At 72.2% G+C, this 52,471-nt stretch carries 41 protein-coding genes; 26 read left to right on the forward strand and 15 right to left on the reverse strand.

Annotated elements, in window-relative coordinates:
• Positions 1 to 74: 74 nt before the first annotated feature.
• On the reverse strand, positions 75 to 1,094 hold the full coding sequence (locus ACFWEE_RS27870) for an RNA polymerase sigma factor SigF (RefSeq protein ID WP_386893184.1): 1,020 nt from the start codon (positions 1,092 to 1,094) through the stop codon (positions 75 to 77).
• A gap of 301 nt (positions 1,095 to 1,395) precedes the next feature.
• Here ACFWEE_RS27870 and ACFWEE_RS27875 point away from each other — a divergent pair, with 301 nt between their 5' ends.
• Together ACFWEE_RS27875 and ACFWEE_RS27880 are read left to right on the forward strand one after the other, a co-directional pair.
• Positions 1,396 to 1,764: an STAS domain-containing protein gene (locus tag ACFWEE_RS27875; protein ID WP_386893185.1), complete on the forward strand. Its 369-nt coding sequence runs from the start codon at positions 1,396 to 1,398 to the stop codon at positions 1,762 to 1,764.
• Positions 1,765 to 1,954: 190 nt separating this feature from the next.
• Complete coding sequence (locus tag ACFWEE_RS27880) at positions 1,955 to 2,446, forward strand: ATP-binding protein (RefSeq protein ID WP_386893187.1); 492 nt, start codon at positions 1,955 to 1,957, stop codon at positions 2,444 to 2,446.
• A 103-nt stretch (positions 2,447 to 2,549) separates the two neighbouring features.
• On the opposite strand, the gene ACFWEE_RS27885 is transcribed toward ACFWEE_RS27880, so the two are convergent.
• Positions 2,550 to 4,037, reverse strand: a complete 1,488-nt coding sequence (locus ACFWEE_RS27885; protein WP_386893189.1) for an oligopeptide:H+ symporter — start codon at positions 4,035 to 4,037, stop codon at positions 2,550 to 2,552.
• Between the two features lie 486 nt (positions 4,038 to 4,523).
• Here ACFWEE_RS27885 and ACFWEE_RS27890 point away from each other — a divergent pair, with 486 nt between their 5' ends.
• Both ACFWEE_RS27890 and ACFWEE_RS27895 read left to right on the forward strand, forming a co-directional pair.
• Entirely contained in the window at positions 4,524 to 5,201 is a 678-nt protein-coding gene (locus ACFWEE_RS27890) for a response regulator transcription factor (protein ID WP_386893191.1), read from the forward strand.
• Positions 5,202 to 5,304: 103 nt separating this feature from the next.
• Positions 5,305 to 6,570, forward strand: a complete 1,266-nt coding sequence (locus ACFWEE_RS27895; protein WP_386893193.1) for an ATP-binding protein — start codon at positions 5,305 to 5,307, stop codon at positions 6,568 to 6,570.
• Between the two features lie 38 nt (positions 6,571 to 6,608).
• On the opposite strand, the gene ACFWEE_RS27900 is transcribed toward ACFWEE_RS27895, so the two are convergent.
• A complete protein-coding gene (locus ACFWEE_RS27900) occupies positions 6,609 to 7,127 on the reverse strand; it encodes a GtrA family protein (protein WP_386893195.1) in 519 nt (172 codons plus the stop codon).
• Positions 7,128 to 7,298: 171 nt separating this feature from the next.
• Here ACFWEE_RS27900 and ACFWEE_RS27905 point away from each other — a divergent pair, with 171 nt between their 5' ends.
• From ACFWEE_RS27905 to ACFWEE_RS27915, 3 genes are read left to right on the forward strand one after another with little or no spacing between them, the layout of a single operon-like run.
• Entirely contained in the window at positions 7,299 to 8,450 is a 1,152-nt protein-coding gene (locus tag ACFWEE_RS27905; RefSeq protein WP_386893197.1) for a 5-(carboxyamino)imidazole ribonucleotide synthase, read from the forward strand.
• Positions 8,447 to 8,983, forward strand: a complete 537-nt coding sequence (purE, locus tag ACFWEE_RS27910; RefSeq protein WP_327176131.1) for a 5-(carboxyamino)imidazole ribonucleotide mutase — start codon at positions 8,447 to 8,449, stop codon at positions 8,981 to 8,983. The genes ACFWEE_RS27905 and purE overlap by 4 nt, the downstream gene beginning before the upstream one ends.
• A 12-nt stretch (positions 8,984 to 8,995) precedes the next feature.
• Positions 8,996 to 10,219 carry a dipeptidase gene (locus ACFWEE_RS27915; protein ID WP_386893199.1) on the forward strand — a complete coding sequence of 408 codons (1,224 nt, stop codon included), beginning with the start codon at positions 8,996 to 8,998 and terminating at the stop codon, positions 10,217 to 10,219.
• Positions 10,220 to 10,306: 87 nt separating this feature from the next.
• Here ACFWEE_RS27915 and ACFWEE_RS27920 read toward each other — a convergent pair whose 3' ends face one another.
• Positions 10,307 to 11,650 (reverse strand): UDP-glucose dehydrogenase family protein, encoded by a 1,344-nt coding sequence (locus ACFWEE_RS27920; protein WP_386893201.1) that lies wholly within the window; start codon positions 11,648 to 11,650, stop codon positions 10,307 to 10,309.
• A 242-nt stretch (positions 11,651 to 11,892) separates the two neighbouring features.
• On the opposite strand from ACFWEE_RS27920, the gene ACFWEE_RS27925 reads away from it, so the two are divergent.
• Positions 11,893 to 13,050 (forward strand): acyl-CoA dehydrogenase, encoded by a 1,158-nt coding sequence (locus tag ACFWEE_RS27925; protein ID WP_386893249.1) that lies wholly within the window; start codon positions 11,893 to 11,895, stop codon positions 13,048 to 13,050.
• 321 nt (positions 13,051 to 13,371) lie between these two features.
• Positions 13,372 to 14,751, forward strand: coding sequence for an SGNH/GDSL hydrolase family protein (locus tag ACFWEE_RS27930; RefSeq protein ID WP_386893203.1), 1,380 nt, complete (start codon positions 13,372 to 13,374; stop codon positions 14,749 to 14,751).
• A gap of 136 nt (positions 14,752 to 14,887) precedes the next feature.
• Here the strand turns inward: ACFWEE_RS27930 and ACFWEE_RS27935 are convergent, their stop codons facing one another.
• On the reverse strand, positions 14,888 to 16,300 hold the full coding sequence (locus tag ACFWEE_RS27935) for an LCP family protein (RefSeq protein WP_386893205.1): 1,413 nt from the start codon (positions 16,298 to 16,300) through the stop codon (positions 14,888 to 14,890).
• A 117-nt stretch (positions 16,301 to 16,417) separates the two neighbouring features.
• On the opposite strand from ACFWEE_RS27935, the gene ACFWEE_RS27940 reads away from it, so the two are divergent.
• Entirely contained in the window at positions 16,418 to 17,041 is a 624-nt protein-coding gene (locus tag ACFWEE_RS27940) for an acyl-CoA thioesterase (RefSeq protein ID WP_386893207.1), read from the forward strand.
• A 90-nt stretch (positions 17,042 to 17,131) separates the two neighbouring features.
• Here ACFWEE_RS27940 and ACFWEE_RS27945 read toward each other — a convergent pair whose 3' ends face one another.
• Entirely contained in the window at positions 17,132 to 18,508 is a 1,377-nt protein-coding gene (locus ACFWEE_RS27945; RefSeq protein ID WP_386893209.1) for an LCP family protein, read from the reverse strand.
• 322 nt (positions 18,509 to 18,830) lie between these two features.
• Between ACFWEE_RS27945 and ACFWEE_RS27950 the strand changes: the two genes are divergently transcribed.
• On the forward strand, positions 18,831 to 19,853 hold the full coding sequence (locus tag ACFWEE_RS27950; RefSeq protein WP_386893210.1) for a glycosyltransferase family 2 protein: 1,023 nt from the start codon (positions 18,831 to 18,833) through the stop codon (positions 19,851 to 19,853).
• Positions 19,854 to 19,949: 96 nt separating this feature from the next.
• Here ACFWEE_RS27950 and ACFWEE_RS27955 read toward each other — a convergent pair whose 3' ends face one another.
• The 4 genes from ACFWEE_RS27955 to ACFWEE_RS27970 form a co-directional block, all read right to left on the reverse strand.
• Positions 19,950 to 21,656: an LCP family protein gene (locus tag ACFWEE_RS27955; protein ID WP_386893212.1), complete on the reverse strand. Its 1,707-nt coding sequence runs from the start codon at positions 21,654 to 21,656 to the stop codon at positions 19,950 to 19,952.
• Between the two features lie 50 nt (positions 21,657 to 21,706).
• Entirely contained in the window at positions 21,707 to 23,494 is a 1,788-nt protein-coding gene (locus ACFWEE_RS27960; protein ID WP_386893214.1) for an LCP family protein, read from the reverse strand.
• 224 nt (positions 23,495 to 23,718) lie between these two features.
• Entirely contained in the window at positions 23,719 to 25,026 is a 1,308-nt protein-coding gene (locus ACFWEE_RS27965) for an LCP family protein (protein WP_386893216.1), read from the reverse strand.
• Positions 25,027 to 25,247: 221 nt separating this feature from the next.
• The gene (locus ACFWEE_RS27970; protein WP_386893218.1) at positions 25,248 to 26,000 is read right to left on the reverse strand and encodes a TIGR03089 family protein; all 753 of its coding nucleotides are present in this window, start codon (positions 25,998 to 26,000) and stop codon (positions 25,248 to 25,250) included.
• Positions 26,001 to 26,138: 138 nt separating this feature from the next.
• On the opposite strand from ACFWEE_RS27970, the gene ACFWEE_RS27975 reads away from it, so the two are divergent.
• The 3 genes from ACFWEE_RS27975 (at position 26,139) to ACFWEE_RS27985 (ending at position 29,938) form a co-directional block, all read left to right on the forward strand.
• Positions 26,139 to 27,596 (forward strand): peptidoglycan recognition protein, encoded by a 1,458-nt coding sequence (locus tag ACFWEE_RS27975; protein ID WP_386893220.1) that lies wholly within the window; start codon positions 26,139 to 26,141, stop codon positions 27,594 to 27,596.
• Positions 27,597 to 27,677: 81 nt separating this feature from the next.
• The gene (locus ACFWEE_RS27980) at positions 27,678 to 28,769 is read left to right on the forward strand and encodes a sugar phosphate nucleotidyltransferase (protein WP_386893221.1); all 1,092 of its coding nucleotides are present in this window, start codon (positions 27,678 to 27,680) and stop codon (positions 28,767 to 28,769) included.
• 146 nt (positions 28,770 to 28,915) lie between these two features.
• Positions 28,916 to 29,938, forward strand: a complete 1,023-nt coding sequence (locus tag ACFWEE_RS27985; RefSeq protein ID WP_386893222.1) for a DNA-3-methyladenine glycosylase family protein — start codon at positions 28,916 to 28,918, stop codon at positions 29,936 to 29,938.
• 60 nt (positions 29,939 to 29,998) lie between these two features.
• Here ACFWEE_RS27985 and ACFWEE_RS27990 read toward each other — a convergent pair whose 3' ends face one another.
• The 3 genes from ACFWEE_RS27990 to ACFWEE_RS28000 are packed head-to-tail and all read right to left on the reverse strand — an operon-like array spanning position 29,999 to position 32,835.
• Complete coding sequence (locus ACFWEE_RS27990; RefSeq protein ID WP_386893224.1) at positions 29,999 to 31,336, reverse strand: coenzyme F420-0:L-glutamate ligase; 1,338 nt, start codon at positions 31,334 to 31,336, stop codon at positions 29,999 to 30,001.
• Entirely contained in the window at positions 31,333 to 32,289 is a 957-nt protein-coding gene (cofD, locus tag ACFWEE_RS27995; protein ID WP_386893226.1) for a 2-phospho-L-lactate transferase, read from the reverse strand. The genes ACFWEE_RS27990 and cofD overlap by 4 nt, the downstream gene beginning before the upstream one ends.
• A 45-nt stretch (positions 32,290 to 32,334) precedes the next feature.
• Entirely contained in the window at positions 32,335 to 32,835 is a 501-nt protein-coding gene (locus tag ACFWEE_RS28000; protein ID WP_386893227.1) for a cysteine dioxygenase, read from the reverse strand.
• Between the two features lie 789 nt (positions 32,836 to 33,624).
• Here ACFWEE_RS28000 and ACFWEE_RS28005 point away from each other — a divergent pair.
• The 3 genes from ACFWEE_RS28005 (at position 33,625) to ACFWEE_RS28015 (ending at position 39,943) form a co-directional block, all read left to right on the forward strand.
• Positions 33,625 to 33,888 (forward strand): WhiB family transcriptional regulator, encoded by a 264-nt coding sequence (locus ACFWEE_RS28005; RefSeq protein WP_003968728.1) that lies wholly within the window; start codon positions 33,625 to 33,627, stop codon positions 33,886 to 33,888.
• A 590-nt stretch (positions 33,889 to 34,478) separates the two neighbouring features.
• On the forward strand, positions 34,479 to 38,354 hold the full coding sequence (locus ACFWEE_RS28010; RefSeq protein WP_386893229.1) for a glycosyltransferase family 2 protein: 3,876 nt from the start codon (positions 34,479 to 34,481) through the stop codon (positions 38,352 to 38,354).
• The gene (locus ACFWEE_RS28015) at positions 38,351 to 39,943 is read left to right on the forward strand and encodes a DUF5719 family protein (RefSeq protein ID WP_386893230.1); all 1,593 of its coding nucleotides are present in this window, start codon (positions 38,351 to 38,353) and stop codon (positions 39,941 to 39,943) included. The genes ACFWEE_RS28010 and ACFWEE_RS28015 overlap by 4 nt, the downstream gene beginning before the upstream one ends.
• A 102-nt stretch (positions 39,944 to 40,045) precedes the next feature.
• Here ACFWEE_RS28015 and ACFWEE_RS28020 read toward each other — a convergent pair whose 3' ends face one another.
• Complete coding sequence (locus tag ACFWEE_RS28020; protein ID WP_386893231.1) at positions 40,046 to 40,474, reverse strand: metallopeptidase family protein; 429 nt, start codon at positions 40,472 to 40,474, stop codon at positions 40,046 to 40,048.
• Positions 40,475 to 40,829: 355 nt separating this feature from the next.
• Here ACFWEE_RS28020 and ACFWEE_RS28025 point away from each other — a divergent pair, with 355 nt between their 5' ends.
• The 8 genes from ACFWEE_RS28025 to ACFWEE_RS28060 all read left to right on the forward strand — a co-directional run bounded on the left by ACFWEE_RS28025 (position 40,830) and on the right by ACFWEE_RS28060 (position 49,801).
• The gene (locus tag ACFWEE_RS28025) at positions 40,830 to 41,207 is read left to right on the forward strand and encodes a DUF3499 domain-containing protein (RefSeq protein WP_386893233.1); all 378 of its coding nucleotides are present in this window, start codon (positions 40,830 to 40,832) and stop codon (positions 41,205 to 41,207) included.
• Between the two features lie 277 nt (positions 41,208 to 41,484).
• Positions 41,485 to 42,849 carry a phosphomannomutase/phosphoglucomutase gene (locus ACFWEE_RS28030; RefSeq protein WP_386893234.1) on the forward strand — a complete coding sequence of 455 codons (1,365 nt, stop codon included), beginning with the start codon at positions 41,485 to 41,487 and terminating at the stop codon, positions 42,847 to 42,849.
• A 381-nt stretch (positions 42,850 to 43,230) separates the two neighbouring features.
• The gene (locus tag ACFWEE_RS28035) at positions 43,231 to 43,413 is read left to right on the forward strand and encodes a Trm112 family protein (RefSeq protein ID WP_386893250.1); all 183 of its coding nucleotides are present in this window, start codon (positions 43,231 to 43,233) and stop codon (positions 43,411 to 43,413) included.
• Between the two features lie 102 nt (positions 43,414 to 43,515).
• Positions 43,516 to 44,667 (forward strand): SIS domain-containing protein, encoded by a 1,152-nt coding sequence (locus ACFWEE_RS28040; RefSeq protein WP_386893236.1) that lies wholly within the window; start codon positions 43,516 to 43,518, stop codon positions 44,665 to 44,667.
• Positions 44,668 to 44,873: 206 nt separating this feature from the next.
• Positions 44,874 to 46,037, forward strand: a complete 1,164-nt coding sequence (gene manA, locus ACFWEE_RS28045) for a mannose-6-phosphate isomerase, class I (RefSeq protein ID WP_386893238.1) — start codon at positions 44,874 to 44,876, stop codon at positions 46,035 to 46,037.
• Positions 46,038 to 46,164: 127 nt separating this feature from the next.
• Positions 46,165 to 47,307 (forward strand): cation diffusion facilitator family transporter, encoded by a 1,143-nt coding sequence (locus ACFWEE_RS28050; RefSeq protein WP_386893240.1) that lies wholly within the window; start codon positions 46,165 to 46,167, stop codon positions 47,305 to 47,307.
• 248 nt (positions 47,308 to 47,555) lie between these two features.
• Positions 47,556 to 49,013: an adenosylhomocysteinase gene (gene ahcY, locus ACFWEE_RS28055; RefSeq protein WP_386893242.1), complete on the forward strand. Its 1,458-nt coding sequence runs from the start codon at positions 47,556 to 47,558 to the stop codon at positions 49,011 to 49,013.
• 146 nt (positions 49,014 to 49,159) lie between these two features.
• Positions 49,160 to 49,801, forward strand: a complete 642-nt coding sequence (locus ACFWEE_RS28060) for a hypothetical protein (protein ID WP_386893244.1) — start codon at positions 49,160 to 49,162, stop codon at positions 49,799 to 49,801.
• A 61-nt stretch (positions 49,802 to 49,862) separates the two neighbouring features.
• On the opposite strand, the gene ACFWEE_RS28065 is transcribed toward ACFWEE_RS28060, so the two are convergent.
• The gene (locus ACFWEE_RS28065) at positions 49,863 to 50,828 is read right to left on the reverse strand and encodes an RDD family protein (RefSeq protein WP_386893245.1); all 966 of its coding nucleotides are present in this window, start codon (positions 50,826 to 50,828) and stop codon (positions 49,863 to 49,865) included.
• Positions 50,829 to 50,952: 124 nt separating this feature from the next.
• Here ACFWEE_RS28065 and ACFWEE_RS28070 point away from each other — a divergent pair, with 124 nt between their 5' ends.
• Positions 50,953 to 51,960, forward strand: a complete 1,008-nt coding sequence (locus ACFWEE_RS28070) for a stage II sporulation protein M (RefSeq protein WP_386893247.1) — start codon at positions 50,953 to 50,955, stop codon at positions 51,958 to 51,960.
• Positions 51,961 to 52,471 lie beyond the last annotated feature (511 nt).

Below are 52,471 nucleotides of genomic sequence, written 5' to 3' on the forward strand. Positions count from 1 at the left end.
TTTTTTTTATACCAGCCGGGGGGCGGCCGTCCGGAGATCTCCGGACGGCCGCACGCGCGGAAGGAGCGCGTCGCTCACTCCTGGACGGTCAGCCCCGCGCGGAGCCGTCCCAGCGTCCGTGAGAGCAGGCGGGACACGTGCATCTGGGAGATGCCGAGCTCCTCGCCGATCTCCGACTGGGTCAGGTTGGTGACGAAGCGCAGCGACAGGATCAGTCGGTCGCGGTCCGACAGCGAGGCGATGAGCGGCTTGAGGGACTCGATGTACTCGATCCCCTCCAGCCCGTGGTCCTCGTAGCCGATGCGGTCCGCCAGGGAGCCTTCGCTCTCGTGCTCGTCGTGCTGGGCGTCCAGCGAACCGGCGCTGTAGCCGTTGCTCGCGGTCAGCCCCTCGACGACCTCCTCGCGGGTCAGCCCGAGGTGCTCGGCGAGTTCGCCGGTGGTCGGCGCGCGGTCCAGCCGCTGCGACAGCGCGTCGCCCGCCTTGGCCAGGTCGATCCGCAGCTCCTGGAGGCGGCGCGGCACGCGCACGGCCCAGCTGGTGTCGCGGAAGAAACGCTTGATCTCGCCGATGATCGTCGGCATGGCGAAGGTCGGGAACTCGACGCCCCGGCTCAGCTCGAACCGGTCGATCGCCTTGATCAGGCCGATGGTGCCGACCTGGACGATGTCCTCCATCGGCTCGCTGCGGGTACGGAACCGGGCGGCGGCGAACCTCACGAGCGCGAGGTTCAGCTCGACCAGGGTGTTGCGTACGTACGCGTGGGCGTGGGTGCCCTCCTCCAGGGTGCCGAGCCGCTCGAAGAGCGTCTTCGACAGCGCGCGGGCGTCCAGCGCTCCGAGGGTCGCGGGGGAAGGGATCTCGGGAAGTCCTTCGAGACCTTCGAAGCCGTCGCCGATGGGGTCCTCTTCGCCGAGGGTGGCCTCCTCGCCGGTGGGGGCGGCGGGGGAGGTGGTGCCTCCGGCGGCGGTGCCGTCGGAGCTTCTGCGCGGGCCGGGTACGGCGCCGACGGCAGGGGAGTCGGAATTGGTCGGTCCCTGAGGACATGCCGACGCCGCGTCGTGGGTACGCGAACCGTCGAGCCGGGGTGACATGGTTCTCCTCCAGTGTCTCGGCACAGGCTGCCGAAGCCGTTCGTGTCGCTGCGGTGAAGCGGCGCCTCCGTAGCCGGTAAGGGGTGGATGAAGCAGGTGTCCCTCTACCCTTACCTGCTCGACGGCGGGAGTGACAAGCTCCAATTAGCCGTTATGTCCGGTTTGTTGAGATCTCCCGCTACCGCGGGACCGACGGACCGCGTAATGTTTCGCGCAGGTCGCGGCATGCGCGCGGACACTGGAATGCGGGCGGCGGAGACGTCGCACGAGGCCCCACTGACCAACGGTGAAGAGGGACGGCATGGACCGCGGGACGGTCGGCAGTACGAACCGGGGAAGACTTCAGGTCGAGACCCGGACGGAGGGCGGCAGCGAGATCGTGACGCCGGTGGGTGAGCTCGATCACCACACCGCCGATCTGCTGCGCGAACCTCTGGAGAGTGCGGTCGAGCAGGGGCGCACGCGCCTGGTCGTCGACTGCTCCGGACTTGAGTTCTGTGACTCCACGGGGCTGAACGTCCTGCTCGGCGCCCGCCTCCAGGCGGAAGAGGCCGGCGGGGAGGTCCACCTGGCCGGCATGCGGCCCGTCGTCGCCAGGGTCTTCGAGATCACCGGCGCCGAGGCGGTTTTCACCGTCCACGCCACGGTCCAAGACGCCCTGGGCACCTGAGGTGCCCCTCCCGCACCACCCCCGGCCACCCCGCGCGTCCCACGTGTCACGCGATCCACTGGCCGGATCGGGTGTCGTCGGGGCCCCGCCGGGCAGGAGAAGACCCGGCGGAACCACGGGGGCCCGCACCCCGGAATCTGACCTGTATCTGTTCGATGGCGACTCGGTGAATCGGTGAGGTGAAGCGCTGATGAGCACCACCCGGCAGCATCCGCCGGGCGGCCTCGGCCGCGAGCCGGACGGAGCGGACCCGTCCGCAGCCGTCCCGGCCGACCGGCAGTGGCGCACCCTCTCTCTGCGGGAGGCCACCGGTATCGTCCCGCTGGCCCGCGACTTCGCACGCGAGGCCCTGCACGAGTGGGGCTGGCTGCCCGCCGAGGGCGCCGACCGCCGCGCCGCCGCCGAGGACGTCCTGCTGGTCGTCTCCGAGCTGGTCACCAACGCCTGCCTGCACGCGGGCGGCCCCGAGGAGCTCCGGATAGGAGCCACCTCCAAGGTGCTGCGCATCGAGGTCACGGACAACGGCGCGGGGCAGCCCGCTCCGCGCACCCCGCACCGGGCCGGCCGCCCCGGCGGCCACGGCATGTTCATCGTGCAGCGGCTCTGCCTCGACTGGGGCGTCGTACGCGTCCCCGACGCACCCGGCAAGACCGTCTGGGCGGAGCTGGCCGCACCCGCGTAGGGGCGGGGCCTGGACTTCCGCACGACAGGCCAGGACGACGACAGAGGGCCGCCGCACCGAGTGATCGGTGCGGCGGCCCTCCGCCGTCGTTACGGGGTGTGCGTCAGCGCACGTCGCCCATGAGGGCCTTCACCTTGCCGCGGTACATGAAGATCGCGACACCCGCGAGTGCCGCGAGCGCGGCCTGCAGGGTGACGATCCCGGTGCCGTTGAGGTCCACGCCCGCGATGGAGAGCAGGCTGGTGGTGCAGTCGCCCGCGGTGACCGCGAGGAACCAGACACCCATCATCTGGCTGGCGTACTTGGCCGGAGCCATCTTCGTGGTGACCGAGAGGCCGACCGGGGAGAGCGTCAGCTCACCGACGGTCTGCACGAAGTAGATCGCGACCAGCCACATCGCGGCGGCCTGGTGGCCGTCGGAGGCGATGGTCAGCGGCGCCAGGAAGAGGAAGAACGACGCACCGACCAGCACCAGGCCGGAGCTGAACTTCACGATCGTGCTCGGCTCCTTGCCGCGGCGGTTCAGTGCCATCCAGAAGGCGGCGAAGACCGGGGCCAGGGCCATGATCAGGACCGGGTTGACCGACTGGTACCAGGAGACCGGGAACTCCCAGCCGAACACCGAGTTCTTCGCCGAGTCCTCGGCGAAGATGGCCATCGTCGAGCCGCCCTGGTCGTAGATCATCCAGAAGAGCGCGGCGGCGACGAAGAACCAGATGTAGCCGGAGACCTTGCGCTGCTCGGTGCTGTTCAGCTCCTTGTCGCGCTTGATGCGCGCCAGGACCATCACCGGGATGACCAGACCGGCGACGGTGATCGGGACCAGCAGCCAGTTCAGCGTGTAGACGCCGGTGGCGACCGTGATGATGTAGAAGACCGCGGCGATGCCCAGCCAGATCATCGACTTGCGCAGGGTGGTGGCGCGCTCGGCGGCCGAGAGCGGCTTCGGGGTCTCGAAGCTGCGGGCGTCGAGGTGGCGGCTGCCGAGCATGAACTGGAGGACACCCAGACCCATGCCGACCGCGGCCAGGGCGAAGCCCAGGTGCCAGTTGACGTTCTCACCGATGGTGCCGATCACCAGGGGGGCGACGAAGCCACCGAGGTTGATGCCCATGTAGAAGATCGTGAAGCCACCGTCGCGGCGCGGGTCGTCCGGGCCGTCGTAGAGGTGGCCGACCATCGTCGAGATGTTGGACTTCAGCAGGCCCGAACCGATGGCCACGAGACCGAGTCCGGCGAAGAACGTGCCTTCGGAGGGCAGGGCCAGGACGAGGTGACCGACCATGATCACCGCACCGGAGATGGCCACCGTCTTGCGCGGACCCCAGACCCGGTCGCCGAACCAGCCGCCGGGCATGGCGAGCAGGTAGACGAGCGACAGGTAGACCGAGTAGATCGCCGTCGCCGTGGCCGGGTTCATGTGGAGCCCGTTGGGAGCGATCAGGTACAGGGGGAGCAGGGCCCTCATGCCGTAGTAGGAGAAACGCTCCCACATCTCGGTCATGAAGAGCGTGGCCAGGCCGCGGGGGTGGCCGAAGAAGGTCGCCCCGCCGGTCTGGCCGGCGGTTTCCTTCGTCAGGCTGGACGCCATGGTCGATCCTTGCTGCATGGGGACGCACCGCCGTGGAAGCGGGGTACGTCCGGTGGGGGGTGGCCGGCACCGGCGCGCTCAGGGCCCTGCCCCTCGCCTGGAAGGGGATTCGCTCCGCCTTCCGGCCTCTGGGAAGAGGTACGGAGACGGGGGACCGACCGCATCGGGATCCACACCCGGCGCGCTTCTTCGCGCTCCGGGCCCGGCCCACAGGTCATTCACTCGTTACAAGACTGGCGGGTACCAGCCCGCACATGAAAGGGACCTTCGGCGCGAAACGCTGCCCAAAGGTCCCCATTAGTGCAACAGGCGTCGCAACACCATACGACACGACCTTGCACCATATGGAAGAGTATGAGACATCGATCACAGGTGAGAGTGGAACCGTAGTCGATCATTCGAAGGTCTTGAGGGGGATGGGTGTCTGAGTCGAAGGCGTTTTCGCACGCCTCACTCCGGGCCTTCCTTGCGGACTACCATCACCCCATGACCCGTGTACTGCTCGCCGAGGACGACGCGTCCATCTCGGAGCCACTGGCCCGCGCCCTGCGTCGGGAGGGCTACGAGGTCGAGGTCCGCCAGGACGGCCCCACCGCGCTCGACGCCGGACTCCAGGGCGGCGTGGACCTCGTCGTCCTCGACCTGGGACTGCCCGGCATGGACGGCCTCGAAGTGGCCCGGCGGCTGCGCGCCGACGGCCACGCCGTGCCCATCCTGGTGCTGACCGCCCGCGCCGACGAGGTCGACACGGTGGTCGGCCTGGACGCCGGCGCCGACGACTACGTCACCAAGCCCTTCCGGCTCGCGGAACTCCTCGCCCGCGTCCGCGCCCTGCTGCGGCGCGGCGCCGCCGAGCCCGCCTCGCAGCCCGCCACCCACGGCGTACGGATCGACGTCGAGTCGCACCGCGCCTGGATGGGCGACGAGGAGCTCCAGCTCACCGCCAAGGAGTTCGACCTCCTGCGGGTACTGGTCCGGGACGCCGGCCGGGTCGTCACCCGCGACCAGCTGATGCGCGAGGTCTGGGACACCACCTGGTGGTCGTCGACGAAGACCCTCGACATGCACATCTCCTGGCTCCGCAAGAAGCTCGGCGACGACGCGGCGAACCCCCGCTACATCGCGACCGTCCGCGGCGTCGGCTTCCGCTTCGAGAAGAGCTGACGGGCCGAGGGATCCGGGTCGTGGCCGACGGACACGGCCCCGCGGGCACGAGAAGACGGACACGGCCCCACGAGCACAGAAAGCTGACGGGCAGAAGCACCCCATGCGCCGCCGACTGATCAACTCCACGCTCTCCGTGGTGCTCGTGGTGATCGCCGTCTTCGGCATCTCCCTGGTCCTCGTGGAGACCCGCACCATCAGCAACAGCGCCCAGGAGAGCGTGGACTCCGAGGCGCTGCGCCTGATCAGCGTCGTGGAGAGCCGGCTGCTGGGCGAGGAACGGATCACCGCCGCCGTACTCGACGAACAGGTCGTCGGCGACCGGTACGCCCGCGTCGAGCTCCCCGGCCGCGCGCCCATCGAGGTCGGCACGCGCCCCGGCGACAACGCCATCACCTCCGTCGTGGAGGGCGAGGAGGGCGAGCGGGTCACCGTCGAGGAATCCCGCTCCGCCGTCACCCGCGAGGTCGGCCGCACCCTGCTGATCATCGGTGCGGTGGCCCTCCTCGCGATCGTCTCGGCCGTCCTCCTCGCCGTACGCCAGGCCAACCGGCTGACCTCCCCGCTCACCGACCTCGCCGAGACCGCCGAACGCCTCGGCTCGGGCGACCCGCGCCCCCGCCACAAGCGGTACGGGGTGCCCGAACTGGACCGGGTCGCCGACGTCCTCGACGCCTCCGCCGAGCGGATCGCCCGGATGCTGACGGCCGAGCGACGGCTCGCGGCCGACGCCTCCCACCAGCTGCGCACCCCGCTCACCGCGCTCTCCATGCGCATCGAGGAAATCTCCGTCACCGACGACCCGGACACGGTGAAGGAGGAGGCGAACATCGCCCTCACCCAGGTCGAGCGCCTCACCGACGTCGTCCAGCGGCTGCTGACCAACGCCCGGGACCCGCGCACCGGCTCCGCCGTCGTCTTCGACCTGGACGAGGTCATCAAGCAGCAGATCGAGGAGTGGCGCCCCGCCTACCGCGGCGAGGGCCGCGCCGTCGTCCGCTCCGGCCGGCACGGCCTGCGGGCGGTCGGCACCCCCGGAGCCGTCGCCCAGGTGCTCGCCGCCCTGATCGAGAACGCGCTGATGCACGGCGGCGGCACGGTCGCGCTGCGCACCCGCGTCACCGGCAACCAGGTCGTCGTGGAGGTCACCGACGAGGGCGCGGGCGTCCCCGCCGACCTGGGGGCACGGATCTTCGAACGCTCCATCAGCGGGCGCAACTCCACCGGCATCGGTCTCGCCGTCGCCCGCGACCTCGCCGAGGCCGACGGCGGCAGGCTGGAACTCCTCCAGCAGCAGCCGCCCGTCTTCGCCCTCTTCCTCGGCAGCGTCGCCCGCACCCCCGAGGAACAGGTACGCCCGGTCCGCTGAGCGCGGGACCGGGCGGGGCTCTTCGACGACCGGGGGCGTCAGTTCGTCACGGTGTCCGGCGCTACCGGCTCCGAGGGCTTCCGCCGTCCGGGAAACCGCTCCGCGACGACCACGGCCTCCTGCTCGGGGAGCGCCTTGAACACCCAGGTGCGGTACGACCAGAAGCGGAAGAGCGTGGCGATCCCGATGCCCACGACCTTGGCGACGTTGCTCTGCACCGGGCTGTCCCAGCCGAAGCCGTACGTCGCCGCGTACAGCACGCCCGTCTCGATCACCGCGCCCGCGGCGCTGAACAGCAGGAACAGCACCAGCTCACGGGTCCGGCCGCTCTTGTCGCGGTCCCGGTAGGTCCAGTACCGGAACCCCACGTAGTTGAAGAGGATGGCCACACAGGTGGCCATCAGCCCGGCCCGCACCGTCGGGATGTCCGTGGTGCGCCAGATCAGGTTGGAGACCGCGATGTTGACCACCAGCCCGAGCGCGCCGACCACGCCGAACTTGGCGACCTCCCGGGCCAGCCGATCAAGCCGGGTCCGCAGTGCGCCCCGTTCGCCCATGATGATCGTCAGCCCCGTCCGGTCGGTTTCGTCAACGCGTTCATGCTAACCAGCCCGGCCGTGTGATGCCCCGGGCCTCGGGGCACCTGTCCAGCGACGACGGGTCCACGCCACCGGGGGCCCTTTCGGGCCAGAGTCAAGGGGCACCTGGACGGCGGATACCCTGGGGGCGTGACGTTCCCGGTAGTCGGCATGGTCGGCGGCGGTCAGCTCGCCCGCATGACCCACGAGGCGGGCATCCCCCTCGGCCTGACATTCAAGCTGCTCAGTGACACCCCGCAGGACTCGGCCGCCCAGGTGGTGAACGAGGTCGTCGTCGGCGACTATCGCGACCTGGAGACCCTCCGCGCCTTCGCGCGCGGCTGCGACGTGATCACCTTCGACCACGAGCACGTGCCCACCGAGCACCTGCGGGCCCTGGAGGCCGACGGCATCGCCGTGCGCCCCGGCCCCGACGCTCTGCGGCACGCCCAGGACAAGGGGGTGATGCGGGCCCGGCTCACCGAGCTCGGCGTGCCCTGCCCCCGCCACCGCATCGTCACCGACCCCGCCGACGTCACCGCCTTCGCGGGCGAGGGCGACGGCTACCCGGTGATCCTCAAGACGGTCCGCGGCGGCTACGACGGCAAGGGCGTCTGGGTGGTGCGCTCCGAGGCGGACGCCGCCGAGCCCTTCCGCGCCGGAGTCCCGGTCCTCGCCGAGGAGAAGGTCGCCTTCACCCGCGAGCTCGCGGCGAACATCGTCCGCTCCCCGCACGGCCAGGCCGTGGCCTACCCCGTCGTGGAGTCCGTCCAGGTCGACGGCGTCTGCGACACCGTCATCGCCCCGGCCCCCGGCCTCGACGAGAAGTTGGCCGGCGAGGCCCAGCAGCTGGCCCTGCGGATCGCCGCCGAGCTCGGAGTCGTCGGCCACCTCGCCGTCGAACTCTTCGAGACCCGTGCCGCCGACGGGACACCCGGCATCCTCGTCAACGAACTGGCCATGCGCCCGCACAACTCCGGGCACTGGACCATGGACGGCGCGATCACCTCGCAGTTCGCCAACCACGTCCGCGCCGTGCTCGACCTGCCGCTCGGCGACCCGCGCCCGCGCGCCCCCTGGACGGTCATGTGCAACGTCCTGGGCGGCGACTACCCCGACATGTACCAGGGCTACCTGCACTGCATGGCCCGGGACCCGCAGCTCAAGATCCACATGTACGGCAAGGACGTGAAGCCCGGCCGCAAGGTCGGACACGTCAACACCTACGGCGACGATCTGACGGACGTGCGGGAGCGCGCCCGGCACGCGGCCGACTACCTACGAGGGACGATCACCGAATGACAGACCCGCGCACCGCACCCGTGGTCGGCATCGTCATGGGGTCGGACTCCGACTGGCCCGTCATGGAAGCCGCCGCCCAGGCCCTGGACGAGTTCGGCATCGCGTACGAGGTGGACGTCGTCTCCGCCCACCGCATGCCCCGCGAGATGATCGCGTACGGCGAGCAGGCGGCCGGCCGCGGCCTGAAGGCGATCGTCGCGGGCGCGGGCGGCGCCGCCCACCTGCCGGGCATGCTGGCCTCGGTCACCCCGCTGCCCGTCATCGGCGTCCCCGTACCGCTGAAGTACCTGGACGGCATGGACAGCCTGCTCTCCATCGTCCAGATGCCCGCGGGCATCCCGGTCGCGACCGTCTCCGTCGGCGGCGCCCGCAACGCCGGTCTCCTCGCGGCCCGCATCCTCGCCACCGCCGACGAGGAGCTCCGCGAGCGGATGACCACCTTCCTCGGCGAACTGAACGAACAGGCCACCGAGAAGGGCCGGCGGCTGCGGGCCAAGGTCGAGGGCTCCGGATCCTTCGGCTTCGGGAAGTAGGCAGGCAGCCCCATGGACCACGCGAACCACACGAACCACGCGGACCACCTGCGACGGGCCCGGGATCTGCTCGCCGTCCACCCCGTCGTCGACGGCCACAACGACCTCCCGTGGGCCCTGCGCGAACAGGCCGGCTACGACCTGAACGCCCGTGACATCGCCCAGGACCAGACCGGCTTCCTCCACACCGACCTGCCCCGGCTCCGTGCCGGAGGCGTCGGCGCGCAGTTCTGGTCGGTGTACGTGCGCACCGACCTCGCCGGCGACGAGGCCGTCAGCGCCACCCTCGAACAGATCGACATCGTCGGCGAGATGCAGACGCGCTACCCCGCGCACCTGCGCCGGGCGCTGACCGCCGACGACATGGAGGCGGCCCGCACCGAGGGCCGTATCGCCTCCCTGATGGGGGCCGAGGGCGGCCACTCCATCAACAACTCGCTCGCCACCCTGCGTGCCCTGCACACCCTCGGCGTCCGCTACATGACGCTGACGCACAACGACAACCTCGACTGGGCGGACTCCGCGACCGACGTCGCCCGCCTCGGCGGACTCTCCGAGTTCGGCCGCGAGGTCGTACGCGAGATGAACCGCTGCGGCATGCTCGTCGACCTCTCGCACGTGTCACCCGGCACCATGCGCGACGCCATCGCCACCAGTGAGGCGCCCGTCGTCTTCTCGCACTCCTCGGCCCGCGCCGTCTGCGACCACCCGCGCAACGTCCCCGACGACGTGCTGCTCCAGCTGCGCGACAACGGCGGCGTCGCGATGGCCACCTTCGTACCCAAGTTCGTCCTCCCGGCCGCCGTCGAGTGGACGCTCGCGGCCGACCGGAACATGCGCGACCACGGGCTGCACCACCTCGACACGTCCCCGCAGGCCATGCGCATCCACGAGGACTTCGAAGAGGCCAACCCGCGCCCGGTCGCCACCGTCGCCACCATCGCGGACCACCTCGACCACATGCGCGAGGTGGCCGGCGTCGACCACATCGGCATCGGCGGCGACTACGACGGCACCGCGTTCCTCCCCGAGGGCCTGGGCGACGTCTCCGGCTACCCGAACCTCATCGCGGAACTGCTGCGCCGCAACTGGTCCGAGGCCGACCTCGCCAAGCTCACCTGGCGCAACGCGGTCCGCGTGCTGCGCGACGCGGAAGCGGTCGCCCGCGACCTCCAGTTCCGCCGGAGCCCGTCGCACGCCACCATCGAGCAGCTGGACGGCAAGGCCCAGGCCTGACGCCCGTCCGCGACCACGCCGGGAGGCCGCCCCGATCCGTCGGGTGCGGCCTCTCGGCGTACGCGGGGCTCCGGGGGAGGGCGGTGATCAGGCGGTCGGGCGGCCCATCGCCCGGTACGTCCAGCCGGCCGCCCGCCACACCGCGCTGTCCAGGGCGTTGCGGCCGTCCAGCAGTATGCGGTGCGCGGCGACCTCGCCCAGCGCCACCGGGTCCAGCTCCCGGAACTCCCGCCACTCCGTCAGGTGCAGCACCACGTCCGCGCCGCGCACGGCGTCCAGCGCGGACTCCGCGTACCCGAGGGTCGGGAAGAGGCGGCGGGCGTTCTCCATGCCCTTCGGGTCGAACACGGTGACCTGCCCGCCCTGGAGGTGGATCTGCCCGGCCACGTTCAGCGCGGGCGAGTCGCGCACGTCGTCCGAGTCGGGCTTGAAGGTCGCGCCCAGCACGGCCACCCGGGTGCCCAGGAACGAGCTGCCGCCCACCGCTTCCCGGGCCAGCTCCACCATGTGGCCCCGGCGGCGCATGTTGATCGAGTCCACCTCGCGCAGGAAGGTCAGCGCCTGGTCGGCACCGAGCTCACCGGCGCGCGCCATGAACGCCCGGATGTCCTTGGGCAGGCACCCGCCGCCGAAGCCGATGCCGGCCCGCAGGAACTTCGAGCCGATCCGCTCGTCGTACCCGATTGCCTCCGCCAGCTTCACCACGTCGCCGTCGGCCGCCTCGCAGACCTCGGCCATCGCGTTGATGAACGAGATCTTGGTGGCGAGGAAGGAGTTCGCCGAGGTCTTCACCAGCTCGGCGGTGGGGAAGTCGGTGACGACGAAGGGGGAGCCCTCGGCGACCGGAACGGCGTACACCTCGCGGAGCAGCTTCTCGGCCCGCTCGCTCTCCACCCCGACGACGATCCGGTCCGGGTGCAGGGTGTCCTTCACGGCGAAGCCCTCGCGCAGGAACTCCGGGTTCCAGGCCAGCTCCGCGTCCGCGCCCACGGGGGCCAGGCCGGCCAGCAGCTCCGCCAGCCGGACCGCCGAACCGACCGGGACGGTGGACTTGCCGACGACCAGCGCCGGGCGGGTCAGGTGCGGGGCCAGCGAGGCGAAGGCGCTGTCCACGTAGCTCATGTCGCAGGCGTACTCGCCGTGCTTCTGCGGGGTGTTCACACAGACGAAGTGCACGTCGCCGAAGGCGCCCACCTCCTCCCAGGAGGTGGTGAACCGCAGCCGCCCGGTGGAGCCGGGGATCCCCGCCACGTGCTTCTGGAGGATCTCCTCAAGACCGGGCTCGTACATCGGGACCCGGCCCGCCGAGAGCAGCTCGATCTTCTCCGGCACCACGTCGAGGCCGAGCACTTCGAAGCCCAGCTCCGCCATGGCCGCGGCATGGGTGGCGCCGAGGTAGCCGGTGCCGATCACAGTGATCCTGAGGGCCATGGGTGCTCCTGGATGAAACGGACGGACGTGCCTCGCCGAGCATAGTCGGGGCCGTCCGGCCGCCATTTCCGCCCGATGTGCCCCTTATCTGCGACTTCCCCCCGCTGTCCTGGGTGCGGCTGCGACCGCTCTGCCACGCGCTGTCGTCAAGCTCACGCCTCCGCCGCGTAGGCCATCGCGCGGGGCCGGGACTAAAATCTGGGTTACTGAACGGTAGTTAGCGTCTTTGGGGAGTGAGCGTCTTGGCGGGTTCGACCGATTTCGACCTTTACCGTCCGGCCGAGGAGCACGACATGCTCCGCGAGACGATCCGGTCGCTCGCCGAGGCGAAGATCGCCCCGTTCGCGGCGGCGGTGGACGAGGAGGGCCGCTTCCCGCAGGAGGCGCTGGACGCCCTGGTCGCGGCCGACCTGCACGCGGTCCACGTGCCGGAGGAGTACGGCGGCGCCGGAGCCGACGCGCTCGCCACGGTCATCGTGATCGAGGAGGTGGCCCGCGCCTGCGCGTCGTCCTCCCTGATCCCCGCGGTCAACAAGCTCGGCTCGCTGCCGGTGATCCTCTCCGGGTCCGAGGCGCTGAAGAAGAAGTACCTGGGCCCGCTCGCCAAGGGCGACGCGATGTTCTCGTACGCCCTCTCCGAGCCGGACGCGGGCTCGGACGCCGCCGGGATGAAGACGAAGGCCGTGCGCGACGGCGACTTCTGGGTCCTCAACGGTGTGAAGCGCTGGATCACCAACGCGGGCGTCTCCGAGTACTACACGGTGATGGCGGTCACCGACCCGACGAAGCGCTCCAAGGGCATCTCCGCGTTCGTCGTGGAGAAGTCCGACGAGGGCGTCTCCTTCGGCGCCCCGGAGAAGAAGCTCGGCATCAAGGGTTCCCCGACCCGCGAGATCTACTTCGACAACGTCCGCATCCCCGCCGACCGCATGATCGGCGAGGAGGGCACCGGCTTCGCCACCGCGATGAAGACCCTGGACCACACCCGCATCACCATCGCGGCCCAGGCGCTCGGCATCGCCCAGGGCGCCCTGGACTACGCCAAGGGGTACGTCCAGGAGCGCAAGCAGTTCGGCAAGCCGATCGCCGACTTCCAGGGCGTGCAGTTCATGCTCGCCGACATGGCGATGAAGCTGGAGGCCGCCCGCCAGCTGACCTACAGCGCCGCCGCGAAGTCCCAGCGCGTCGACGGCGACCTGACCTTCTTCGGCGCCGCCGCCAAGTGCTTCGCCTCCGACGTCGCGATGGAGGTCACCACCGACGCCGTCCAGCTCCTCGGCGGCTACGGCTACACCCGCGACTACCCGGTCGAGCGCATGATGCGCGACGCCAAGATCACCCAGATCTACGAGGGCACCAACCAGGTCCAGCGCATCGTCATGGCCCGCAACCTGCCGTAACGGCGAAGCGGCAGCAGTCGGAAGGCCCCTGGTGCGGATATTGCGCCGGGGGCCTTCCGCGTGGGATCGGACCGGGCGACCTCGTCGCGCCGGGGGAGGCCCGCGCGGCCTTCGACCGGTGGCTGCTGCGAGAAGGCGAGGGCTTCCGCCCCCCGTCCGCTTCTTCCATGACCTGTCCCCATATGCCCAACTCGTCGAAACTTTCGAGGAGTTCACGCGCTGTATCGGATCGTGCGAGAGTCATTGACACCCAGGAAACGCCCCGTTTACCGTCACCGCCGAAGCGTGCAAGGGATCACTCCGTCCGAGGGGAAGCAGTCCATGGCTCGAAAAGTTTCGAAGACCGGTCTGGCCGTGACGGTGGCGCTCGCGGCCACCCTGGCCACCGGTGTCGCCGTGGGAGCCGCCGGGGCCGCGGACACGGGAGCGCACCCGTCGGGGAACGGCGGGAGCGGGCGGAGCGCCGCCGCGCACGCCCGGCAGGCGGGGACGCACTGGGTGAACACCTGGACGTCCATGCCGCAGCTGACCGAACCGAACAACATGCCGCCCGCCCCGTTCAACCAGGACGGCAAGGTCCTCGACGACGCCACCCTGCGGCAGACCGTCCATGTGTCGGTCGGCGGGAAGCAGGTGCGGCTGCGGTTCTCCAACGCGTTCGGCGGTGCCGCGCTGCCGCTTACCTCGGTGTCGGTGGCGCTGCCCGCCGGGGGCCGGGCCGGAGCCAGCGCGATCCAGCCCGCGACCTCCCGGAAGGTGACGTTCGGCGGCAGCGCCTCGGCGGTCGTCCCGGTGGGCTCGCAGGTCGTCTCGGACCCGCTGGACTTCGACGTGGCGCCCGGGACGAACCTCACCGTGACCGTGTACCTGGCGGACGGGCAGGCGTCGAACAGCATCACCTCGCACCCCGGCTCACGGACCACCTCGTACATGCTCGCCGGCGACCACGTGCGGGACGAGGACCTGGCAGGTGCCGCCTCGGCCGCCCACTGGTACTTCCTCAGCGGCGTCGAGGTCTGGTCCCCGGACACCACCGCCGCCGCCGTCATCGTGGGCGACTCGCTCACCGACGGCCGGGGCTCCACCACCGACGCCAACAACCGCTGGCCGGACCAGCTCCTCGACCGGCTGCGCTCGCGCCCGGACACGGCCGGTACCGCGATCCTCAACCAGGCGGCCGGGGGCAACCGCGTGCTCAACGACGGCCTCGGCCCCAACGCCCTCTCCCGGGTGGACCGCGACGTCCTGGCGCAGAGCGGCGTCGAGTGGGCCCTCGTCTTCGAGGGCGTCAACGACATCGGTACGGCCGAGGCCACCGAGGCCGCCCAGCAGAAGACGGCGGACGACCTCATCGCCGCCTACGACCAGATCATCGTCCGGGCCCACACCCAGGGCATCCGGGTCTACGGGGCGACGCTGACGCCCTTCGGCGGCAACACCGACTACGACGACCCGGACGGGTACCGCGAGCGGGCACGGCAGAAGGTCAACGCCTGGATCCGCACCAGCGGCCGGTTCGACAGCGTGGTCGACTTCGACCGCGCGGTCCGCGACCCGCAAAAACCGCGCCAGATCCTGACCGCGTACAGCGACCCCGACCACCTGCACCTGAACCCGGCGGGATACGGGGCGCTCGCCGCCGCCGTCCCGGTCGGGCTCTTCCACCAGGAGCCGCTGCCCAGGGGCTTCGGCTTCAACTGACGCGCTCCGGCCGCCACGGGCCCGTGAGACGCACGGACCCCTGAGACGCACGCGAGCGCCGTGAGACGCACGGACCCCTGAGACGCACGCGAGCCGGGACCCCGACCGGGGTCCCGGCTCCGTCGCGACCGGAGGTTCAGCTGCCCTGCACCGTGACCTTCTCGTCGTTCTTCAGCTGCTCCACGAGCTGCTTGACCTTCGCCTTGTCCCAGATGAGGTTGCCCCCGCCGGTGCTCTGCCCGGAGAGCGGGATGTTCATCGACGTGCCGTCGCCGCCGGTGACGCCCTTCATCGCGAAGAACATCCGGGCCAGCGACCAGAGCGACATGTCCTTGTCCACGACGAGGGTGTCGAGGCCCGCGCCCAGCACCGGGTACAGCTTGAACGGGTTGATCAGCGTCGACGGGGTCGCCGTCTGGCTCGCGAGGGCCGCGAGGAACTTCTGCTGGTTCTTCGTACGGTCCAGGTCGCTGCCCGCGAAGGCGTAGCGGGTGCGGACGAAGGCGAGGGACTGCTCGCCGTTGAGCGTCTGCTTGCCCGCCTGGAAGTCGGCGCCGGAGTTCTTGTCCTTGAACGCCTTCGGGATGTCGAGCTCGACCCCGCCGATCGCGTCCACGATGTTGGCGAAGCCGCCGAAACCGATCTCGACGTAGTGGTCGATGTGCAGCCCGGTGTTGTACTCGACGGTCCGCACCAGCAGCTCCGGGCCGTCCTCCGCGTAGGCGGCGTTCAGCTTCACGGTCCGGCCGGTGCCCTCGTACCTCTTGCCCGACTCGGAGCCCACGAACGAGGGGATCTCCACGTTCGAGTCGCGGGGCAGCGAGACCAGCGTCGGCCCGTTCGACCCGTTGTGCAGGATCATCATCGAGTCGGTGCGCTTGCCCTCGGCGGAGCCGGTGTGCAGCTTCTTCTTGTCCTCGGCCGTCATGCCCTCGCGGCTGTCGGAACCGACGATCAGGTAGTTGGTGCCGTCGCCCGCGTCCGGGCGGTCGATGACCTTGGAGAGGTCGACCTCGCGCTTGAGCTTGGAGTCCGCCCAGAAGTACGTCGAGACGGAGACCGCCAGCACGACGACCACCAGGGCCAGCGCGCCGATCTTGATCCGGCGCCGCCAGTCCGGCGCGGGCCGGCCCTGGACGTATCCGCCGTCACCGCCGCGCCCGCCACGGCCGCCGCCCGGCCCCTGCCCGTGGCCCTGGCCAGGTCCCTGGGGCGATCTGTAGACCTGGCCGGTGTTGTAGCCGCTGTCGTACCCGGTCCCGGCCTGGCCGCCCTGGCCGTACGGGTCGTACGCGTCGCGGTCGTACGCGTCGCGCTGGGGCGCCCCGGGGGTGCCGTACCCCTGACGCGCCCGGCCCTGGCCCTGGTACCCCTGGCCCTGGCGGCCCTGGTCCTGGTACCCGGGGCCCTGCGGCGGCACCTGAGGAGCGCGCGGCGGGGCGGGGCGTCGCTGGACACGGGGCATGGAGCGCGCACCCTCGGGCTCGGGGGAGGCGCTGCCCCGGCCGTAGCGGTCGCTTTCGTCGTTCCATCCGGGCCTGTCACTCATGCGGACCAGTCTGCCGCCCCTGGGTGCGCGGATCACAGGGTGTGAGAAGAAACGGTTCAGGGCTGTTGCGAAGCTGATGCAAATTCGGTCACGCATCGGCCGCATACAGTGGACGGTATGACAAAACTGGCCAATCGCCCCCAGGACGAAAGCAGCCCCGAGGACGGAAGCCGTTCCCAGAACCCCACGGACGGCGGTGACGGTCGCGGCGGCGTCGGTGAGATCCCCGGCAAGCCCACCGAGGCGTCCCGCACCACCCTCAGCCACATCATGACCGGCAGCGACACCAACCTGCTGGGTACGGTGCACGGCGGCGTGATCATGAAGCTGGTGGACACCGCGGCCGGGGCCGTGGCCGGCCGGCACTCGGGCGGCCCCGCCGTGACGGCCTCGATGGACGAGATGGTCTTCCTGGAGCCGGTCCGGGTCGGCGACCTCGTGCACGTACGCGCCCAGGTGAACTGGACGGGCCGCTCCTCCATGGAGGTCGGGGTTCGGGTGATGGCCGAGCGGTGGAACGAGTCGACCCCCGCCCAGCAGGTCGGCAGCGCCTACCTCGTCTTCGCCGCCGTCGACGCCGACGGCCGCCCCCGGCCCGTACCGCCGGTGATCCCCAGCACCGAGCGCGACAAGCGGCGCCACCAGGAGGCCCAGATCCGCCGGACGCACCGCCTCGCCCGGCGCCGTGCGATCAAGGAGCTGCGCGAGCAGCGGGCCGCGGACGGCATCGACGAGAGCTGATCCGGGCCCGGCCGCGTCGACGAGGACTGATCCCGGCCGCCGACGAGCCCCTGACCGCGGGGCTCAGCGGCAGGCGCCGCGCGGCGCGGCTCAGGGGCAGACGACCTCGTCGCCGGTGACGGCGTGGAACGTGCCCCGGGGTACGGTCTCCGCCCGCACCGGGACCACCGCCGTCCAGTCCGCGCCGACCGTCACCCGCAGGGTGGCGCCCTGGCCGGGCGCCGCCCGCAGTTCGCTGCCGGGCAACGCCGTGGCCAGCGACTTCGCCGAGCGGTCCCAGCGCGGGTCGTAGGTGATCAGGGTGCGCGCGAGGTCGCGGACCGTGCCGTTGAGGGGCGCCGCGGTGGTGTTGAACCCGGTGGCGCGCAGGGCGTCGTCCAGCTGTTTGCCGAGACCCGCGCGCGGCGTGCCGTTGTAGACCTGGACCCGGATCTGCTGGGGCGCCACGTCCACCACCGTCGCCTTCGACTCCGCCGGGGAGGTGGACGGCTTCGCGGCGGTGAGCGGCTTGTCCTCGCGCAGGGTTTGGAACAGGGCGTTCGCCCGCGCGGTGTCCCACTTCACGGTCGACCCGATCCCCTTGACCGGGAAGCTCGGGTCGCCCACCGGGACGGAGGCGAACTCCGACGAGGCGGCGGTGAACCCGCGCATCGCCGACCCCAGCTCCAGCATCTGCTCGGTGCCGAACCCCTCGTCGGCCCGTACCGACCCCAGCATCGCGGAGACGACCTGCTGGAACTTCACGGGGTTGAGCAGCACCCCCTTGCTGGTCGCCCGCTCGATCACCGCCGCGACGAACTTCTGCTGCCGCTGCATCCGCCCCAGGTCGGCCGCCCCGTCGATGTGCCGGGAGCGGACGTACTGGAGGGCCTGGCCGCCGTTGAGCGCGTGGGTTCCCGCCGGGAGGTCCAGCCCCGTGTACGCGTCCTTGAGCGGCCGTACCGTGCAGATCTCCACGCCTCCCAGCGCGTCCACCGTCTTCATGAAGCTGGTGAAGTCCGCCTCCAGGTAGTGGTCGATCTTGACCCCGGTCAGCTGCTCCACGGTGCGCACGGTCAGGTTCGGCCCGCCCTCCGCGTAGGCGGCGTTCAGTTTCACGGGGTGCGCGGCGTGCCGCTTGCCGGTCGTGCCGTCCGTGTGCGCGGGGATCACGGCGTAGCTGTCGCGCGGCAGGCTCACCACGCTCGCCCGCCGCCGGTCCTGGGAGAGGTGCACCAGCATGAGGGTGTCGGTGCAGTGGCAGGGGGCGCCGCCGAGCCGGTACTTCTTCTTCTCCGCCGGGGTGATGCTGTCGCGCCCGTCGGTGCCGACGAGCAGCAGGTTCGTCCCGCGGCTCCCGGGGGGCCGGTTCTTCATGTCCCGGAAGGGGTCCACCCGGTCGATGCCGGTCTCCAGCCCGGTGACCACCGCGTGACCGATGCCGCCCGCGCCGAGCACCAGCACCGACAGTCCCGTCGCCACCCGCATCCCCCAGCGGGGCCGCTCGTCCTGCCGCCGCGATCTCGGCGTCCTCCTGGACGGCGCCGGACCGCGCCGCGGCGGTGTGCGCCGGGGATGCGGTGGACGGGGCGGCCTGGGCGGCGTGGTCACGAGGGGGAAACCTCCTGGGCGTGGGCAGACCGTCCGTACGGTAAGTCCATACGATCTCCTTTCCGGGCTGCGACCCGGCGGGACGCGCCGTTGTCCCCCGTAAGCGGTAACGTGGCCGCGCGCACCACCTGTCGAACAACCGCCGTCTCCCGTGGTGCGACCCGGAGTCCGGCGCCCCCGAGGACCCCCCGAGGACCACATGTCTGCCGCGCACTACCCCGCCGTCTCAGTGATCATGCCGGTGCTCGACGAGGAGCGGCACCTGAGGAACTCGGTCCGGCACATCCTGGAACAGGAATACGCCGGTGAGATGGAGGTGGTGATCGCGCTCGGCCCGTCCAAGGACCGCACCGACGAGATCGCCGCCGAACTGGTGCGCGAGGATTCCCGCGTCCACACCGTCCCCAACCCCACGGGGCGCACCCCCGCCGCCCTCAACGCCGCCATCGCGGCGTCCCGCCACCCGATCGTGGTGCGGGTCGACGGACACGGCATGCTCTCGCCCGACTACATCGCCACCGCCGTCCGCCTCCTGGAGGAGACCGGCGCGCAGAACGTCGGCGGCATCATGCACGCCGAGGGCGAGAACGCCTGGGAGGACGCCGTCGCCGCGGCGATGACCTCGAAGATCGGCGTCGGCAACGCCGCGTTCCACACCGGCGGCCAGGCGGGCCCCGCGGAGACCGTGTACCTCGGCGTCTTCCGCCGCGAGGCGCTGGAGAGGGCCGAGGGGTACAACGTCGAGTTCATCCGGGCCCAGGACTGGGAGCTCAACTTCCGCATCCGCGAGGCCGGCGGTCTGATCTGGTTCTCGCCCGAGCTGAAGGTCCAGTACCGCCCCCGCCCCTCGGTGCGGGCGCTCGCCAAGCAGTACAAGGACTACGGCCGCTGGCGGCACGTCGTCGCCCGCTACCACGCGGGCTCGATCAACCTGCGCTACCTCGCCCCGCCGACCGCCGTCTGCGCCATCGCCGCGGGCATCGTCGTCGGCGCCGCGGTCACCCCCTGGGCCTTCCTCGTCCCGGCCGCCTACGCCGCCGCCATCACCGCGGGATCGCTGCCCGCGGGCAAGGGGCTGTCGCTGAAGGCCCGCGCGCAGATCCCGGTCGCCCTCGCCACCATGCACATGTCCTGGGGCTGGGGGTTCCTCACCAGCCCGCGGTCGCTGGCCCGCCGCGTCATCGCCGGCCGCCGTCCCTCGCTGAGCGAGCAGACCGCCTGACGGCCGCCCGCCGGGGCCGCCCGCACGGGCCGTACGGACGAGGGAGGGGCTCCACCGCGACGGTGGAGCCCCTCCCTCGTGTCCGTACTCCCGTGCCTACCAGGTGAAGTCCGGGTTCACGTGCATGCACGCCCCCTCGTCGTCGCCGTTGAGGGCCTTCGCCGATTCGGGGGTCTTGTCGTCCTTCGCGGCGGGGTAGCTGCCCCCGTCGCGCCAGTCGGCGCCGACCGCCAGGGAGATCCCGGAGACGTCGGTCGACTGCTTCACCAGCGACATCGGGATGCCGAGCGCCTTGGCGACGGCCTGGGCGTCGCCCTCCAGGTCCGCGCTCGGGTACAGGACGCTGGTCCGCGCCGAGCCGGTGATGTCCGAGGAGTCCAGGGCGGCCCGGACGAATCCGGCGTCCTTGAGCAGGTCCCGTACGGCACCGGCGCGGCCGGACGCAGGACCCTGCGAGTCGTCGGCGGTCGCGTTGCGCACCGTCACGGCGATCTCGTCCACCGGCGCGGACGGGTCCGTCGGCGTGGGCGAGGCCGTCGCCGCGGGCTTGGACGCCTTGCCGTCGAGCGCGACGTCGTCCCGCACCATCCGGAACAGCTGCTCGGCGTCACCCGGCTTCGGAAGGACCCGGTCCTTGAGCTCTCCCGTGCCGTAGACGTTCGGCATGGTGGTCATCGTGATCCGCTTGGACGGGACCTTCTTGAGTTCCCCCGCCAGGTCGTACAGCCCCTTCGGGTCGAGGGCCTTGTCGACCGTGAGCGCGTTGCTCGCGGCCTCGGCGAGGTCCATCAGCTTCCCGGGGTCGGTCAGCTTGGTGCCCTTGCGGAGCTCGCGGACCATCGAGTTCAGGTACTGGTGCTGCGCCTCCTCCCGGCCCAGGTCCGTGTTGTCCTCGAAGCCGTACCGGGTGCGCAGCCACTGGAGGGCCTGCTTGCCCTTGATGGAGGTGGTGCCCTCCTTCAGCTTGAGGCCGGAGCCCGCACCCTTGCTGGTGTGCGAGTAGACGTTGGCGTCGACGCAGACGGGCACGCCGCCGACGGCGTCTGCCATCGACACCACACCGGCGAAGTCGATCATCATGAAGTGGTCGATGGTGATGCCGGTGAGCTCGTACCAGGCGGCGACCGTGCAGCCCGGACCGCCGCGCCCCAGGCTCGTGTTGGTCATGACCAGGGAGGTGGACGCCTCGTAGACCTTGCCGGTCTTCGGGTCTGTGCACTTGGGCATCTTCAGCATGGTGTCGCGCGGCATGCTGACCACCGAGATGTTGCTGCGGTCCGCCGAGACGTGCAGGAGCATCTGCACGTCGGCGAGGGGCGTGGAGTTGAAGGTCTCCTTCGCGCCGCCCAGCTTCTGGTTGGCCGCGGTGTCGCGGGCGTCGGAGCCGATGATCAGGATGTTCAGCGGAGTCTGACCGGCCGCGTTGGCCTTGTGCTCGGTCATCTTCTTGTCGCCGAGGGTCAGATCCTCCTTCTTTATGTTGTGGTTCAGGTGCTGGTAGTACGCGTAACCGGCCGCGCCGGTGGCGAGTATCAGCAGGGAGAGCACCGAGGCGATCCACCGCAGGACGCGGCGCTTGCCCTTCCTGGGCGCGTGCCGGGACGGACCGCCGGCGTCGCGGCCGGCCTTGTGGCCCTTGCGCTGACCCGGCACGGTGCCCCCGCCCGTACCCGGCTCCCCGCCTTCCCCCGTACCGTCTCCCGCCGCTTCCCCGTCGGCGTAGAGACTGTCGTCCCAGCCGAGTTGATCGGCCTGCTGGACGCGTGGTCGCGTCCCCTCCCCGGGCGTACTGTTCCGTCCCAACGGGACCCCCCCTGCTGCTCAGACTCTCGCGGTGGTGCGGCGAACGGGTTTCACTCGCTGCACACCGCCTTGTCGGCGCTAGCCCTCTGGATGTCGGTGGGCGCCGTGGCGGGTGCGTCGACGGCGACCCCGGCCCCCTTGAAGTCGGCGCCGAGCGTCAGCGTCATCGCTTCCAGCCCTTCGGCGTCCGTGGTGCCCTGCTTCAGTGCCGAGGCGGGCAGCCCCATCATGTCGGCGAGTGCCCGGGCCTGGTCCGCCTGGTTGGGCGCGTACTCCAGCGTCGTCTTGTCGATCTTCTCCGGCGCGTTGGCCTTGTTGGTGGACTTCACCACGCCCTTTTCGAGCTGGAGCCAGCTGACGGTGGCTCCGGCAGCACCGGAGATCTTCCCGCCGTTGTACACGTCCACCCGCACGTCGGCCGGTTCCGCCCGCGCCCCGTCCAGCAGGGCTTCCTGCGCGCTCTTCTGCTTCGCGGCGTCGGCCTTCTTCTGCGCCGCGACCTCGGTGAGGGAGACGTCCTGGCGCATCGTCTCGAAGAGCTGCTCGGCCTTGGTCGGATGCACGACGACCGTGACCGGCTGCGGCTCGTCCGGGTTGTCGATGACCGGCACCGTGGTGAAGGTGATGTTCTTCGCCGGAACCTTGGAGAGCTCCTTGGCGAGGGTGGTCAGTTTCGCCACCGAACCGATGCCCGAGTCGACCGTCAGCGCCTTGGTCGCCGCGTTGGCGAGCTTGAAGAGCTTCGTGGGGCTCGTCAGGGTGTCGTCCGACTTCATCTGACGGATCATCGAGCCGAGGAACTGCTGCTGGACCTTGATCCGGTCCAGGTCGCTCTCGTTGCCGAAGCTGTGCCGGGTCCGCAGCAGCGCCAGGGCCTGCTCGCCCTGCACCTTCGACTCGCCCTTCGGCAGCTTGAGGTGGGACTTGGGGTCGTCGATCGGTTTCGCCATGCAGACGGTGACGCCGCCGACCGCCGTGGAGAGCTCCTTGACCGCGTTGAAGTCCACCATCATGAAGTGGTCGACCGAGAGGCCGGTGAGCTCCTTCACCGTGCGCATGGTGCAGCCGGGGTCACGGCCCTCCTGGCCGAGGCTGATGTTGAAGCGGTCGTGCGGCGTTCCGGGGATGACCTCGGTGGTGCCGTCCTCCTGCTTCGTCTCGCAGTCGGGTATGTCCATGACCAGGTCGCGCGGGATGCTGAGCGCGGTCGCGTTGGTCCGGTCCGCCGAGACGTGGAAGAGGATGTTGGTGTCGGCGTGGCCCGCGCTCCCGGCGTCGCCGTAGCCCTCGTTGCCCTTGCCGGTGCGCTTGTCGGTGCCGATGATCAGGATGTTCATCGGGCCGGAGCTGGTGACGTTCTTGTTGCCGGCGGAGCCCACGTCGACGGTGCCTATGTTGCCGTTGAAGTGCCGGTACAGGGCGTACGCGCCGCCCGAGCCGGCGACGACGAGGAACGCCGTCACGCCGCCGGTCCACACCAGCCACTTCTTCTTGCCGCTCTTCTTCGCCCTGCGGGTGCGGCGCCCCGCCGGGGCCTCGGCCTCCGCCGCGCGTTTGGGACCGCCCGCCCGGCGGCTGCGCTGGCCGGGAACCCGCTCGTCCCCGCGCGGTGCCGCGTCCTCACCCGGTTCGGGGGAGGGGGCCCGGCGACGGCCGCCCGGACGGGGTTCCGCGGAATCCGATCCGTTTCGGCCGCGCGGAATGCGGGGCCCTTCGTCCACGCGCGAAGAATGCTCTTCGGAGTGGTTCAGTCGCAGTTCGTAATTGCCGGTCTGCGGGTTCAGGACCCACTGGTCCGCGGGGTCGATATCGTCCCGTCCACGGCTTTGCGCATCCACGGTTGCCTGGGTCCTCCGTCGGTGCCACGCGAGGCGCCTTCCCCGAAAAGGCGCTCCGAATCTGCGTTCCAGAAGTGCGTGGCCGGAAGGCCGGACGCACCGGATCGCGTCACACTATCCGCCCGCTCCGGAGTGCAGCGACGAGCGTGACACATTCCACGACCCCTACAACCGGGCATTCCAGTCATTCCACGCTGATTGTGCCGTTCCGCTTGGGAATTGCTTTACCGCTTGCACAGGTCATCCGCAGCATTCGTGCCCGAGTAAGTGGGGTTCGGCGTCGCCTTGGCCGCGGCGGGCGCCCTGCCGGTCGCCGTGGCCGGCCTTTTCGCCGGAGCGGGTCCGTTGCCCGAATTCTTGGCCGGTACGACCGTGACCGGAGCGTCCTCGCGCAGCTGCTCGAAAAGCCGGTCCGCATCCGGTTGCACCAATTCATCCCGGTTTGCGTTCTGCCGGTAGGGCCGACGCGGGACGGTCAGGAACTGCACCTGGTCCGTGGGCACGTTCCGCATTCCGCGGACCAGTCCGTAGAGGTCGCGCAACGAGTCCAGTCCGGCGTCCGTCGTCAGCGACTTCGTGGCCGCGTCGAGAACGGGGTAGAGCCGGGCCGGATTGAGCAGGACACCATTGCTCTGCACCTTGTTCACCAGGGCGGCGAGGAATTGCTGCTGCCTGTTCATCCGCTCGGTGTCGCTGCCGTTGCCGAGCGACTTGCGCGCGCGTACGTATCCGAGCGCCTGCTCACCGTCGAGCGTGTGCCGCCCGGCCGGGAGCTTCAGGTGCGCCGCCGGGTCGTCGATGGGCTCCCGGAGGCAGATCTGCACGCCGTCCACCGCGTCGACCATGTCCTTGAACCCGCTGAAGTCCACCACCATGTGGTGGTCGACGCGGATCTTCGTCATCAGCTCGACGGTCCGCACCGTGCAGGCCGTGCCGCCGATCTCGAACGCCCAGTTGAACTGGGCGGTCCGCGCGCCGGTCGCCTTGCCGCCGGACCCGTGGCAGCTGGGGATCTCCACCATCAGGTCCCGGGGCACGGACACGGCGGTGGCGCTCTTCCGGTCCGCCGCGAGGTGCAGCAGGATCACCGTGTCCGAGCGCTGCGCCCCGCCGTTGTCCCGGCCGTACTTCCGGTTGTCCCCGGCCCGGCTGTCGGAGCCGATGAGCAGGATGTTCTGGGCGTCCGTCACCAGAGCGGTGGGACGCTCCCGCTCGTACGCCCGCAGTTCGGCCTCCGCGCTCGTGTCCGTCCGGATGTTGCCGTCCAGCTTCCGGTACAGCCACCAGCCGACGCCCGCAGCGGCCAGGAGGACGAGTGAGGCCCCCAGCGCCGTCCAGCGCACCCAGTGCCGCTTGCGGCCCTCGGGGCGCACGGTCTCGGGGCGGGCCGCCCAGGTCCACGGCCCGCCCCCGCCGCTCGATCCGCCGGCCCGACCGCCGCCGCCGTCCGGGCCACCGGGGCTTTCAGGGCCTTCGGAATCGGGGTCGGGGTCGGCCGGCGTGCCAGCGCTGTCCGTCACGTCTGCGTCCATCCTCGGGTGGTCGGTACCGCCGATGATGTACCCGAGTCACCGCCCAGCCCCGGGGGACCGGGCCCGCGCGGGGCCGGACGAGTGAGCCTCGCAGCGCTTTTCATACCGGCCCGCGTGAACGGGCGGCCGGAGCGCGCCGGGCCCCGGGGGCGTGCGACGTACCGGACCGAGCGGTGCCGGCGTCCGCCCGGCGGGACCGGGCGGAGGCCGGGCCCGGCCGGTCAGACCGCGCGGTGGGTGACCCGCTCGCTCTCCACCCGCTTCGCCAGCCCGTCCTCGTCCAGCTGTCCGAGGTGACGGCAGAGCACCACCGAGCCGCCCGACGCCAGCGGCGCCCAGAGCCCGGCGGCGAGCCCCTCCCAGCTGTCGTACGGACGTCCCGACAGCAGCCGCGAACCGGGCGCGAGCCCCAGCCCGGCGGCCTCCTCGCGGGCGCGGGCGACGAGCTGCGCGCCCGTCAGTTCCGTACCGTCCACGACGAGCGCGGGGGCGTCCGGGTCCACCGGCTGGAAGGGGGCGAACCGGTCGCCCTGGCCGGGCACCTCGACCGCGTAGTCGGCGAAGCCCTCGGGCGCGACGGGGAAGCGTCCGCCGAGCGGGCGCAGCGCCAGGGCGACGCGCTCGCCCCGGCAGGCGCGGGCCCGCTCCACCGTGTCCGGGCCGGTCACCACGAGGTCGGCCGTCGCCGGGTCGCCGCCCACCTCGGCGACCACGCCGACCGAGGCGCAGGCGAGCAGCCAGACGGCCGACTGCCAGTGCGCGGGGAGCAGCAGGGCGAGCCGGTCGCCCGGTTCGGCGGCCAGGTCGCCCTGGAGCAGATTCGCGGTCTTGGCCACCCAATTGGCGAAGGTGGCGACCGAAAGTTCGACGCGCTCGCCGGTGGCGTCGTCGTAGAAAGTGACCAGGGGGCGGGCCGGGTCCGCGAGGAGCGCGGATCGCAGCAGGTCGGCGGGGGTGCGGTCGCTGGCGTTCATCCGCGCAAGCGTACGCGGCGGCGGCGCCGGGCGGCCGGGGAACGGGTACGCGGGGCCACCGTTCGGCAGACGGGCCGTCAGGGCGATCGGGGGCTCGCCGAGTGGCTGGGCGAATCAGCCTATTTGAGGATCAATGACATGCGTACTCTCCACGCCGCAACGATCGGCGTCACCTGTGCGGCCGCACTCACCCTCTCGCTCGCCGCGTCCACCCCCGCGCTGCCCGTGGCGCCGGCCTCGGCGGCCCCGACCGCCGACCCTCCCGGCTCGACGCAGTCCCTGCCGCTGGTGCCGCTCACCGAGAACCGGGCCGCGGGAGAGACGTCCGCCGTCGTACCGCAGGGCCTCACCCCCAAGGAGGTCAAGCCCTTCTCCCTCCTCGGTGTCGTCTGGGACGACGCGGCGACGGAACTGCCCGGCACGGTCGAGGTCCGGACCCGCGCCACCTCCACCGCCCGCTGGTCCGGCTGGCAGTCCGTCGAGACGCACAACGACGAGCACGCGGCGGAACCCGGCACCCCCGAGGCCGACGCGGCCTCCGTGCGCGGCGCGACCGCCCCGCTCTGGGTCGGCGCCTCCGACGCCGTCGAGGTACGGGTCCGGCCCGCCGTCACCGACCTGTTCGGCCGGGCCGCGGAGCCGGCGGCCCTCCCGAAGGGGCTGCGCCTCGAACTCGTCGACCCCGGCGCGGACCCGGCGCCCGTCACCGCGAGCACGGTCCCGGGCGTGCAGGCGGCAGCGGCGGGCACGGCAGCGACGGGCACGGCAGCGGCGGGCGAGGCCGACGCGACGGGTACGGACGCGGCGGTCCCGCCCGACACGGACACCGCCGACGTCGCCGTGCTGCCCGCGCTCAGCCGCGCCCAGACGATCGCCGACGCGCAGGCCCGCGGCCTGGGCCTCCCGGCGGAACCCGAGGGCCAGGACGGCGTGAGCGGCCGGGCGGCGGACGCGCCACGGGCCGGGGCGGCGGTCGCCGCGGCGAAGCCGTACATCGGCCCCCGCCCGGGCATCATCACCCGCAAGGGCTGGGGCGCGGACGAGAGCCTGCGCGAGCGTCAGTTCGCGTACACCACGACGGTGAAGGCGGCCTTCGTCCACCACAGCGCCACCGGGAACAACTACACCTGCTCCCAGTCGGCCTCCATCCTGCGCGGCATCTACCGCTACCACGTCAAGAGCAACGGCTGGCGGGACATCGGCTACAACTTCGCCGTCGACAAGTGCGGAAACATCTACGAGGGCCGGGCCGGCGGTGTCACCAGGGCGGTGCTCGGCGCGCACACCCTCGGCTTCAACACCAACACCATGGGCATCGCCGTCCTCGGCAGTTTCGCCAGCACCAACCCGCCCGCCGCCGCGGTCAACGCCGTCGCCAAGCTCACCGCCTGGAAGCTCGGGCTCTTCGGTATCAACCCGAAGGGCTCCGTCACCCTCGTCTCCGGCGGCGGCAACAGGTACAAGAAGGGCAGTTCCGTCAAAATGAACGCCATTTCCGGGCACCGCGACGGATTCGCAACCGAATGCCCCGGAGCACGTCTCTACAAGAAGCTCGGCACGACCCGGACCACGTCGGCCCGCCTCCAGGGGCGCTGACCGGGGGCGGGCCGGCGGGTCTGCATACACTGGCCAGCCGAACGAGGCCCGGCCCCCGGCAGGAAGCAGAGAACAGACGCCGTGACAGAGGCAAGAGAAGCGATCCTCCTGGTCGGTGGGAAGGGCACCCGGCTCCGGCCCCTCACGGTCCGCACCCCGAAGCCGATGGTGCCGGCGGCGGGTGTCCCCTTCCTCACCCACCAGCTGGCCCGCGCGCGGGCGGCCGGCGTCGAGCACATCGTGCTGGCGACGTCCTACCTGGCCGAGGTGTTCGAGCCGCACTTCGGTGACGGCTCGGACCTCGGCCTGCACATCGAGTACGTCACCGAGCGCGAACCGCTGGGCACCGGCGGAGCGATACGCAACGTGGCCCACAAGCTCACCTCGGGTCCCGACGATCCGGTGCTCATCTTCAACGGCGACATCCTCACCGGCCTGGACATCCGGGCCCTGGTGACCACGCACACCACATCCGGCGCGGACGTCTCGCTGCACCTCACCCGGGTCGAGGACCCGCGCGCGTTCGGCCTCGTCCCCACCGACGCCTCGGGCCGGGTCACCGCCTTCCTGGAGAAGCCGCAGACGCCCGAGGAGATCGTCACCGACCAGATCAACGCGGGGGCGTACATCTTCCGCCGCTCGGTCATCGACACCATCCCCGCCGACCGGCCGGTCTCCGTCGAACGCGAGACCTTCCCCGGCCTGCTCGCCTCGGGCGCCCACCTCCAGGGCATGGTCGACTCCACGTACTGGCTCGACCTCGGCACCCCGCAGGCGTTCGTACGCGGCTCCGCCGACCTCGTCCTCGGCCGCGCGCCCTCCCCGGCCGTCCCCGGCCGCTGCGGCGAACGCCTCGTGCTGCCCGACGCGCGGATCGCCCCGGACGCCAAGCTCAGCGGCGGCACGGTCGTCGGCGAACGCGCGGTGATCGGCGAGGGCGCCCGGATCACCGGCTCCGCCGTGCTCGCCGGCGCGGTGATCGAAGCCGGGGCCGTCGTCACCGACTCCCTCGTCGGCGCCGGCGCGCGGATCGGCAGCCGTACGGTGCTGACCGGTGCGGTCATCGGCGACGGCGCCCGGGTCGGCGCCGACAACGAACTCCGCGACGGCGTCCGCGTCTGGTGCGACGCCGACCTCCCGGACGGGTCGGTCCGCTTCTCCTCGGACCAGTGACGGCCGGGCGGGACGACGTGCCGGTTCTCCCCGGACCAGTGACGGCCCGGTGAGGTACGTCTCCGGACCCGGCGGTGCCGGAGACCGGAGCCGTACCCTCGGAGGGGCACGCCCCGCACCGCCGAACCACCCGAGGACACCGACCCGTGGCAGGACGCTTCGCCCCCCGGACCGCGCGCACCGGCCCGCCCCGGCAGACGCCGTACGCCGTACGCGGGGGCGCACCCGCCGCCTCCGGGCCCGTCCCGGCCCAGGTCCCGCTGACGCGGGAGTGGACCCCGCCGGGCCCGCTCGACCTCCACCTGGTCCTCGGGCCGCTGCGGCGCGGGGCCGGCGACCCCACCTTCCGTACGACCGACGACGGCAGCTTCTGGCGGGCCACCCGCACCCCGGCGGGCCCCGGCACCCTGCGCGTCCGCGCGGTGCCCGGCGGCCGGATCGGGGCGACCGCGTGGGGGCCCGGCGCCGACTGGCTCCTCGACCAGCTGCCCGAACTCCTCGGCGCCGGCGACGACCCGGACGCCTTCGAACCGCGCCACCGGCTGCTCGCCCTCGCCCGGCACCGCCGCCCCGGGCTGCGGCTGCTGCGCACGGGACTGGTGATGGAGTCCCTGATCCCGTCGATCCTCGAACAGAAGGTCACCACCACCGAGGCGTACCGCGCCTGGCGGCTGCTGGTCCGCCGTCACGGCACCCCGGCCCCCGGCCCCACCGCCGGACTCGGGCTGCACGTCATGCCCGACCCGCGCACCTGGGCGCTGGTGCCGTCCTGGGAGTGGCACCGGGCGGGCGTCGACGCCAAGCGCTCGGACACCGTCATGCGGGCGGTGCGGGCGGCCCGGCGGCTGGAGGAAGCGGCGGGCATGGAGCTGCCCGAGGCGAAGGCCCGTCTGGAACTCGTCCCCGGCATCGGCCCGTGGACCTCCGCCGAGACCCTCCAGCGCTCCAACGGCGCCCCGGACGCGGTCACCACCGGCGACTACCACCTGCCGGGCATCGTCGGCCACGCCCTCGCCGACGACCGGCACGCCGACGACGCCCGGATGCTGGAACTGCTCGCCCCCTACGCGGGCCAGCGCCACCGCGCGACCCGGCTGATCCTTCTCTCGGGCGTGTCCAGGCCGCGCCGCGGACCCCGGATGACCCCGGGCGACATCGCGTCGCTCTGAGAGCCCGCGCACGGGGGCGCGGGGCACCGGGGCGCGGGCACGAGCCCGCGCCCCGGTGCCTCAGCGCACCGTGAGGAAGTCCTCCGCGTCCCGGGCGGTCCGCTCGCGCGGCGCGGTCGCGGGGCGGCCGATGGCCACCGCGCCCAGCGGGTCCCAGGTGCCGGGCAGGTCCAGCACCTCGCGCACCACGGACCGGCAGAACATCGTGGAGGAGACCCACGCCGAGCCGAGCCGCTCGCCCGCGAGGGCCACGAGGAAGTTCTGCACCCCGGCCCCGGCCGCGACCACGAACATCTCGCGCTCCGCGGTGTCCCGCCGCTCGTCCCCGTACTGGTGCGAACCGTCCATCACCAGGCACGGCACCACCAGGTACGGCGCCGAACGCAGCACCTCGCCCCGGCGCACCCGCTTGCGGATCGACTCCTCGCTCTTCCCGTCGCCCCGCAGATCGGCGATCCAGGCGTCCCGCATCGCGTCGAGCAGCCGGGTCCGCGACTCCTCGGACTCCAGCAGCACGAACCGCCAGGGCGTCGTGTGGTGCGGCGCCGGAGCGGTCACCGCGGCGGCCACCGCCCGCCGGACCGCACCCGGGTCCACCGGGTCGTCGGTGAACTCCCGGACGGTACGCCGCAGGGTCACCGCCTCCCGGACCGCCTCGGACGTGCCGAGCCGGAACATGTCGTCGGCGGCGCCCCGTACCAGCGCCCGCGCCCCGGTCTCCTCCTCGGAGGCGTCGGGGTCGGCCGCGCTGACCACGTGGCCGAGCCCGCGCACGACCGCGACGGGCAGCCCGGCCGCCTTGCCCTTCACCAGGTCGCCCGCGGCGGCCAGCTCGTCGGCGGTGGCGACCACCGTCGCGCTCAGCGGGTTGCCGTACGCGTCCGTACCGCCGCGCAGGTCGTCCAGGACCCGCACCCCCGCCGCGCCGATCGCCACGTCCGTCAGCCCGGCCCGCCACGGCCGCCCGAAGGTGTCCGTGACGACGATGCCGACTTCCACGCCCAGCGTGTCCCGCAGCCCGTCCCGGATCGCCCGGGCCGAACGGTCCGGGTCCTCGGGCAGCAGCAGCACGGTCCCGGCGGGGGTGTTCGAGGCGTCCACCCCGGCGGCGGCCATCACCAGGCCCTGCCGGTTCTCGACGATGCGCAGGGTGCCGCGCCGCGCCACCACGCGCACGGTCTCCGCGTCGATCGCGGCCTCGCGGTCGGTCGCCTCCACGATCCGGCCCTCGGCCTTGGAGACGATCTTCGAGGTGACGAGCAGGACGTCGCCGTCGGCCAGCCCCGGTTCGGCGGCGGCGATCAGCTTGGCGAGGTCGTCGCCCGCCCGCACCTCGGGCAGCCCGGGCAGCGCCCACACCCGGAACGAGGGAACCGCACCCGTCTGCGCCGCGCTCACGCCCGTACCTCCTCGGCCAGCGCCAGCGCCTGACGGGCCATCTCGGCCGTGGCGTCCACGTCCGTCATCATCAGCGGCACCGCGCGGCAGCGGATGCCCGCCGCCTCCACCGTGTCCACCGCACCGGCGTCCACGGTGTCCACCAGCCAGCCGTCCAGCAGCCCGGAGCCGTAGTGAGCGGCCACCGCCGCCGCGGTCGACTCCACGCCCACCGCGGCCAGCACCTTGTCGGCCATCCCGCGCACCGGGGCGTCGCCCACGATGGGGGAGAGGCCGACGACCGGCACGCCGGCCTCGGCGACGGCCTCCCGGATGCCGGGCACCGCCAGGATCGTGCCGATGGACACGACCGGGTTCGACGGCGGGAAGACGATGACGTCGGCCGCCGCGATGGCCTCCAGCACCCCGGGGGCCGGCTTGGACTGCTCCGCGCCGACCGGCACGACGGCCCGCGCCTCGACGGACGCCCGCAGCCGCACCCAGTACTCCTGGAAGTGGATGGCCCGGCTCTCGCCGTCGATCTCGACGGCCACGTGCGTCTCGACCCGGTCGTCGGACATCGGCAGCAGCCGGACCCCCGGCTGCCAGCGGGCACAGAGGGCTTCGGTGACCGCGCTGAGCGGGAAGCCCGCGCCCAGCATCTGTGTACGGACCACATGGGTCGCGAAGTCGCGGTCGCCCAGCCCGAACCAGTCCGGCCCCACACCGTAGGCCGCGAGCTCCTCCTTGAGGTGGAAGCTCTCGTCGGTGCGCCCCCAGCCCTGTTCCTCGTTGATGCCACCGCCGAGGGTGTACATCACGGTGTCGAGGTCGGGGCAGACCTTCAGCCCGAACAGATGGATGTCGTCGCCGGTGTTGCCGATGACGGTGATCTCCGCGTCGGGTGCGGCCTGTTTGAGGCCACGCAGGAAACGAGCACCACCGATACCGCCGGCCAGAACCACAATGCGCATGCCGCCAGTCTGTCAGCCGGGCCGCCTCCTTCGCGGGGCGGGTTCTCAGGCCGGTACGGCGTCCAGGGCCGCGGGGGCGCACCGTGCGGTGTGCATCGGCATCTCGGTCAGGCCGGGGAAGTACACGTGGAGGCTGACGGCGGGGGCGAGGGAGTCGTTGACCACCTCGTGGACGTACCCGGGGGCGAAGACGCGCTGGCCGTCGGCGCCGACGGTCCGGCTGCCGCGCTCGGTGCGTTCGGTCAACTCGCCCTCCAGCACGGTCAGTACGCCGGACGACGGGCCGTGGTCGTGGAGTCCGCTGCCCTGCCCGGGAACCCAGCTGAGCAGCCAGACCTCGTAGCCGGGCCCGGTGCGCAGGCGGTGGTACCAGCGGGTGGTGGCGTCGTACTGCACGAGCGGGGCCCACTGGGCGCGGTCGGCGGCGATGGAGCGGGCCAGCCCGGCGAACTCGGCCACGGTGGTGGGGTGTTGCTTCGGCGGCAGAAGCAGGTGCTGGACCTCGAGGAGGTCGCCGGCGATCTGCAGGTCGCTGTCGTTGTTCATGGATGCGGTGGTCCTCGGCATCGGTGGTGCGCGTGGGGGTGCGGCTCGGTGGTGGTGCCCGGGAGGGCCCGCGGGTGCGCGCCGGTGCGGCGGTGTCCTGCGCGGGGTGCCCGGGGGCGGGGAGCTGGAGGCCCGTGGCGTCCGTCCGCCGCCGCGCTCCGCGCGGGGCGCGGACGGGGAGGCGGGAACCCGGATTCAGAGCGGGAGCACTGATCGGAGCCGGAGCGGCGAGGGCATCAACAGCAGCGACAGCTGGAACAGCAACAGCGGGCCTGGACAGCGGTGCGGAACCCACGGACGTGGGTGGCGTACATCGCGACGGTCGCTGGCATGGTGCCAAGGAGACCGGCTCGTTCCCCGCGCTGTCAACTCGACGTCCCATTTGGCGGCAATGTTTCACCCCTTTCGGTCGCCCGGACTGAAGAAAGGTTTGTGCACCGGCGGGGCAGGACAGGTGGCGCATCGTCCGTGCGCCCGAACCTCGCTGACGGTCCGTGACTCGTCTGTGATCTTGGTCGCTTCGGTGATCGAATCGAACCGGCGCGGAAACTCCGTTCGTCTCACTCGTTGGAGATGAAGGGGTGGCTGAGCCCTAGGCATATGTCACGTTTTTGGTGATTTGGTAACTTTCCGCGTATGTTTGGTTCCGCAGAGTGAATACCAGGGCCGATAGCAGAAGCTCGCTTGACCGGCTCAGAGCTACACACTTGTAATTTCACTCGTGTTGTTCGGCCGCACGGAGAGTGACGGTCACGTCACGGGGACGTAAGAGACAGACGAGGGGCGCACATGACCGAGCTGTTCCAGCAACTGCTGGTCGAGGACGCGGACGAGGAACTCGGCTGGCAGGAGCGCGCACTGTGCGCCCAGACCGATCCCGAGTCCTTCTTTCCCGAGAAGGGCGGATCGACCCGGGAGGCGAAGAAGGTCTGCCTCGCCTGCGAAGTCCGATCCGAATGCCTGGAGTACGCCCTGTCGAACGACGAGCGGTTCGGCATCTGGGGCGGGCTCTCCGAGCGGGAGCGGCGGCGCCTGAAGAAGGCCGCGATCTGACCGGTACGGCTCCGAGGGTCCGAGCCCTCCGCGACGGGCAGGCCTGACACGCGGTCAGCCCGACGGCCCGGCCGTACGGCTCCGCACCTTCACGACACCTCCACCGCATCCCCCGCCGCGGCGCTACGACACCGCCGCCCCAGGCACCGCGTCGCCGCGGCCGACACCGCCGCCCCAGGCACGGCACCGCCACGGCCGGTACGGCACCGAAGCATCCGGTAGGGCACCGCGGCACCCGGTACCGGTGAGCCCCGGGGCCGCCGCCTCCCCGCGGCCTCCGCCCCGAAGCGCCCCGCCCACGCGCGACCACCCGATGGCCCGTGGCCCCGACCCTTCCCCCCAGGGTCCGGACCACGGGCCATCGGCCCGCCCGCACCCCTCCGGGCACCGCTGCCCGTACCGCCGCGCGGCCTCCATACCCTGCGGCGTGCGGCCGGGGTTCACCCGCTCGGCGCCATCGCCCCCGATCCGTACCGTTAGTGTGGGGCCCCGTCCGAGACACGCCAACGCCCCGCCGGGGCGCGCGTGTACACCGATGCAGCCTCACCGGGGGAACGCCCCCGGAACCCGGCCGGAGGGCCCGTACCTCGATGTCCGTGCAGAGTCACCCGGCGGCGCCGAACGCGTCCGTCGCCCCAGAGTTCCCCCGGCACGTCGTCACCGCCGTGCTCGTCTCCCACGACGGCGCGCGCTGGCTGCCCGACGCGCTCGCGGGGCTGCTCGGGCAGGAGCGCCCCGTACAGAACGCCGTCGCCGCCGACACCGGCAGCGCCGACGACTCCGCGCGGCTGGTCACCGAGGCGCTGGGCGGTGACCGCGTGCTCCACCTCGCGCGCCGGACCGGCTTCGGCACCGCCGTCGACGAAGCGGTCCGCACCGCGGGCGAGCTGACCGTCGACGACCTCCCGTACCTCAAGCGCCCCAGCGGCTGGGACCCCGTCACCAGGACCTGGCGCGACGACGCCTACGACCTGCCGGAGCTCCCCCACGGCGAACCCGTCCAGTGGCTCTGGCTGCTCCACGACGACTGCGCCCCCGAGCCCGACGCCCTCGCCGAACTGCTGCGCGTCGTCGACACCGACCCGAACGCCGCGATCGTCGGACCCAAGCTGCGCGGCTGGTACGACCGCCGCCAGCTCCTCGAAGTCGGCGTCACCATCGCCAACAGCGGTCGCCGCTGGACCGGGCTCGACCGGCGTGAACAGGACCAGGGCCAGCACGACCAGGTCCGTACCGTCCTCTCCGTCTCCTCCGCCGGCATGCTGGTCCGCCGCGACGTCTGGGAGGAACTGGGCGGCTTCGACCGCAGGCTCCCCCTGATGCGCGACGACGTGGACCTCTGCTGGCGCGCCCACCAGGCCGGCCACCGGGTGCTGGTCGCCCCCGACGCCGTGCTGCGGCACGCCGAGGCCGCCGCCCGCGAGCGCCGCCCCATCGACTGCGCCGGACGTTCCGTCGTCGGCCCGCACCGCGTCGACCGGGCCGGGGCCGTCTACGCGATGCTCGCCAACGCGCCGGCCAAGAAGCTTCCCTGGGTGCTGCTCCGCCTCGTCGTCGGCACCCTGCTCCGCACCCTCGCCTACCTCGTCGGCAAGGTCCCCGGCCAGGCGCTCGACGAGGTCACCGGCCTCATCGGCACCCTGCTGAGGCCGGGCAGGATCATGGCCGCCCGCCGCGCCCGCGGCAAGGGCGCCGTCGATCCGGCCGAACTCCGCTCCCTCTTCCCGCCGCCCGGCGCCACCGTCCGCGCCACCGTCGAACAGGTCGCCGGCAACTTCGGCTCCCGCTCCGACGCCGACGCCGCGGGCGGCTCGCGCCACGGAGCCGTCGAGTCCGGACCCGGCGGCGACGACGCCGACTTCCTCGAGATCGAGCAGTTCGCCCGGCTCAAGCGGATCGGCCGCAAACCCGGCCCCGTCCTCTTCGCCCTCCTGCTCTTCGTCTCGCTGCTCGCCTGCCGCGGCCTGCTCGGCGGCGGCGCGCTCGCCGGCGGTGCCCTGCTGCCCGCGCCCGACGCCGTCTCCGGCCTCTGGAGCCGGTTCGCGGACGGCTGGCACCCGGTCGTCACCGGCTCCACCGAGGCCGCCCCGCCCTACCTCGGCGTCCTCGCCGCCGTCTCGGCCCTCTTCTTCGGCTCCACCGGCTTCGCGCTGACCCTGCTGCTCGTCTGCTCGGTGCCGCTCGCCGGACTCACCGCCTACTTCGCGTCGAGACCGCTCATCGAGTCCCGCCTGCTGCGGGCCTGGGCGAGCGTCGCGTACGCCTTCCTCCCGGCCGTGACCGGAGCGCTGGCCACCGGGCGCGTGGGCACCGCCGTGCTCGCCGTGCTGCTCCCGCTGATGGCCCGTACCGCCGTCTCGGCACACGGCCTGCGCGGTGACGGACGGGTCCGCGGCAGCTGGCGGGCCACCTGGGCCTTCACCCTGCTGCTCACCTTCACCACCGCGTTCACGCCGATCGTGTGGCCGCTCGCCGTCGTCCTCGGCCTCGGCGTGCTCGCCCTGCGCCGCCGGGACCTCGCCGCGTACGGACTGCGGTTCCTCGCCACCGCGGGCACCCCGCTGCTCGTCCTCGCCCCCTGGTCGCTGAGCCTGCTGAGCCGCCCGTCCGGCTTCCTCCGGGAGGCGGGCCTGGACCTCGGCGAGGGCACCGCCTCCGCCGTCGACCTGCTCTCGCTGAGCCCCGGCGGCCCCAAGGGCGGCGGCTCCGTCCTCTTCATCGGCGTGGTGCTCGCGGCCCTCGCCGCCCTGCTGCGCGGCGAGCGGCAGACCGCGATCCGCGCCGCCTGGGCCGCCGCGCTCGTCGGTCTGCTCTTCGCGGGCCTGAGCAACGGCTCGACCTGGGCCGGTCCCGCCACCCTCGTCTACGGCACCGCGCTGATCGCCGCCGCCCTGCTGGGCGCGGACGGGGCGCGCATCCGTGTCGCCGCCCTCAACTTCGGCTGGCGGCAGCCGGTGGCCGCGCTGATCGCGCTGGCCTCCGCCGCCGCGCCGGTGCTCGCCGCCCTCGCCTGGATGGCCGGCGGTGCCGCCGGGCCGCTGGAGCGCCGCGACCCGGTGCAGGTTCCCGCGTTCGTCGCGGAGGAGAGCACGACCACGGACCAGCCGCGCACCCTGGTGCTCGGCGGGACGTCGGCCGGCTCGGTCTCGTACACCCTGGTCCGCGGGTCCGGTGCCCGGCTCGGCGACGCCGAACTGACCAGGTCGGCCGGCAGCAACAGCCACCTCGACAGAATCGTGGCCAACCTGGTCGCCGGCTCCGGCGCCGACCAGGGCCACCAGCTCAGCGGGTTCGCCGTGCGGTACGTCCTCGTGCGCGACGGCGCTCCGCGCGAGATGGGCCGGGTCCTCGACGCCACTCCCGGCCTCAGCCGCCTCAGCCAGCTCGACGGCAGCGCGCTGTGGCGGGTCGACCAGGACGTCGCCCGTCTGATGATCGTCCCGGCCTCCGGCGACGGCGAGGGCGTGGCGGTCGCCTCGGGCACCGTGGAGTCCCACACCAGGATCCCCGCGGGCGAGGACGGCCGGCTGCTCCGCCTCGCCGACGCGGCCGACCCCGGCTGGGCGGCCACCCTGGACGGGAAGCCGCTCACCCGCAAGACCGTCGACGGCTGGGCGCAGGGCTTCGAGCTCCCCGCGTCCGGCGGCCGGCTCGACCTCACGTACGACACCCCGATCACGCACTCCGCGTGGATCTGGGCACAGATCGGCCTCGCCGTGGTCCTCGTCGTCATGGCCCTGCCGGGCCGCCGCCGCGAGGTCGACGACGACCTCCCCGAGGACCCGGAGGCAGCTGCCGCCGCCGACGCCGCCGAGGGCGACGGACGCCGGGCCCGCAGGCTCCGCGCCGCCGCCGAGGCCGAAGCGGCTGCCGCTGCCGCCGCGGAGGTCCCCGACGCCGCCGGTACGGACCTGCCGCCGGACGTCGCGCCGGGTGCTCCGTCGGCCACGGCCCCCGACGACCGGCCCCAGCCGGAGCCGTACGCCCCGACGGGGGACGAGGACGGCGCGTACGTCCCGGCGCAGGCCGGGGAGGGTGCCTACGTTCCGGCGCAGGCCGAGGGCGAGGGCGCGTACGCCGCGGTTCCCCAGCAGGGCTACGCCGAGTGGGACGGGCAGCAGCAGTACCAGCAGGCCGAGTACACCCCGTACCAGGCCGAGCAGTACCCGGCCGAGCAGTACGGGTCCGAGCCGTACGCGACGGACCCGTACACCGCCGATCAGTACGCGACCGGTCAGTTCCAGCAGGCCGACCCGTACCAGCAGCAGAACGCCTACGACCCCTACGGCTACGGGCAGCAGCAGCAGCAACAGCAGCAGTACCAGGGTTACGAGACCCAGGCCCCGTACGACCCGTACGCGGGGCAGCAGTACGGCGTCCACGACACCGACGAGCAGGTCGACCCGAACGCCCCGGACCAGGCGCCGTGGCAGACCCGTAACGCATCGCGAGGCGAGTCCGAGTGAAGTCCACCCCCCTGTCCCTCATCGCGGGCACCGTCGCCCTCGCCGCCGTGACCGGTTTCGCCGCGTTCAACGCGCCCGGCGGCACCGCACCGGCGACGACCACGTCGGCGTCCAGGCTGCCCGTCGAGCGGTCCAGCCTGCTCTGCCCGGCGCCCAGCGACTCCGAGCTGGCCGAGACCGCGTACACCTCCTACACCCCGGCCGGGAAGGGAGCGGGCGGGGAGTCGTCCGCCGAGCTCAAGGAGACGCGCGCCGCCACGGACGACGGCACCACCGGGAAGTCCGACAAGGGCAGCACCACCGACAAGGACACCAAGACCGACAAGGACACCAAGACCGACAAGGACGCCAAGACCGACGAGGACGCCAAGGCCGGCGCGGACGGCGCCGAGAAGACGGTCGTCGCGCTCAAGGAGGCCGGAAAGCCCGTCACCGCCGACGCCGACGGCGCCGACGCGCCCGCGCTGGTCGGCACCGCCACCGGCGCCCTCGCGCCCGGCTGGAGCGCGCAGCAGACCACCTCGGTCACCGCGGGGTCCACCCGGGGGCTGCTCGGCGTCAGCTGCACGGCGCCCGACACGGAGTTCTGGTTCCCCGGCGTCAGCACCGCCGCCAAGGCCCAGGACTACATCCACCTGACCAACCCGGACGGCAGCGCGGCCGTCGTCGACATCCAGCTGTTCGGCCCGGACGGCGACCTCAAGGCGGACGTCGGCGACGGGATCGCCGTTCCGGCGCACTCCAGCGTGGCCATGCTGCTCTCCACCCTGACCGCCGAGGCCGTCGACGACGCCACCGCCCACGTCACCACCCGCAGCGGCCGGGTCGGCGCGGTGGTCCGCGGGGCCCGGGAGGACAGCGGCAGCGACTGGCTCACCGCCTCCGCGGACCCCTCCGCCACCGTGGTGCTGCCCGGCATCCCCGCCGACGCGACCTCGGTCCAGCTGATCGCGTACGCGCCCGGCGAGGACGACGCGGACGTCAAGGTGCAGCTGATCGGGAAGTCGGCGACCTTCGCCCCGGCCGGCAACGACACGCTGCACGTCAAGTCGGGGATGACCGCGAGCGTCGACCTCAAGAACGTCACCCGGAAGGAGCCGGGCTCGCTGCGGCTGACCCCGGTCGAGGGCGGGCGGGCCACCCCGATCGTCGCCGCGCTCCGCGTGGTGCGGGGTACGGGCTCCGCGCAGGAGATCGCGTACATCCCGGCCACCCGGCCGGTCGGCGCCCGGGCGAGCGTGGCCGACAACCGGGCCAAGGGCTCGACCCTCTCGCTCGTCGCGCCCGGCGCCACGGCCCAGGTGAAGGTGACCGCCTCGGCGGGCAGCGAGGGCGGCGAACAGACCGTCAAGTCGTACACCGTCAAGGGCGGTACGACGCTCGCGTTCACCCCGCCCGTCCCGTCCGGCCTCAAGGGCTCGTACGCGCTGACGGTGGAGACGGAGTCGGGCGGCCCGGTCTACGCGGCCCGCACGCTCGCCCTCCCGGAGGACGGCGTGCAGATGTTCACCGTGCAGACGCTGCCGGACGACCGGGGCACGGTCGAAGTCCCGGCCGCGGTGCAGGACCTGACGGTGCTGGACGACTGACGCCCGGGGCCCCGCCGGTACGGGCGGGGCCCACGTGACGGGCCGGGGCTCCGGCCGGGGGCTGGACTTCGGTACGGGTGGGGCCTCCGGTGCGGGTGGGGCTCAGTCCTGCCCGTACCGGGGGTCCACCGACTCCGGGGAGAGCCCCAGCAGGTCCGCGACCTGCTCCACCACGACCTCGTGCACCAGCAGCGCCCGCTCGTCCCGTGACTTCGACCGGATCTCGATGGGGCGCCGGTAGACGACGATCTGCGCGGGCTGCCCCTTGGCCGCCGAGACCGCGCGCCCCAGCGGGACCGTGTCCTCGGCCGCCACCGGCACCTCTTCGACCACGAAGTCCACCTCGGCCAGCTGCGGCCACCGCCGTTCCAGGCGCTCCACCGAGTCCTGAACGAGGTCTCTGAACCGGTCCGTCCGGCTCATCGACAGCGGAACCTGCGGCGGCGCCACCGGCCCGCGCATGCCGCGGCCGTGGCGGTCGCGGCGCCGGGGCCGGGGATCGGGCGAGGGCGAAGGTACGGAACTGTCCATCACCGACGCAGCGTAACCCTCCCGGCGGGGGTGGTCCGCCGTCCGGGCACGGGGTCGTGCCGCACCGCCCGCGCAACCCCCGAGAGACGTTTCAACCTCAATTTTCCGGCCAAGTTGAGCAACTTTTCGGCCCCGCTCGTGATCACCGAATCCTCACGTCCTGCCCTTCTGGTCACCACGGGGCGCCCACGTACGCACACAAGCGGAACCTCTGTGACCAGCCGCTCTCCCCCCGGCCGCGGGCCGGGACGGCCCCCAGGGGACCCGCCGCCACCGGGGGCGATCAACGACACGGTGGCCCGACCCGGGGGAGAGTCGTCGCAGCCCGCTCAAGAGTGCGGTACCGTCCAACATCGTGAGCCCTGTACGTCGCTGTTCGCGCACCGCGTGCGGCCGTCCTGCCGTCGCGACACTGACGTACGTCTATGCCGACTCGACTGCGGTCCTCGGCCCGCTCGCCACCTACGCCGAGCCCCACTGTTACGACCTGTGCGCCGAACACAGTGAGCGCCTCACCGCGCCCCGGGGCTGGGAGGTGGTCCGGCTCACCGACTCCTCCGCACCCACCCGCCACAGCGCCGACGACCTCGAAGCGCTGGCCAACGCCGTCCGCGAAGCCGCCCGCCCGCACGACCGGGGCCAGGACGGCACCGTCCGGGGACCGCGCACCGCCGACCCCGTCGAGGTCGCGCGCCGGGGGCACCTGCGGGTCCTGCGTTCCCCCGACTCCTGACGGCCCCGCCCGCCGCCCCGCACCGCTGCTGGTGGGCGGCACGAAGGGCGTACCGCCGGCCGGGTAGTTTGGGCGCCCAGCCCAAGGGCTGTCCCGAAATCCCCGGTGGGTGCGCGATGCCGGCCACGACACCTCGCCACGGCGCCGGAGCTTCCGCACATGTCCAGACATGTCCTGTACGCGGACGCTCCTCCGCCTCGCGGCGCACCGCGTCCGGCGCACCGCACCGGTCCACCGCGGATCACGGGACGACCCGCAGACCCCAGGAGGACCGGCCGTGGTTGCTGATCTGTCGCAGCTCGTGAAGGCGTACGACGTACGCGGCGTCGTACCCGACCAGTGGGACGAGCCGCTCGCCGAACTCTTCGGCGCGGCGTTCGTCCAGGTCACCGACGCGGACGCGATCGTCATCGGCCACGACATGCGTCCGTCCTCACCGGGCCTCGCGGGCGCCTTCGCCCGGGGCGCCCAGGCGCGCGGCGCCGACGTCACCCTGATCGGCCTCTGCTCGACCGACCAGCTGTACTACGCCTCGGGCGCGTTCCATCTGCCCGGTGCGATGTTCACCGCCTCGCACAACCCGGCGCGGTACAACGGCATCAAGATGTGCCGGGCGGGAGCCGCACCGGTCGGCCAGGACACCGGTCTCGCCGAGATCCGTGCCCTGGTGGAGCGGTGGTCCGAGCACGGGGCGCCCGCGCCGGCCACCGTCGGGGGCACGCTCACCGAGCGCGACACCCTCACCGACTACGCCGCCCACCTGCTCGGTCTCGTCGACCTCACGGCGATCCGGCCGCTCAAGGTCGTGGTGGACGCGGGCAACGGCATGGGCGGCCACACCGTGCCGACCGTCCTCGCGGGGCTGCCGCTCGACGTCGTACCGATGTATTTCGAGCTCGACGGCACCTTCCCCCACCACGAGGCGAACCCGCTCGACCCGGCCAACATCGTCGACCTCCGGGCCCGGGTCCTCGCCGAGGGCGCCGACCTCGGGCTCGCCTTCGACGGGGACGCCGACCGCTGCTTCGTCGTGGACGAACGCGGCACCGGCGTCTCCCCCTCCGCCGTCACCGCGCTCGTCGCCGAGCGGGAACTCGCCCGCAACGGCGGCAAGGGCACCGTCATCCACAACCTGATCACCTCGTGGTCCGTCCCCGAGGTCATCCGCGAGAACGGCGGCACCCCCGTCCGTACCCGCGTCGGCCACTCCTTCATCAAGGCCGAGATGGCCGAGCACGGCGCGATCTTCGGTGGCGAGCACTCGGCCCACTACTACTTCCGGGACTTCTGGAACGCCGATACGGGCATGCTCGCCGCCCTCCACGTCCTCGCCGCCCTCGGCGGACAGGACGGCCCGCTCTCCGAACTGCTCGCCACCTACGACCGCTACACCGGCTCCGGCGAGATCAACTCCACCGTCACCGACCAGGCGGCCCGCCTCGCGGCGATCCGCGCCGCGTACGGCGAGCGCGAGGGCGTGACCTTCGACGAGCTGGACGGCCTCACCGTCGCCACCGCCGACTGGTGGTTCAACGTCCGCGCCTCCAACACCGAACCGCTGCTGCGCCTGAACGTCGAAGCCCGCGACGAGGTCACGATGACGGCGGTACGGGACGAGGCCCTGGCCCTCATCCGGGCGTAGCGCGCGGGGGAGGGGCCGCGCCCGCCCGCCCGGCACCCGGCAACCCGGCCATGGGGCCCGGGTGCCGGATGGCCGACTGACGAGGGGTCCGGCTGTCGTGGCCCCGATGGTCGCGGCCCGGTTGTCGCGGGCCCGGTCCGTTCTTCTCCGGGCCGCCGCCCGTTCGCCGCCCGGCCACGTCCGCGTACCGCCGCCGGGCGATGCTGCGAGCGGCGCCGGTGAGTCCACCCGGTCGTCGCGCGGCCCCCGGTGCCTTCCCGCCCGGCCGTCGCGCAGCGGGGGGACGCGGTCCTGCCGGACCGCGACCCCCGCACCCCGGCGGTAGGCTGGCCTCGCCCCAACCGCGCGAAGCTCAACCGCATGTTCGAAGGGACCCGCCCCATGGCGCTCGAAGCCGGCCTTCTGGAGATCCTCGCCTGTCCGGCGTGCCACTCCCCGCTCGACGACCGCACGGCGGACGACAGCCCGGAGCTGGTCTGCACCGGCACCGACTGCGGTCTCGCCTACCCGGTCCGCGACGGCATCCCGGTACTCCTCGTCGACGAGGCCCGCCGCCCCGCGTGACGGGACGCCAGGCACGCGACGCCGACGCCCCCGTCGACGACCGTCCGCGACCGCGCCCGGCACCCGCACCCTGATCCGTACGGTGATCGGAGGCCCACCGCCATGCTCGACGAGACGTTGCTCGACGCCCCGGACGCCCTGGCCAGGGCCGACCGGCGAGGGCTCCTGCGCGGGGCCGCAGAGGCCGGCGCCCGCGTCCGTACCGCCGCTCTGCACACGGCCGAGGCCGGTATCGGAGCGCTGACCCCCGAGGGCAGGCCGCGCGCCGTCCTCGTCGCCGGTCCCGGCACCTCCGCCACCGGAGTCGCCGACATCATCGGCGCCCTCGCGGGAGCCGCCGCCCCGGTCACCCGCATCCGGCCCACCGGCGTCGCCCCGGCCGGCGGCGCACTGCGCTGGACCCTGCCCGGCTGGGCGGGCCCGGTCGACCTGCTCCTCATCGCCACCGCCGACGGCGCCGAACCCGGCCTCTCGCTCCTCGCCGAACAGGCGTACCGCCGGGGCTGTTCGGTCGTCGCCGTCGCCCCCACCCGCTCGCCCCTGCGCGAAGCCGTCGAGAGGGCCCACGGGCTCCTCGTACCCATGGCCGCCGCCCCGCACGGCGAGTACGACGCCGAGACCTCGGCCGCGGGCCCCGGCACCCTCTGGGCCCTGCTCACCCCGCTCCTCGCCCTGCTCGACCGGGTCGGCCTGCTCGCGGCGTCCGAGGAGGACCTGCGCAAGGTCGCGGACCGGCTGGACCGCACCGCCGAACGCTGCGGGCCCGCCATCGCCACGTACAGCAACCCGGCCAAGACCCTCGCCGCGGAGCTCGCCGACACGCTGCCGCTGGTGTGGACCGAGGGTGAGGCGGCGGGGCCGGTCGGCCGCCGCTTCGCCGCCGTCCTCGCCGAGCTCGCCGGCCGTCCCGCGCTCACCGCTCCTCTCCCCGAAGCCCTGCCCTCGCACGGCGCCCTGCTCGCCGGGGACTTCGCCGCCGGAGCCGATCCCGAGGACTTCTTCCGCGACCGGGTCGACGAGCAGGAAGCGCTGCGCGCCCGGGTCGTCCTCCTCCGCGACCGGCCCACCGGCGGCCTGACCGCCGCCCCGGCCGCCCGCGAACTGGCCCTCGGCCACGACACGGCCATCAGCGAACTCGAACCCGAGGAGGGCAGCGACCTCGAAGCGCTCGCCGAACTCCTCGCCGTCACCGACTTCGCCGCCGTCTACCTCTCGCTGGCCACCGAGCCGCCGACCGCCGACAACCCCACCTGACCGACAGGGCGTTCGCCCCTCGGGGCAAACCCAGCCCGGACGCCGGGAGGCCCGGACCGGGGAAGCCGGGACCGGGGAAGCCGGGGTGCCGGAGACGCTGCCCTCGCGCCGGTCCCGACCGCCCCACCTGCCCCACCCGCCACAGCTGCCGCACCTGCCGTACCTGTCACGCCTGCACACCTTCACGAAAGCCCGAGGACAACTCCATGGACCGGCTCTCCAACACCGTGCGCCCCTACGCCTGGGGCTCCACCACGGCCATCCCCGAGCTGCTCGGCACCCCACCCACGGGGGAGCCGCAGGCCGAGATGTGGATGGGAGCCCACCCCGGAGCACCGTCCCTGCTCACCCGCGACGGCGCCGAACTCCCGCTCGACCAGGTCATCGCCGCCGACCCGGCCCGCGAACTCGGGGCCGCGGCCGTCGAGAAGTTCGGCCCCCGCCTCCCGTTCCTGCTCAAGCTGCTCGCCGCCGGAGCCCCGCTCTCCCTCCAGGTCCACCCCGACCTGGAGCAGGCCCGGCTCGGCTTCGCCGACGAAGAGGCCCGCGGCATTCCGCTCGACGCCCCCCACCGCACCTACCGGGACGCCAACCACAAGCCCGAACTGATCTGCGCCCTCACCCCTTTCGAAGGCCTCTGCGGATTCCGCCGGCCCGACGAGGCCGCCGCCCTGCTGGAGGAGCTCGGCGTCGACTCCCTCAAGCCGTACACGGACCTGCTGCGCGCCCACCCGGAGGAAGCAGCCCTCCGCGAGGTGCTCACCGCGATCCTCACCGCCGACCCGGAGGAGATGGCCGCGACCGTCGGCGAGGCCGCCGCCGCTGCCGAAGCCCTGGGCGGCGCCCACGCCCCGTACGCCGAGATCGCCCGCCACTACCCGGGCGACGCCGGGGTCATCGCCGCGATGCTCCTCAACCACGTGCGGCTCCAGCCCGGCGAGGCGCTCTACCTCGGCGCGGGCGTCCCGCACGCCTACCTCGACGGCCTCGGCGTCGAGATCATGGCCAACTCGGACAACGTCCTGCGCTGCGGGCTCACCCCCAAGCACATCGACGTACCCGAACTCCTGCGCATCGTGCGCTTCGAGGCCACCGAGCCCGGCGTGCTGCGCCCCGAGGCCGCTCCCTCCGGCGAGGAGCCGTACGAGACCCCGGTCGACGAGTTCCGGCTGTCCCGTTTCGACCTCTCGCCCGGCGCGGCTCCCGCCGACCTGACGGCCGCCACCCCGCAGATCCTGCTCTGCACCGCCGGATCGCTCCGGACCGGTGAGCTGGACCTCGTGCCGGGCGGCTCGGTCTTCGTGCCGGCGGGCGAAACGGTCGAAGCGTCAGGTAACGGCACGCTCTTCCGGGCCACCGTGGTGGCCTGACGCACTGCCCGTCCTCGGTACTGCAACAATGTGCGGCCGTACCGCGGCGATCCGTGTGCGCGGTACCGATCCGCGTGCGCGGCACCGATCCGCGTTTGCAGTACCGAGGAAGGGACACCAGGCACCCATGAGCGCGTCAGGCGGAACCAAGGCGATCGTGGCGGCACTCTCCGCCAACCTCGCCATCGCGGCGGCCAAATTCGTGGCGTTCCTCTTCAGTGGCTCCTCGTCGATGCTCGCGGAGAGCGTCCACTCGCTCGCCGACTCGGGCAACCAGGGACTCCTGCTGCTCGGTGGGAAGAAGGCACAACGCCAGGCCACCCCCGAGCACCCCTTCGGCTACGGGCGCGAGAGGTACATCTACGCCTTCCTCGTCTCCATCGTCCTGTTCTCGGTCGGTGGCATGTTCGCGGTCTACGAGGGCTACGAGAAGATCAAGCACCCGCACCCCATCGAGGCCTGGTACTGGCCGGTGGGCGTGCTGGTCTTCGCGATCATCGCCGAGGGGTTCTCCTTCCGTACGGCGATCACCGAGTCCAACCAGACCCGCGGAACGCTGAGCTGGACGGAATTCGTGCGCCGTGCCAAGGCTCCCGAGCTCCCCGTCGTCCTGCTGGAGGACTTCGGGGCGCTCATCGGTCTGGTCCTCGCCCTCGGCGGTGTCGGCCTCTCGCTCGCCACCGACGACGGTGTCTGGGACGGCATCGGCACCCTCTGCATCGGCATCCTGCTCATCGTCATCGCGCTCGTGCTCGCCGCCGAGACGAAGTCCCTCCTCCTCGGAGAGTCGGCAGGGGCCGAACAGATCGAGCGGATCAAGTCCGCCGTCGTCGACGGCGACACGGTGACCGGCATCATCCACATGCGCACGCTCCACCTCGGCCCCGAGGAACTGCTGGTCGCAGCCAAGATCGCCGTCCAGCACGACGACACCGCGACCGAGGTCGCCAACGCGATCAACGCCGCCGAGACCCGCATCCGCGCCGCCGTGCCGATCGCCCGCGTCATCTACCTGGAGCCCGACATCTACAACGCGGACGCCGCGTCGGCGGGCATCAACCCCGGCCGGTCCACCCTGGCCGGTGCGGCCGGGCAGCCCACCGGGGGTGAGGCCGGTGCCACTGGCACCGGCAGCACCGGCAGCACCGGCAGCACCGGCAGCACCGGCAGCACCGGCAGCACCGGCAGCACCGACGGCTCCGACAGCACCGACGGCCCCGACAGCACCGACGGTGCGGCCGGAGAGACCCCCACCGGGCCGGGGCACTGATTCCGGCCAGTCCACACGTCCCGTGAGCGCACCGTTCCCCCGTGGGCCGGTGCGCTCACGGCTGCTCGGTGTAGATTCGTACGCGTACCAGACGTCGCTGCTGATGGCGGTCGATCGGCCCGCGGAAGCGGACCGGCCGAGGGAGAGAGGGCCTCCGACGGACTGCGCTGCGAGTCCCGGGCATTCCTGTGCCCGGTGCCGCACAGCAATCCAGCCCACCCTCGACCTCTACGAGGAGCAGACCCGCCATGACGACGGTCAGCCAGAACCAGGACTTCAAGGTCGCCGACCTTTCCCTCGCGGTCTTCGGCCGCAAGGAGATCACCCTCGCCGAGCACGAGATGCCCGGCCTGATGTCGATCCGCAAGGAGTACGCCGCCGCCCAGCCCCTGGCCGGCGCACGCGTCACCGGCTCCCTGCACATGACCGTGCAGACCGCGGTGCTCATCGAGACCCTCGTCGCCCTCGGCGCCGAGGTCCGCTGGGCCTCCTGCAACATCTTCTCCACCCAGGACCACGCCGCCGCGGCCATCGCCGTCGGCCCGACCGGCACCCCCGAGGCCCCCGCCGGTGTCCCGGTCTTCGCCTGGAAGGGCGAGACGCTGGAGGAGTACTGGTGGTGCACCGAGCAGGCTCTGACCTGGCCGAACAGCCCCACCGGCGGCCCGAACATGATCCTGGACGACGGCGGTGACGCCACCCTCCTGGTCCACAAGGGCGTCGAGTTCGAGAAGGCCGGCGCGGCCCCGGACCCGTCCACCGCGGACAGCGAGGAGTACGCCCACATCCTCACGCTCCTCAACCGCACCCTCGGCGAGTCCCCGCAGAAGTGGACCCAGCTCGCGTCCGAGATCCGCGGTGTCACCGAGGAGACGACCACCGGCGTCCACCGTCTGTACGAGATGCACCGCGACGGCACCCTCCTGTTCCCGGCGATCAACGTCAACGACGCCGTCACCAAGTCGAAGTTCGACAACAAGTACGGCTGCCGCCACTCCCTGATCGACGGCATCAACCGCGCCACCGACGTCCTCATCGGCGGCAAGACCGCCGTCGTCTGCGGCTACGGCGACGTGGGCAAGGGCTGCGCCGAGTCCCTGCGCGGCCAGGGCGCCCGCGTGATCATCACCGAGATCGACCCGATCTGCGCGCTCCAGGCGGCCATGGACGGCTACCAGGTCGCGACCCTGGACGACGTCGTCGAGCAGGCCGACATCTTCGTCACCACGACGGGCAACAAGGACATCATCATGGCGTCCGACATGGCCCGGATGAAGCACCAGGCGATCGTCGGCAACATCGGCCACTTCGACAACGAGATCGACATGGCCGGCCTCGCCAAGATCGACGGCATCGTCAAGGACGAGGTCAAGCCGCAGGTCCACACCTGGACCTTCCCGGACGGCAAGGTCCTCATCGTCCTCTCCGAGGGCCGCCTGCTGAACCTCGGCAACGCGACCGGTCACCCCTCCTTCGTCATGTCCAACTCCTTCGCGGACCAGACCCTGGCCCAGATCGAGCTCTTCACCAAGCCGGAGGAGTACCCGACCGACGTCTACGTGCTCCCGAAGCACCTCGACGAGAAGGTCGCCCGCCTCCACCTGGCCGCCCTGGGCGTCAAGCTCACGACCCTCCGCCCGGAGCAGGCCGCCTACATCGGCGTCGAGGTCGACGGCCCGTACAAGCCCGACCACTACCGCTACTGATCCCACCCGCCGTCGGCCCGTCCCCGCAGGGGAGGAACCGGCCGACGGCGACCGGAACAGTCTCAGCAGCAGGTCCGAGCGCAGGCCCCCGCACCCCCGTGCCGGGGGCCTGCCCCGTACCCCGCCCGCGCAGCCCGAAGGACCTCATGCCCCGCGGCCGTTATTCGCTCCACGATCCGCACGACCACACCCCCCTCGGCGAAGAACACTTCCACTGCGCCCCCGGCCCTTCCGGCTGGCGCTACGTCGCCCAGAGGACCGCTCCCTCCGGCGACCACCTCGGCTCCACCGACCTCGCGCTCGACGAGCTCGGTCGGCCCATCCGTCTGGAACTGCACGCGGGTGGCTGGCAGATCCGCGGTGCCGCCCTCGAAGGCGTCACCTGGGTGCGGACCGACCCCACAGGCTCCGAGGCGACCGAGGGCAACGTCCGCGCCCACGCCTTCTCCGGCACCTCTCCCGCGTTTCTCGTCGCCGTCACGCGGCTTCTGCGTCTCACCCCCGATTCCCCCGAGACCCGCATCCGTCTGGTCACCTTCACGGATCCGGTCCTCGCGCCCCTGACCGCCGATCAGTCCTGGGCCCTGGTGGACAGTGAAGCGCACCCCACTGACAACGGCCCCCTGCACGTGGACACGTACCAGGTCAGCGACTTGAACACGGGGGAGCGCCACACGGTGCACCTCGCCGGGGACGTGGTCCTCGCCGCTCCCGGCATCGAACTCGAAGACCTCGAATCCCCGCCCTCCCCGAAACCAGCACCGCGACCGGAGCACCCGGCCGAGTAGCCCGCCGCCCCGTTCGGAGCGACCGCTGCCCGGGGGGACCGCGGTCCAGGCAGGCGGCGGTTCAGGCGGGCGGCGCGAACCCGGTGGAGGCAGGCGCCGCGGCCGGGGCCACGGGGTACACCGGCGTCACGGGTGCGGCGAGCGGGGCCGGCACCACCTCCGGGCCGGCGAAGGGGCCACCCGCGGACGCACCCCGTCCCACCGCCGCGCCGACCGCCGCCCCGGCGCCCGGAACAGGTACTCGCGCTGCCGCCCCGGGCGCCCGGTCCGCCGCGCGTTCGGCCGACGACAGCCGGCGCACCTCGCGGGTCCGGCGCTCGTGCAGCACGGCGGCCACGTACGCGGCGTGCGGCACTCCCTCCGGCGGCGGCACCGCCGTCCTGGCCGTCAGCTCCCCGGCGAGCCTCTCGCCGATCGCGTACCCCACAGCGGGATCGAGCTGGTGCAGGCGGGACACGTACTGCCGTGCGGAGAGCCAGAATTCGTCCGGAACGGCCGACAGATCCAGCTGGGCGAAACGGGTCGCGAGCCACGGCGGGGGCGGCGGCAGCGGCCGGGACCGGTCGTCCGGCACCCGTTCCCGTACGACGAGCGTCCCGGCGAACACGTCCCCGAGCCGTCGGCCCCGGTCGGATACCAGGGAGGCGATCGCGGCCACCCCGCCGAAGGACGACAGGATCTCGACGACCCCCATCGCCCCGCGCACCAGCGCGTGCCGGAACGCGATGGGCCCCCCGTCCTCGCGCACCACCCGCAGACCGCAGGCGAGTTTGCCCAGGGAACGGCCGTGACTCAGGGTCTCCACCGCGATGGGCCCGCCCACCAGCACCAGGAGGAACGACGCCACGGAGACGGCGGCGACGGCCGCTTCGTCGAGCGTCGACGTGGCGAGGGCCAGGGCGATGCTGAGCACGACGAAGACGATCAGGAGCAGCGCGGTGTCGATGGCCTGCGCGAGCGCCCTGCTCGGCAGCCGTGCCGGTCTGAGCTCCAGAACCACCGCGTCCCCGGTCACGAGTTCGCTCACTGCCCCGCCCTTCGTCGCCCACCCCTGCCCCGTTGTGCGACAGTCTGCCAAGCTGATCGACGGCGCGCCGCCGTGTTAGGGACCCGTACGCCTCTTCGCCTTTCGCCTGGAGCAGACACCCACCATGGACCTCGATGTCTTCGTCACCGCCCACCGCGCGGAGTGGGATCGACTGGAACATCTGCTGAAGCGGGGCCGAGGGCTCACCGGTACCGAGGCGGACGAACTCGTCCTCCTCTACCAGCGGACGGCCACCCATCTCTCCCTGGTCCACTCCCAGGCGCCCGACCCGCGCGTCGAGGGGCGGCTGACCCAGCTCGTGGCCCGCGCCCGGTCCGCCGTGACCGGCACCCGCAAGGCGTCCTGGCGGGACGTGGCCCGGTTCCTCACCGCCGGATTCCCCGCCGCGGTGTATCGCTCGCGCCACTGGTGGGTGCCCACGGCGGTGTTCTCCACCCTCCTCGCCGCGCTGATCGGCTGGTGGATCGGTACGCACCCCGAGGTCCAGGCCGCCATCGGCGCCCCCGACGACCTGCGCGCACTCACCCGGCCGGGCGGGGAGTACGAGACCTACTACTCCAGCCACCCCGCCGCCTCCTTCGCGGCCCAGGTGTGGACGAACAACGCCCAGGCGGCAGCGATGTGCCTCGTCCTCGGCGCGTTCTTCTGCCTGCCGGTGATCTGGATCCTCTTCACCAACGTGCTCAACCTCGGGGTCGGCATGGGCCTGATGTCGTCCGCCGGCCGGCTGGACACCTTCCTCGGCCTGATCCTGCCGCACGGTCTGCTCGAACTCACCGCGGTCTTCGTTGCCGCCGGTACGGGCCTCAAACTCGGCTGGACGCTCATCGACCCGGGTCCCCGATCCCGCCGTGCCGCACTGGCGGAGGAGGGCCGGGCCGCCCTCGGCATGGCCATCGGCCTCGCTCTCGTCCTGTTCGTGTCCGGAGTCATCGAGGGATTCGTGACCCCCTCACCCCTTCCCACCTGGGCCAGGATCGCCATAGGCGTCGCCGCCGAGCTGGCCTTTGTGCTGTACGTGTGGGTACTGGGCGGGCGTGCGGTCCGGGCCGGCGAGACCGGCGACGTCGCCGCCGCGGACCGCGCCGCCGCTCTGCCGACCGCCGCGTGACCCGCCACGCCACAGCGGATGTGCGTCAGACCTCGCTGAGCTGCTAGTCTCCTCTTCGCCCACAAAAGCCGTTGACACGGCTGCTGTGGGGAGGTAGATTTTACTAGTTGGCTCGGACTGGACAGGTCCCAAACCGACGACTAACGTATATCTCGCTCTTGCAGGGAATGTTCATTTCCGCGGAGCCACTTGATTCCCCTCATGCAGAGTCCGGGTCGTTCATTCGCTCCCATTTACTCTGATAAAGTCGAATCAGCCGAAAGGCAAAGGCCCCTGACTGGCCGCCGGAATCAATTTCGGACCGGAAACGGAACGAAAAAGAGTCTGGTAGAGTTGGACTCGCCGGAAAGGGAAACGCGAAAGCGAAGAACTGGAAAGCGAAAACCGCTTGACCCGCTTCGACCGGGAATCGGACGCGAAACAGTCTGATAGAGTCGGAAACGCAAGAACGAAGGGAAGCGCCCGGAGGGCCCCGGTGAAACGGGACCGAAGGAAGCGTCCGTTCCTTGAG

The organism is Streptomyces sp. NPDC060184 (assembly GCF_042728795.1).
Classification (GTDB): Bacteria; Actinomycetota; Actinomycetes; order Streptomycetales; family Streptomycetaceae; genus Streptomyces.

Excerpts from the sequence above, each read along its gene's own strand:
- ACFWEE_RS27870 (WP_386893184.1), bottom strand. The coding sequence starts at position 1,094 with ATGTCACCCCGGCTCGACGGTTCGCGTACCCACGACGCGGCGTCGGCA.
- ACFWEE_RS27875 (WP_386893185.1), top strand. The coding sequence starts at position 1,396 with ATGGACCGCGGGACGGTCGGCAGTACGAACCGGGGAAGACTTCAGGTC.
- ACFWEE_RS27880 (WP_386893187.1), top strand. The coding sequence starts at position 1,955 with ATGAGCACCACCCGGCAGCATCCGCCGGGCGGCCTCGGCCGCGAGCCG.
- ACFWEE_RS27885 (WP_386893189.1), bottom strand. The coding sequence starts at position 4,037 with ATGGCGTCCAGCCTGACGAAGGAAACCGCCGGCCAGACCGGCGGGGCG.
- ACFWEE_RS27890 (WP_386893191.1), top strand. The coding sequence starts at position 4,524 with ATGACCCGTGTACTGCTCGCCGAGGACGACGCGTCCATCTCGGAGCCA.
- ACFWEE_RS27895 (WP_386893193.1), top strand. The coding sequence starts at position 5,305 with ATGCGCCGCCGACTGATCAACTCCACGCTCTCCGTGGTGCTCGTGGTG.
- ACFWEE_RS27900 (WP_386893195.1), bottom strand. The coding sequence starts at position 7,127 with ATGGGCGAACGGGGCGCACTGCGGACCCGGCTTGATCGGCTGGCCCGG.
- purE (WP_327176131.1), top strand. The coding sequence starts at position 8,447 with ATGACAGACCCGCGCACCGCACCCGTGGTCGGCATCGTCATGGGGTCG.
- ACFWEE_RS27915 (WP_386893199.1), top strand. The coding sequence starts at position 8,996 with ATGGACCACGCGAACCACACGAACCACGCGGACCACCTGCGACGGGCC.
- ACFWEE_RS27920 (WP_386893201.1), bottom strand. The coding sequence starts at position 11,650 with ATGGCCCTCAGGATCACTGTGATCGGCACCGGCTACCTCGGCGCCACC.
- ACFWEE_RS27930 (WP_386893203.1), top strand. The coding sequence starts at position 13,372 with ATGGCTCGAAAAGTTTCGAAGACCGGTCTGGCCGTGACGGTGGCGCTC.
- ACFWEE_RS27935 (WP_386893205.1), bottom strand. The coding sequence starts at position 16,300 with ATGAGTGACAGGCCCGGATGGAACGACGAAAGCGACCGCTACGGCCGG.
- ACFWEE_RS27940 (WP_386893207.1), top strand. The coding sequence starts at position 16,418 with ATGACAAAACTGGCCAATCGCCCCCAGGACGAAAGCAGCCCCGAGGAC.
- ACFWEE_RS27945 (WP_386893209.1), bottom strand. The coding sequence starts at position 18,508 with ATGCGGGTGGCGACGGGACTGTCGGTGCTGGTGCTCGGCGCGGGCGGC.
- ACFWEE_RS27950 (WP_386893210.1), top strand. The coding sequence starts at position 18,831 with ATGTCTGCCGCGCACTACCCCGCCGTCTCAGTGATCATGCCGGTGCTC.
- ACFWEE_RS27965 (WP_386893216.1), bottom strand. The coding sequence starts at position 25,026 with ATGGACGCAGACGTGACGGACAGCGCTGGCACGCCGGCCGACCCCGAC.
- ACFWEE_RS27970 (WP_386893218.1), bottom strand. The coding sequence starts at position 26,000 with ATGAACGCCAGCGACCGCACCCCCGCCGACCTGCTGCGATCCGCGCTC.
- ACFWEE_RS27975 (WP_386893220.1), top strand. The coding sequence starts at position 26,139 with ATGCGTACTCTCCACGCCGCAACGATCGGCGTCACCTGTGCGGCCGCA.
- cofD (WP_386893226.1), bottom strand. The coding sequence starts at position 32,289 with ATGCGCATTGTGGTTCTGGCCGGCGGTATCGGTGGTGCTCGTTTCCTG.
- ACFWEE_RS28000 (WP_386893227.1), bottom strand. The coding sequence starts at position 32,835 with ATGAACAACGACAGCGACCTGCAGATCGCCGGCGACCTCCTCGAGGTC.
- ACFWEE_RS28005 (WP_003968728.1), top strand. The coding sequence starts at position 33,625 with ATGACCGAGCTGTTCCAGCAACTGCTGGTCGAGGACGCGGACGAGGAA.
- ACFWEE_RS28010 (WP_386893229.1), top strand. The coding sequence starts at position 34,479 with ATGTCCGTGCAGAGTCACCCGGCGGCGCCGAACGCGTCCGTCGCCCCA.
- ACFWEE_RS28020 (WP_386893231.1), bottom strand. The coding sequence starts at position 40,474 with ATGGACAGTTCCGTACCTTCGCCCTCGCCCGATCCCCGGCCCCGGCGC.
- ACFWEE_RS28035 (WP_386893250.1), top strand. The coding sequence starts at position 43,231 with ATGGCGCTCGAAGCCGGCCTTCTGGAGATCCTCGCCTGTCCGGCGTGC.
- ACFWEE_RS28040 (WP_386893236.1), top strand. The coding sequence starts at position 43,516 with ATGCTCGACGAGACGTTGCTCGACGCCCCGGACGCCCTGGCCAGGGCC.
- manA (WP_386893238.1), top strand. The coding sequence starts at position 44,874 with ATGGACCGGCTCTCCAACACCGTGCGCCCCTACGCCTGGGGCTCCACC.
- ACFWEE_RS28050 (WP_386893240.1), top strand. The coding sequence starts at position 46,165 with ATGAGCGCGTCAGGCGGAACCAAGGCGATCGTGGCGGCACTCTCCGCC.
- ahcY (WP_386893242.1), top strand. The coding sequence starts at position 47,556 with ATGACGACGGTCAGCCAGAACCAGGACTTCAAGGTCGCCGACCTTTCC.
- ACFWEE_RS28060 (WP_386893244.1), top strand. The coding sequence starts at position 49,160 with ATGCCCCGCGGCCGTTATTCGCTCCACGATCCGCACGACCACACCCCC.
- ACFWEE_RS28070 (WP_386893247.1), top strand. The coding sequence starts at position 50,953 with ATGGACCTCGATGTCTTCGTCACCGCCCACCGCGCGGAGTGGGATCGA.